General features: G+C 68.4%; 33 protein-coding genes. 19 read left to right on the top strand and 14 right to left on the bottom strand.

Going from position 1 to position 44,803, the window contains the following annotated elements; all coding sequences use genetic code 11:
• The coding region (locus NBRGI_RS30610) for an SDR family NAD(P)-dependent oxidoreductase (protein ID WP_036561562.1) at positions 1 to 731 on the top strand (731 nt) is incomplete at its 5' end.
• Positions 732 to 749: 18 nt separating this feature from the next.
• Here the strand turns inward: NBRGI_RS30610 and NBRGI_RS30605 are convergent.
• From NBRGI_RS30605 to NBRGI_RS30585, 5 genes are all read right to left on the bottom strand, one after another.
• A complete protein-coding gene (locus NBRGI_RS30605; protein ID WP_148311001.1) occupies positions 750 to 3,005 on the bottom strand; it encodes a M20/M25/M40 family metallo-hydrolase in 2,256 nt (751 codons plus the stop codon).
• 132 nt (positions 3,006 to 3,137) lie between these two features.
• Positions 3,138 to 4,040: an amino acid ABC transporter permease gene (locus tag NBRGI_RS30600; protein ID WP_029900664.1), complete on the bottom strand. Its 903-nt coding sequence runs from the start codon at positions 4,038 to 4,040 to the stop codon at positions 3,138 to 3,140.
• Complete coding sequence (locus NBRGI_RS30595) at positions 4,037 to 4,717, bottom strand: amino acid ABC transporter permease (protein WP_014986800.1); 681 nt, start codon at positions 4,715 to 4,717, stop codon at positions 4,037 to 4,039. Before NBRGI_RS30595 ends, NBRGI_RS30600 begins: the two co-directional genes overlap by 4 nt.
• A gap of 97 nt (positions 4,718 to 4,814) precedes the next feature.
• Positions 4,815 to 5,651 (bottom strand): glutamate ABC transporter substrate-binding protein, encoded by an 837-nt coding sequence (locus NBRGI_RS30590; RefSeq protein WP_029900663.1) that lies wholly within the window; start codon positions 5,649 to 5,651, stop codon positions 4,815 to 4,817.
• Between the two features lie 59 nt (positions 5,652 to 5,710).
• Positions 5,711 to 6,439: an amino acid ABC transporter ATP-binding protein gene (locus NBRGI_RS30585; RefSeq protein WP_014986798.1), complete on the bottom strand. Its 729-nt coding sequence runs from the start codon at positions 6,437 to 6,439 to the stop codon at positions 5,711 to 5,713.
• 374 nt (positions 6,440 to 6,813) lie between these two features.
• On the opposite strand from NBRGI_RS30585, the gene miaB reads away from it, so the two are divergent.
• Positions 6,814 to 8,370 (top strand): tRNA (N6-isopentenyl adenosine(37)-C2)-methylthiotransferase MiaB, encoded by a 1,557-nt coding sequence (gene miaB, locus NBRGI_RS30580; protein WP_051728150.1) that lies wholly within the window; start codon positions 6,814 to 6,816, stop codon positions 8,368 to 8,370.
• A 569-nt stretch (positions 8,371 to 8,939) separates the two neighbouring features.
• Complete coding sequence (locus NBRGI_RS30575) at positions 8,940 to 9,515, top strand: Rv2732c family membrane protein (protein ID WP_029900661.1); 576 nt, start codon at positions 8,940 to 8,942, stop codon at positions 9,513 to 9,515.
• An 88-nt stretch (positions 9,516 to 9,603) separates the two neighbouring features.
• Here the strand turns inward: NBRGI_RS30575 and NBRGI_RS30570 are convergent, their stop codons facing one another.
• Positions 9,604 to 10,971, bottom strand: a complete 1,368-nt coding sequence (locus tag NBRGI_RS30570; RefSeq protein WP_029900660.1) for a DUF349 domain-containing protein — start codon at positions 10,969 to 10,971, stop codon at positions 9,604 to 9,606.
• 253 nt (positions 10,972 to 11,224) lie between these two features.
• Here NBRGI_RS30570 and NBRGI_RS30565 point away from each other — a divergent pair, with 253 nt between their 5' ends.
• The 6 genes from NBRGI_RS30565 (at position 11,225) to NBRGI_RS30540 (ending at position 18,074) form a co-directional block, all read left to right on the top strand.
• Complete coding sequence (locus tag NBRGI_RS30565; protein ID WP_029900659.1) at positions 11,225 to 11,980, top strand: hypothetical protein; 756 nt, start codon at positions 11,225 to 11,227, stop codon at positions 11,978 to 11,980.
• 70 nt (positions 11,981 to 12,050) lie between these two features.
• Positions 12,051 to 12,983 carry a tRNA (adenosine(37)-N6)-dimethylallyltransferase MiaA gene (miaA, locus tag NBRGI_RS30560; RefSeq protein ID WP_029900658.1) on the top strand — a complete coding sequence of 311 codons (933 nt, stop codon included), beginning with the start codon at positions 12,051 to 12,053 and terminating at the stop codon, positions 12,981 to 12,983.
• The gene (locus NBRGI_RS30555; protein ID WP_029900657.1) at positions 12,980 to 13,816 is read left to right on the top strand and encodes a TrmH family RNA methyltransferase; all 837 of its coding nucleotides are present in this window, start codon (positions 12,980 to 12,982) and stop codon (positions 13,814 to 13,816) included. The genes miaA and NBRGI_RS30555 overlap by 4 nt, the downstream gene beginning before the upstream one ends.
• A gap of 24 nt (positions 13,817 to 13,840) precedes the next feature.
• Positions 13,841 to 14,731, top strand: coding sequence for a diaminopimelate epimerase (gene dapF, locus NBRGI_RS30550; protein WP_029900656.1), 891 nt, complete (start codon positions 13,841 to 13,843; stop codon positions 14,729 to 14,731).
• Between the two features lie 241 nt (positions 14,732 to 14,972).
• On the top strand, positions 14,973 to 16,418 hold the full coding sequence (gene hflX / locus NBRGI_RS30545; protein WP_051728155.1) for a GTPase HflX: 1,446 nt from the start codon (positions 14,973 to 14,975) through the stop codon (positions 16,416 to 16,418).
• A 756-nt stretch (positions 16,419 to 17,174) separates the two neighbouring features.
• Positions 17,175 to 18,074, top strand: coding sequence for a lysophospholipid acyltransferase family protein (locus tag NBRGI_RS30540; protein WP_051728149.1), 900 nt, complete (start codon positions 17,175 to 17,177; stop codon positions 18,072 to 18,074).
• A 49-nt stretch (positions 18,075 to 18,123) separates the two neighbouring features.
• Here the strand turns inward: NBRGI_RS30540 and NBRGI_RS30535 are convergent, their stop codons facing one another.
• A complete protein-coding gene (locus tag NBRGI_RS30535) occupies positions 18,124 to 20,112 on the bottom strand; it encodes a glycosyltransferase family 39 protein (protein WP_029900653.1) in 1,989 nt (662 codons plus the stop codon).
• Positions 20,113 to 20,356: 244 nt separating this feature from the next.
• Here NBRGI_RS30535 and NBRGI_RS30530 point away from each other — a divergent pair, with 244 nt between their 5' ends.
• The 3 genes from NBRGI_RS30530 to NBRGI_RS30520 all read left to right on the top strand — a co-directional run bounded on the left by NBRGI_RS30530 (position 20,357) and on the right by NBRGI_RS30520 (position 23,455).
• On the top strand, positions 20,357 to 21,502 hold the full coding sequence (locus NBRGI_RS30530; RefSeq protein WP_029900652.1) for an acyl-CoA dehydrogenase family protein: 1,146 nt from the start codon (positions 20,357 to 20,359) through the stop codon (positions 21,500 to 21,502).
• A 219-nt stretch (positions 21,503 to 21,721) separates the two neighbouring features.
• A complete protein-coding gene (locus NBRGI_RS30525) occupies positions 21,722 to 22,486 on the top strand; it encodes a sigma 54 modulation/S30EA ribosomal C-terminal domain-containing protein (RefSeq protein WP_036561560.1) in 765 nt (254 codons plus the stop codon).
• A 9-nt stretch (positions 22,487 to 22,495) separates the two neighbouring features.
• Positions 22,496 to 23,455, top strand: coding sequence for an acyl-ACP desaturase (locus NBRGI_RS30520; RefSeq protein WP_014986783.1), 960 nt, complete (start codon positions 22,496 to 22,498; stop codon positions 23,453 to 23,455).
• 7 nt (positions 23,456 to 23,462) lie between these two features.
• On the opposite strand, the gene NBRGI_RS30515 is transcribed toward NBRGI_RS30520, so the two are convergent.
• Positions 23,463 to 23,678, bottom strand: coding sequence for a hypothetical protein (locus NBRGI_RS30515; protein ID WP_029900650.1), 216 nt, complete (start codon positions 23,676 to 23,678; stop codon positions 23,463 to 23,465).
• A 351-nt stretch (positions 23,679 to 24,029) separates the two neighbouring features.
• Between NBRGI_RS30515 and NBRGI_RS30505 the strand changes: the two genes are divergently transcribed.
• The 3 genes from NBRGI_RS30505 to NBRGI_RS30495 all read left to right on the top strand — a co-directional run bounded on the left by NBRGI_RS30505 (position 24,030) and on the right by NBRGI_RS30495 (position 28,899).
• Positions 24,030 to 25,310, top strand: a complete 1,281-nt coding sequence (locus NBRGI_RS30505) for a lipase family protein (RefSeq protein ID WP_051728154.1) — start codon at positions 24,030 to 24,032, stop codon at positions 25,308 to 25,310.
• A gap of 88 nt (positions 25,311 to 25,398) precedes the next feature.
• Entirely contained in the window at positions 25,399 to 26,595 is a 1,197-nt protein-coding gene (locus NBRGI_RS30500; protein ID WP_029900648.1) for a PucR family transcriptional regulator, read from the top strand.
• Positions 26,596 to 26,736: 141 nt separating this feature from the next.
• Positions 26,737 to 28,899 (top strand): acyltransferase family protein, encoded by a 2,163-nt coding sequence (locus tag NBRGI_RS30495; RefSeq protein WP_029900647.1) that lies wholly within the window; start codon positions 26,737 to 26,739, stop codon positions 28,897 to 28,899.
• 53 nt (positions 28,900 to 28,952) lie between these two features.
• Here the strand turns inward: NBRGI_RS30495 and NBRGI_RS30490 are convergent, their stop codons facing one another.
• Complete coding sequence (locus tag NBRGI_RS30490; RefSeq protein WP_029900646.1) at positions 28,953 to 30,941, bottom strand: glycosyl hydrolase family 18 protein; 1,989 nt, start codon at positions 30,939 to 30,941, stop codon at positions 28,953 to 28,955.
• 493 nt (positions 30,942 to 31,434) lie between these two features.
• Positions 31,435 to 33,687 carry a glycoside hydrolase family 31 protein gene (locus NBRGI_RS30480; RefSeq protein ID WP_029900644.1) on the bottom strand — a complete coding sequence of 751 codons (2,253 nt, stop codon included), beginning with the start codon at positions 33,685 to 33,687 and terminating at the stop codon, positions 31,435 to 31,437.
• A 201-nt stretch (positions 33,688 to 33,888) separates the two neighbouring features.
• On the opposite strand from NBRGI_RS30480, the gene NBRGI_RS30475 reads away from it, so the two are divergent.
• The gene (locus NBRGI_RS30475; RefSeq protein WP_014986775.1) at positions 33,889 to 34,068 is read left to right on the top strand and encodes a YegP family protein; all 180 of its coding nucleotides are present in this window, start codon (positions 33,889 to 33,891) and stop codon (positions 34,066 to 34,068) included.
• Positions 34,069 to 34,141: 73 nt separating this feature from the next.
• Here NBRGI_RS30475 and NBRGI_RS30470 read toward each other — a convergent pair whose 3' ends face one another.
• The 3 genes from NBRGI_RS30470 to lexA all read right to left on the bottom strand — a co-directional run bounded on the left by NBRGI_RS30470 (position 34,142) and on the right by lexA (position 37,456).
• Entirely contained in the window at positions 34,142 to 34,546 is a 405-nt protein-coding gene (locus NBRGI_RS30470; protein ID WP_029900643.1) for a YybH family protein, read from the bottom strand.
• Positions 34,547 to 34,657: 111 nt separating this feature from the next.
• The gene (locus NBRGI_RS30465; RefSeq protein ID WP_029900642.1) at positions 34,658 to 36,655 is read right to left on the bottom strand and encodes an ArnT family glycosyltransferase; all 1,998 of its coding nucleotides are present in this window, start codon (positions 36,653 to 36,655) and stop codon (positions 34,658 to 34,660) included.
• A 123-nt stretch (positions 36,656 to 36,778) separates the two neighbouring features.
• The gene (gene lexA / locus NBRGI_RS30460; RefSeq protein WP_051067033.1) at positions 36,779 to 37,456 is read right to left on the bottom strand and encodes a transcriptional repressor LexA; all 678 of its coding nucleotides are present in this window, start codon (positions 37,454 to 37,456) and stop codon (positions 36,779 to 36,781) included.
• Positions 37,457 to 37,829: 373 nt separating this feature from the next.
• On the opposite strand from lexA, the gene NBRGI_RS30455 reads away from it, so the two are divergent.
• The 3 genes from NBRGI_RS30455 (at position 37,830) to nrdR (ending at position 40,701) form a co-directional block, all read left to right on the top strand.
• Positions 37,830 to 38,333, top strand: coding sequence for a hypothetical protein (locus NBRGI_RS30455; protein ID WP_148310999.1), 504 nt, complete (start codon positions 37,830 to 37,832; stop codon positions 38,331 to 38,333).
• 406 nt (positions 38,334 to 38,739) lie between these two features.
• Complete coding sequence (locus NBRGI_RS30450; protein ID WP_029900640.1) at positions 38,740 to 39,996, top strand: hypothetical protein; 1,257 nt, start codon at positions 38,740 to 38,742, stop codon at positions 39,994 to 39,996.
• Positions 39,997 to 40,227: 231 nt separating this feature from the next.
• Complete coding sequence (nrdR, locus tag NBRGI_RS30445) at positions 40,228 to 40,701, top strand: transcriptional regulator NrdR (RefSeq protein ID WP_029900639.1); 474 nt, start codon at positions 40,228 to 40,230, stop codon at positions 40,699 to 40,701.
• A 99-nt stretch (positions 40,702 to 40,800) separates the two neighbouring features.
• Here nrdR and hrpA read toward each other — a convergent pair.
• Positions 40,801 to 44,803, bottom strand: a 4,003-nt coding sequence (gene hrpA / locus NBRGI_RS45565) for an ATP-dependent RNA helicase HrpA (RefSeq protein WP_029900638.1), incomplete at its 5' end; no start/stop codon positions are given.

The following is a 44,803-nucleotide window of genomic DNA, read 5'->3' as shown; positions in this document are numbered from 1 at the left end:
AGAAGCGTAAGGTCGCGCTCGTCACCGGCGTCGGACGCGCGCAGGGCCTCGGCATCGCTGTCGCTCGTGAACTCGCTGTGCGGGGTCACCAGGTCATCATCACCGGACGCGACCTGAGCCGAACCGGGCCGCTCGCCGATCTGCTTGCCACGGAGGGGCTTTCGGTGTGCGCCACGCAACTCGATGTGACCGACCCGGCCGGTATCGCGAAAACTGCCGATTTCGTCCGCACCGAGTTCGGCGCTCTCGATGTGCTGATCAACAATGCTGCGGGCGGGTTCGATATCGATCAGTCGCTGTTGACGGCCGATATGGCGCGGGCCCGGGACGCGATGGAGGTGAACTTCTTCGGGCCCTGGCAGACCAGCGCTGCGTTCGCGCCCTTGCTGCGTGAGTCCGGCCATGGTCGCATCGTCAACGTGTCGAGCGCGGCGGGGTCGTTCGCGGACGGTCTGTCCGATCCCGGGATCGGTGGCCTGTTGCCGGGCTACTCGCTGTCGAAGAGTGCGCTCAATGCGCTGACCGTCAAGCTGGCCAACGCTTTCGCCGGTACCGGTGTGCTGGTCAATGCCGTGTGCCCCGGCGAGACGGCCACGCATCCCGAGACCGGCGACGAGGAGCACGCGCGAAGCCCGCAGGAGAGCGCGAAAGGTGTCGTCTGGGCAGCGACGCTCGGGCCGGACGGGCCGACCGGCGGCTTCTTCCGCGACGGCGTCGCGCTGCCCTGGTAGCCCCCGAACGCGCCGGCATCACAGCCCGCGCACCGCGGTGAACACCGCGGCCGAGCTGTCCTGCCGGAAGTAGATGTCGCCGGGGACGGGCGGGAGCACTGCCAGCCGAGAGTCGGGAAGGTAGGTGTAGTCGACGACGTCGAGCGCGAGTGGGCCCGCGGGGGCGGTGAGTTCGATCTCGATCCCTTCGCGCGCAGGTGCGTTGAAGTGGATACCTTTCGCGGGCGGCTCGTTCACTTCGCGGCCCGCGACGCGCAGGGACCGCGGGGCGGTCTCGTAGCGCAGATCGATGATCGTGGCGTCGCGCTGCGACCGGATCCGCAGCTTCACCGTGCGTTGATCGGAAGTCGTTGTATCGGAGAGGATTTCGGCGACCGGGGGCAACAACGCCGCAACCGGTGCTGGACCACTGGCGCCGATATTCGGCCAGAGTTGGGTGAACCGAGGCCCGGGTGTCTCCGGGCCGACCAGCTCACGCGTCCAGCGGTCGGGCGTTTCCCTGGAAATCCATTGCGCCTCATTGCGATCGGCGTCGAAGGCGTAGACGAGCTGCGAGGTCAGCGGATGCCGCTCATCGAAGCGATCGACCGCTAGTCCGGTCGCTGCCAGCGCGACGGCGAGCAGCAGCGCGGCACCCGGAATGACCCAACCGTGCTGTGCAGGCCAGGTTTTCGTGAGCGTCAGCAGTAGCAGACCGCCGACGAGCGCGACGGCCGGCGCCACCAGGAACGGCGCGGTGGTGATGCCGGTCTGCAATGCGGGCCAGGTCGCGCTGCCGAGGAAGATCGCCGCCGGAATCAGGAACACGGTGAGCACGGGCAGCCGCCATCGCTCGGGCACCGCGAACGTGATCCCCACGCCCACCGCGGCCGCGAAAGTGGGCACGACCAGCAGATGGCCGGTGGTGGGTGCGAGGGCGGTGAGCACACCGCCGAGCAGTGCCAGGCAGCTCAGCAATCCCGCCGCCGCCGCGTCGGCGCCGAACAGTCGCCGGGCGAGCGCGAACCAGGCGAACAGCACCGCGGCCGACACGGCAAGGATTGCGACATAGAAGAATTCAGGTCGATACGGGTCGACGAACAGCGGACGATACTCCGGCCGGATGACCTTGAGCAGCTCCCACATCCCGTACACCGCACCGGTGGCGATCGGCGCGGTGAGCAAGGCCGTCGCACCGGAACCGAGCACGCGGCGCAGGCTGGTCTCACCCGCGCGCAGGAACTGCCGCACGACCAGTGCCACCACCACGACGGTGGCCACCGCGAGCGCGAAGATCACCCAGATCGGCACGACGATCAGTACCCCGAACGGCAACTGGAAGTACACGCGATCGACGTCATCGGTTGCGGCGAGATCGTCGTCGCCGAGTTCGCGGACCAGAGCCAGACTGTTGTCGCCCATCTGCTGCACCGTCGCCGGATCCACATGAGCGGGATCGTCGAATCGGTTGTGGTAGTAGGCGCTTCGCCCGGCGTAGGCCCAGTCGAGCACTCGCAGCCCACCCGGTTCGAAGGAGGCGAAGTCGGTGTTGCTGCTCGTCTGCGCACCGGCCAGGGTGGTGGTCAGCGAGTCGGTGTTGGGGTGCGGGGCGGCGTTCGCGACGGCCCGCACCAGCGCACCGTCGGGATGGGTGACCCGCCACATCAGGACCGGGCCGCCCGCACCGCGCGCCTCGTGATTGACGACCACGCCGATCTTCCTGCCGTCCATGCCCGCGGCGACGAAGGCTTCCGCGCCGAGCAGTCCCGGTTCCTCGCCGTCGGTGAGCAGCACGACCACGTCGTTGCGCACCGCGGTGCCCGCGGCACGGAGCGCGCGTACGGTCTCCAGGATCGCCGCGACGCCCACGCCGTCGTCGTTCGCGCCGGGACCGGAAGCCACCGAATCATAGTGCGCGGTAAGGAAAACCGTGCCCGTCGAGTTCGTGCCGGGCAGCCGGGCGATGATGTTCGCGACGCGGCCCATGCCGAGCACGTCGCGCACGACGCCGGTGGGGTAGCGGCCGATGCCTTCCTGGATCTCGGTGTCCAATCCGAGCGCGCGCAACTCGCCGGCGAGATGGTCGCGGACCCGGTCGTGCTCGGGTGTGCCGACCGGATGCGGCCGCTGCGCGATCTCCTCGACGATCCGCATCGCCCGTGCGGCGCTGAACTCCGCGACCGGCGCGGACTCGGGACGATGCCCGTGCGGCTGTTGCTCCCACGCGGTCGCACCGGCGACCAGGAGCAGCACGATGAAGGCCAGCAAACCGGAGACCCGCGGTCCTATGCGCACACCTCTGATCGTATAGACGGCCTCGGCGGCCCGGCATCACTCGAAATGACGATCCGCCGCCGCTGCGCATCGGCCCGGAAACGGCGAATGCGCTGGAACGGATTACCGTTCCAGCGCATTCGGCATGTCGAGTTACTTCTTACCGGCGAGGTCCACTCCGGGCGCCGCGTCGGTGAGAATCGAGTCGGCCGCGACGACGCCGCCACCACCCTTGGCCTTCTTCCGAGCCCGCAAACGCTGCTCCAGCTTCGTCGCCACGAAGGTCAACGCGCTGTTCAGCACGATCATCACGATCGCGATGATGATCAGCGAGGGGATCGTGTTCTGTTCGGCCGCACCGAGCTGCTGGCCGGAGCGCACGATCTCGGTGTAGGTGATCTGGTAGCCGAGCGCCGAGTCCTTCAGCGCAACAACCATTTGCGAGACCAGCGCGGGCAGCATCGCGGTGATCGCCTGCGGCAGCAGGATCAGCCGCATCAGCTGGTTCTTGCGCATGCCGAGGGCTACGGCGGCCTCGGTCTGGCCGCGCGGCAGCGACTTGATGCCGGCGCGGACGATCTCGGCGATGACCGAGCCGTTGTAGACGGTCAGCGCGATCACCACGGCCGCCAGTGCCAGGTCGTCGACCTTGAACACCTTGTTCTTGGAGAACAGGGCGAACAGGAAGATCATCAGGATCAGCACGGGGATGGCCCGGGAGACCTCGACGATCGCGCCGGCGATCCAGCGCACCCACCGGTGATCCGACATCCGCAGGATGCCGAAGACCATGCCGATGATCAGCGCGAACACGATCGACAGCAAGGCCGCGACGATCGTGCCCTGCAAACCCGGCAGCAGGTAGGTCGTCCAGACGTCCGCCTCGAGGAACGGCTTCCACTTCTCGGCGGTGAACTGTCCCTTGTCGGCGAAGCCGCTGTAGAGCACCCACAGGAACGCCGCTACGGCGGCGACGACCACGACCGAGTAGATGTAGTGCCGGATACGTCCGCGGGGGCCCGGTGCGTCGAAGAGCACCGAAGACGCAGTGCTCATCGAGCCACCTCGTATCGTTTGGCCAGCCAGCCGAAGAACAGGCCGGTGGGCAGGGTCAGGATGACGAAGCCGAGCGCGAAGATGGCGCCGACGGCGACCACCGCGGCCTCGTTCTCGTTGATGTTCGCCATCAGGGTCGCGGCCTCGACCACGCCGATCGCCGAGGCGATCGTGGTGTTCTTGGTCAGCGCGATGAGCACGCTGCCCAGCGGCGCGATGACCGACCGGAAAGCCTGCGGCAGCACGATGAGCCGCAGATTCTGAGTGAAGGTCAGGCCGAGCGAACGACCGGCCTCGGACTGGCCCATGGCCACGGTGTTGATGCCCGAGCGCAGCGATTCGCACACGAATGCGCCGGTGTAGATGCTGAGTCCGAGCACGGCGAACCGGAAGTTGTTCTCGGCGACCGAATTCGGTCCTTCGCCTGCGAGCTTCCAGCCCATCGTGGTGTACAGGCCGAGCGACATGAACACGATGATCAGCGTGAGTGGGGTGTTACGGAAAATGGTGACGTAGGCTGTGCCGACCGCGCGAGCGATGGGCACCGGGGACACGCGCAACGCGGCGACGAATGTGCCCAGGATCAGCGCGCCGACCGCCGACGCGACGGTCAGTTTGATGGTCACCCAGAAGGCGTCGAGGATTTGGTCGTCATACCTCGAGATCAGGTCGAACACGGCGTACGCGTCCCTCCGATCGGGTCTCGATGTGCAAGGGAAATGCGGCGGGTGGCCCGGACCGGTAGGACCGGGCCACCCGTGCAGGAGGAAATGCTCAGTACCGGTTGACCTTCGGCGGCTCCGGCGCCTGGTAGCCGGACTTGCCGACGGTGGCGTCGAACGCCTTCTTCCAGGAGCCGTCGGCGAACATCGCCTCGATCGCGTCGTTCACCTTGTCGCGGAACTCCTTGTCGCCCTTCTTCAGGCCGATGCCGTAGTTCTCCGTGGTGAACGGCTTGCCGACGACCTTGAACGCGCCGGTGCTCTGCGCGGCGTAGCCGGCCAGGATGATGTCGTCGGTGGTCACCGCGTCCCACGAACCGGCGCGCAGGCCCTCGAGGCACAGCGAGTAGGTGTCGTTGGTCTGCAGCTGGGTGTCCTTGAAGTTCTTCTCGATGTTCTGGGCGGGGGTGGAGCCCTTCACCGAGCAGACCTTCTTGCCCTTGAGGCTTTCCGGGCTGGAGATGTCGTTGTTGTCGGCACGCACCAGGAACGACTGTCCGGCAACGTAGTACGGGCCGGCGAAGTCGATCTTCTGCTTGCGGGCGTCGGTGATCGAGTAGGTGCCGACGATGTAATCGACCTGGCCGTTCTCGATCAGCGTCTCGCGCTGGCCGGACGGGGCTTCCTTCCAGGTGATGCCGTCGGGCTTCACGCCGAGCTTGTCCGCCACGTACTTGGCGACCTCGACGTCGAAACCGCTGTAGGACCCGTCCTTGTCCCGCAGGCCCAGGCCCGGCTGGTCGAACTTGATGCCGATCGTGAGCTTGCCGCCCTTGGCGTTGTCCAGGGCCGACTTGGTCTCGCCGCCGCCACACGCGGTGGCGGTCATGGCGGTGAGCGTCAGAGCGATCGCTCCGACACCGAGTCGCAGGGCACGGTTGAACCTCATCGAATTTCCTTACTTCTCTGGTGGGTTGTTGGTCTGTGGTGAGCTCGTCGCCGGATGGCTCAGTGGCTCAGGATCTTGCCGAGGAAGTCCTTGGCACGGTCGGACTTGGGTGCGGTGAAGAAGACCTCCGGCTCGGCGTCCTCGACGACCTGACCGTCGGCCATGAACAGAACCCGGTTGCCCGCACGCCGGGCGAAGCCCATCTCGTGCGTGACGACCAGCATGGTCATCCCTTCCTTGGCGAGCGACACCATCACGTCGAGCACCTCCTGGACCATTTCCGGGTCCAGGGCCGAGGTGGGCTCGTCGAACAACATCACCTTCGGATTCATCGCCAGCGCCCGGGCGATGGCGACCCGCTGCTGCTGACCACCGGACAGCTGGGCGGGGTACTTGTCGGCCTGGTTCGCGATGCCGACGCGGTTGAGCAGTTCCATGGCGTGCTTGCGCGCGTCATCCTTCTTGATCTTGCGAACCTTGAGCGGCGCGAGCATGACGTTCTCGACGATCGTCTTGTGCGCGAACAGGTTGAAGGACTGGAACACCATGCCGACGTCGGCCCGCAGTGCGGCCAGTCCGCGGCCCTCGGCGGGCAGCGGGACGCCGTCGATGGCGATATCGCCGGAGTCGATGGGTTCCAGGCGGTTGATGGTTCGGCAGAGCGTCGACTTCCCGGAGCCCGAGGGCCCGAGAACGATGACGACCTGTCCCTTGGGGACTTCGAGGTTGATATCGCGCAGTACATGCAGTTCACCGAAATGCTTCTGCACATTGCGCATCGAGATCATCGGCGCGCTGTTGGCGGCGCTGGCGTCCCCTGTAGAAGCGTCCCCCGTTGTATCGGGCGCGGCGGCGTCGTCGGTCATGGTCCAAGACCTTAAGGGCAAATCGGGGATTTGCCAGAGTTTCCGTGCCACCCTTTTTTGCCGCGCCGAGATGACACGTCACGTTAACCTGGCCGACTGGTTCGTCCCAAAGATCGCATTTCGCACCGACCCGCGCGGCCGTCGACGCGACAGCGTGCCTGATCAGAGGCCACTTTGCTTCCCAACCCGAGGGCCGTGATGAAGCGGGCCGACGCTCAACGTGCCGTCGTTCAGTGGCGCGTTCGTCGTCCGCATGCCCCTAAAATTGGGGTTGGCCGTGCCCGTACCCTGGACGGGTGGATTCGATCGGACAGGCAGTGTTGACTCCCGCCCTCGACCCCGCCGAGGGTGCCCGCAGCTATGAGGTCCGCACCTTCGGCTGCCAGATGAACGTGCACGACTCCGAACGCTTGTCCGGGTTGCTCGAGGACGCGGGATACGTGAAGGCCGCGCCGGGCGCGACGGCCGATCTCGTCGTGCTCAATACCTGCGCGGTGCGCGAGAACGCCGACAACAAGCTCTACGGCACCCTGGGGCACCTGGCGTCGATCAAGGCCGACCAGCCGGGCATGCAGATCGCGGTCGGCGGCTGCCTCGCGCAGAAGGACCGCGGCACCGTGGTCCGCAAGGCGCCGTGGGTGGACGTGGTGTTCGGCACGCACAACATCGGTTCGCTGCCGGTGCTACTGGAACGGGCGCGGCACAACGCCGAGGCCCAGGTCGAGATTCTCGAGGCGCTCGAGGCCTTCCCGTCGAGCCTGCCCGCCAAGCGCGAGTCCGCCTACGCCGGTTGGGTCTCGATCTCGGTGGGCTGCAACAACACCTGCACCTTCTGCATCGTTCCGTCGCTGCGCGGCAAAGAGGTCGACCGTCGTCCCGGTGACGTGCTCGCGGAGGTGCAGGCCCTGGTGGACCAGGGGGTGCTCGAGGTGACGCTGCTCGGGCAGAACGTCAACGCCTACGGCGCCTCGTTCGCCGACCCCGACGAAGCGCGCGATCGCGGCGCCTTCGCCAAGCTGCTGCGCGCGTGCGGCAGCATCGACGGCCTGGAACGGGTGCGCTTCACCTCGCCGCATCCGGCCGAATTCACCGACGACGTGATCGAGGCAATGGCCGAGACCCCGAACATCTGCCCGCAGTTGCACATGCCGCTGCAGTCCGGCTCGGACAAGGTGCTCAAGGCGATGCGTCGCTCCTATCGCAAAGCGCGCTACCTCGGCATCATCGAGAAGGTGCGGGCCGCGATGCCGCACGCCGCGATCACCACCGACATCATCGTCGGGTTCCCCGGCGAGACCGAGGAAGACTTCCAGGAGACCCTGGACGTGGTCCGGCAGGCGCGTTTCACCAGCGCCTTCACCTTCCAGTACTCGAAGCGGCCGGGCACCCCCGCCGCGGACATGCCCGACCAACTGCCGAAAGCCGTTGTGCAAGAACGCTATGAGCGGCTCATCGCGCTGCAGGAAGAGGTGTCGCTCGACGCGAACCGCGCGCTCGTCGGCACCGAGGTCGAGTTGCTCGTCGCCGAGGGCGCGGGCAAGAAGAACGCCGCCACCGCGCGGATGAGCGGTCGCGCCCGTGACGGCAGGCTCGTGCACTTCCGCCCGGGCGGCACCCCCGAGGCGATCCGGCCCGGCGACATCATCACCGTCGACATCACCGAGGCGGCCCCGCACCACCTGATCGCCGACGCCCCGATCAAGACCCACCGCCGCACCGCCGCGGGCGACGCCCACGAACGCGGCATCACCCCCAAGACCGCCCCCATCGGAGTAGGTCTCGGCCTGCCCCGCATCGGGGCTCCGGCCGTCGAGCCCGCCGCCGCAGGCTGCGCCACCGGCTGCGGGACGTAAGTTCGGTCGCTTCCCGCACGCTTTCTGCGGCGAAACGCCGCGCGTTGCGCGTCGAGTCGGGGTGCGGGACGCCAGCAGGGGTGCGGGACGCCGGGGTGCTGGCGCGGGCGGAGCAAGTGGCGCACCATGGCTTCGGCGAGTGCGGGCGTCTGGTGCCGGGGCGTGCTGTGCCGAGCCGGGGCGTCCGTGCCGTGCGTTGTCGCGGGTGCCGGGACGAGGTGCGTGCGGGACAACGGGAATGGAGTTCGGTCATGACGGAGGCAGGCGCAAGCGCGGGCGACGACTCGGCTCGATTCGGTGGGCAGCCCGAAACGCCCGAACCTACTACCGGCAGTAGTGGGTCGGGTGTGGCGCCTGGATCCGGTGATGGCAGAGTGGACACGGGCAGCGCAGCCGGCGAGTCCGGTGCGGCTGCCGACGTGACCAGCCCCGCGACCGACGAACCCGGTGCGGCGCAGGGCGCACCCGGCACCGCAACAGACGAAACCAGTGCAGCAAAGGACCGGCCCGACGCGGCGGCGGCCGAATCCGGCGCGGCGAACCACGAAGCCGAACGAAACGAGGGAGCCGTGAACTCGGTCGGGACCAGCAATTTCGAGCAGTTCCGTGACGACCTGGACGCGGTGGAACGCCGCATCGCGGGAGAGATCGACCCGGGCGTACGCGCCATGGTGGTCGCGGGCGCGGTGTTCGTGCTGCTGTTCTCGCTGGTGCTGCCGCACGCGGGCGGGGCGCGCGGCTTCGACGTGCTGCTCGGCACCGAGATCGCCCGTACCGAGCACATCGGCCTGCCGTCGCGGATCTTCGTGTGGTTCGCGGTGATCTTCGCGGTGGGCTTCTCGACGCTGGCCCTGATGACCCGCCGCTGGATCCTCGCCTGGATCGCCGTCGCCGGCACCGCCATCACCAGCGTGTTCGGCGTCTTCTCGATCTGGCACCGGCAAACCCCGGGCATCGGCAACTACCACGGCGCGGGCCCCGGCATCGGCCTCATCCTCGGCGTCATCGCCGCGATCGTGCTGACCTTCCACTGGATTCGCGTCGTCTGGAGCCGCACCGCCCTGCAACTGGCCGCCGAAGAGCAGCGCCGCAACGCCACCGCCGCCCAGGAGGAACAGGACCGCCGCCGCCTCACCGGCGAGTGATCCGCCGCCTGACCGGCGAGTTTCGTGCACAAGACAGGTCCGTTGCGGCGCTTGTGCTCAGCGGCCCCGTCGGCAGTGCCGACGGGGTTCAGCGGTTGGTGACAGCGCCTTCCGCGGCCTCGGCCCACTCCCGCCACTGCTTGGCCTGCTCGAGCGCCTTCTCCGCGTCGCGTGCCTTGCCCGCGGCTTGGGCCTTGGCGGCCTGTTCCTCGAATTGCGCTACGCGCTCGCGGAATTGGGCGGCGCGTGCCATGGCTTCGGGGTCGGTGCGCCGCCATTGCGCGTCGGCGGCGTCGCGGACCCGCTTCTCGATGGCGCGCAACTTGCCTTCGAGTTCCTGCATGCGTTCGCGCGGCACCTTGCCCAGGGCGTCCCACTTGTCCTGCAGTTCGCGCAGGCTGGCGCGGGCCGCCTCGAGGCCGTTGGCCGGGTCGATGTGGTCGTAGGCGGCGAGCAGCTCTTCCTTGGCGGTCGCGTTCTGCTCGAATTCCGCGTCGCGCTCGGTGACGGCGGCGTTGCGCGCGGCGAAGAACACGTCCTGCGCGCTCTTGAAACGCCGCCACAGCGCCTCGTCGGCCTCGCGGGGCGCGCGGCCCGCGGCTTTCCATTCCGCGAGCAGGTCGCGGAAAACACCCGCCGTACCGACCCAGTCGGTGGAACCGGACAGCTCTTCGGCGCGCACGCACAGCTCTTCTTTGCGGGTCTTGGCCGCGGCGCGTTCCCGATCGAGCTCGGCGAAGTGCGCGCCGCGTCGGCGGTTGAACGCCTCGCGGGCCTTCGAGTACCGCTTCCAGAGCGCGTCGTCGACCTTGCGGTCCACGCCGCGGATCGACTTCCATTCATCGAGGATCTCGCGTAGCCGGTCGCCGGCGGCCTTCCACTGGGTGGATTCGGCGGCGATCTTCTCGGCCTCGGCGCAGAGCGCTTCCTTGCGCTCGGTGTGCTCGTGGCGGGCCCGGTCTTTCTCCTCCTTGGCGTGCGCGGCCGCCTCTTCGGAGTGTTCGGCGATGGCGTCGAGCCGTTTCGCGAGTCCGTCGATATCGCCGATCACCGCGGCGGTGGGCAGGGATTCGGCGATGGCGAGCGCCGCGGCCTTGGTCTTGCGCGCGTCCGCGCCCGCGGCCAGGCGGGCTTCGAGCAGCGCGACCTCGGTGGCCAGGTCGTCGAACCGGCGGCCGAAGTGGGCGAGCCCCTCGGCCGCGTCACCTGCCTGCCAGGAGCCGACCTGACGTTCGCCGTCAGCGGTTTTCACCCAGGCGGTGCCGTCGTCGTCGACGCGACCCCAGGCGCTGGGGTCGGTGACGGTCGGCACGACGACCGGGTGCGGGTGCTGCTGTGCCGGGCCCGGCGTCGCGTGCGGTTTGGGGGGCTGGATCGAACCGCCGGGTTTCGGGGCACCGGAAGAGCGCGGCATCTTGCCGGGGCTGGCTTTCGCGGTTCCGTTGCTGTCGGTCATTGCTCCTCGTCCCTGCCGCGCGTCACGGCTGCCTGGTTACGCCCTAGCTCATCCCATTGAACCCGGTCCGAGCCCTTGTGACCATCGACCCACGCCTTCACTCGGAGGAATCTCGGGGATTGCAACCCCTGATGACCTGGGTTGTAGCTTCTCGAACAGTATCAATCTCGGCGCACTTTGCGGCAGAGACACTCGAACCGGGGCGGTACCCGCGGTGCGCGGCGGTGGCCGAGGCAACGGTTACGGTTACGACGTGTTCTCGATTGCCGCTCTGATCCCGTCGCCACCGATCCTGGTGCCCGAGCTCTGCGGCGCCGGGACGGGCGCGATCCCCGGTCACGACGGTGACCCGCGCGCTGAGCTGCGCGCTGCGGTTCTGGGTGTCGCGCACGAGCTGGCGGCGGCGACGGACCGGTGGACCGTGGTCGGTGTGGGCGCGGCCGACCAGGTGTTCGGTCCCGAGGTGGCCGGTACCTTCCGCGGCTTCGGCGCCGACGTGCGCGTCGCGTTGTCCGGCGCCGCCCCCGCCGAGCCGGACCCCCAGCTTCCCCTGCCGGTGCTGATCGCCGGGTGGTTGCGGGGACAGGTCGCCCCGGCGGTGAGCGCCGAGGTTCGCCTCGTCGCCGCGGATACCCCGGTGGACAGCTGTGTCGAGTTCGGCGCGAAACTGCGCGCGGAAACGGACAATTCAGCGGTGCGGCACGGTGTGCTCGTGGTCGCCGACGGTGCGGCCACCTTGTCGTTGAAGGCGCCCGGATACCTCGATGAGCGGGCGGCCGCGGTGCAGGGCGAACTCGACCGCGCCCTGTCGGCCGGTGATCTGGCCGCGCTGCGCGCGCTGGATCCCGCGCTGTGCGCCGAGCTGGTCCTGTCCGGCCGGGCCGCCTATCAAGTGCTCGCCGGGCTGTTCGGCAGCGATCCGGCGGTCGAGACGCGGTACTGCGCGGCGCCTTTCGGCGTCGGCTATCACGTGAGCCTGTGGCATCGGTCCGAAGCGGAGGCGGCATGAGCACGCCCGACACGGCCGGTAGCGCTGTCTGTCCGCGACAGCGTCGCCACGCGCAGTCGAGCGAGGAGGCGTGGTGAGCGAGCGGATCACCCCGATCGCGGTGGTCGGCCCGACCGCCACCGGCAAATCCGACCTCGGGCTCGCGCTGGCCGAACGGCTCGGCGGCGAGATCGTCAACATCGACGCGATGCAGCTCTACCGCGGCATGGATGTCGGCACCGCCAAACTGACCCCCGCCGAACGCCGCGGCATCCCGCACCACCAACTCGACGTGCTGGACGTGACCGAGACCGCGACGGTCGCCGCCTACCAGAGCTCGGCCAGTGCCGACGTGGCAGCGATCCTGGCGCGCGGTCGCGTCCCGGTGATCGTCGGTGGGTCGATGATGTATGTCCAAGCGCTGCTGGACGAATGGGCGTTCCCGGCCACCGACCCGCAGGTGCGCGCCCGCTGGGAGGCGGTGCTCGCCGAGGGCGGTGTCGCGGCTGTGCACGCCGCGCTGCGGGCCGCCGATCCCGCCGCTGCCGCCACCATCCTGCCCACCGACGGACGGCGGATGGTGCGCGCGCTCGAGGTCGTCGAACTCACCGGCCGGCCGTTCGCCGCCTCCGCGCCCGAGATCGGCACCCCGCGCTGGGGCACCGTGATCATCGGCGTCGACCGTGACACCGCCGAACTGGACGAGCGGATCGAGCGGCGCACCGCGCGGATGTTCGATGGCGGCCTCGTCGACGAAGTGCGCGCGCTGCTCGAGCACGGCCTGCGCGAGGGCGTCACCGCCCGGCGCGCCATCGGCTACGCACAAGTCCTGTCGTACCTCGACAACGAATACGACCTGGAACACGCGCAAGAACGCACCCTGATCGGCACTCGGCGCTACGTTCGGCGGCAGCGCTCGTGGTTCCGCCGCGACCCGCGGGTGCGCTGGGTGGACGGCGCCGCGCCCGACCTGGTGGCGACGACGCTCGCCCTGCTCGACGAGAAAGAACGGACTCCGCAGTGACCCGACGTGTGAGCACTCGAAACGCCTCCGTCCAGGTGTGGCAGGCCTACCTGAACAACCGCACCAAACGCCACCGGGACGGTCGTTTCCTGGTGCAGGGCGTCCGGCCGATCACCCAGGCCCTGGCCAACGACTGGCCGCTGGAGACGCTGCTCTACCGTCTCGGCACGCCCGATCTGTCCAGCTGGGCCAGGCAGCTGCTGGACACCAGCGACGTACCGCAGGTCGGGCTGGTCCCGGAGCTGATGGCCGAACTCGGCGAAAAGACCGGCGGCATACCGGAAGTGGTCGCAGTGGCGATCTCGCGCCAGGACGAGCTGGCCACGTTCGAACCGGGGGAGCCGGGCGAGGACGCGCCCGTGGTCGTGGTGTTCGACCGGCCGAATTCGCCGGGCAATCTCGGCACGCTGATCCGTTCCGCGGACGCGTTCGGCGCCAGCGGCGTCGTGGTCACCGGGCACGGCGCCGACCAGTACGACCCGCAGGCGGTCCGCGCCTCGACCGGCTCGCTGTTCGCGATGCCGGTGCTGCGCGCGGCCGGCCCCGCGCAGGTGCTCGAATTCCGGGATCGGCAGGTGCAGCGCGGCATTCCGACCCGGATCGTCGGCACCGACGAACACGGACCGCGCCCGGCCTACGATCACGACTTCACCGAAGCGACCATCCTCGTGGTCGGGAACGAGACCGGCGGAATGAGCGCGGCCTGGCAGCAAGCCTGTGACGATATGGTGCACATTCCGATGGGCGGCACCGCGAGCTCGCTGGGCGCGCCGTCCGCGGCGGCCGTGGCGCTCTACGAAATTTCCCGGCAGCGCCGGACGTTTGCCAAATGACGACGAATTAGGGAGAACACGTACGTGTCGGATTTCGAGTTCGCCAAAGGGCACGGCACCCAGAACGATTTCGTGGTGTTGCCGGATCCTGAGGTTCGGCTGGACCTGACCGCGGCGCGGGTGAGCGCGCTGTGCGATCGGCAGCGCGGTCTCGGCGCCGACGGCGTGCTGCGGGTCGCGCGCGCCGAGGCGCTGCGCAGCGCGGGCGTGCTCGCCGACCTGCCCGAGGGCGTGCGCGACACCGACTGGTTCATGGACTACCGCAATGCCGACGGCTCGATCGCCGAGATGTGCGGCAACGGTACCCGGGTGTTCGCGCACTACCTGGTGGCCTCCGGACTGGAGACGAGCGACACGTTCGTGGTGGGCAGCCGGGCCGGGGGACGGCCGGTGGTGGTGCACACCGCGACGGCGGTCGACGGCGACGTCACCGTGGACATGGGCCGGGTCCGGGAACTCGGCGAATCCACCGCCACCATCGCGGGCTGGGGCTATCACGGTGTCGGCATCGACGTCGGCAACCCGCACCTGGCCTGCGTCGACCCGGAGCTGACCGTGGACGCGCTGGGTAAGCTCGACCTCAGCGTGCCGCCGGGCTACGACCCGGACCTGTTCCCGCACGGCGTCAACGTCGAGATCCTGACCGCGCTGGACGCCGAACGTGCCGTGGACATGCGCGTCTACGAACGCGGCGTCGGCGAAACCCGTTCCTGCGGAACCGGAACCGTCGCCGCGGCGACCGCGGCGCTGCTGCGCGAGGGCTTCCGCGTCGGCACCGACAGCGGCGAGGTGCGGGTGCGCATTCCCGGCGGCGAAGTGACCGTCGGCCTGGTCGAGGGTGTCGCGACGCTGCGCGGACCCTCGGTGCTGCTCGCCTCCGGCCGTATCGCCGAGAGCTGGTGGCAGCACCTCTGACGCGATTTCGGATCGGGACACGCGTGGCACGGCGGTGCCGAATATCCGAATGCGCCATGTCGGTATCTCGTGGGACCATGGAACCTGTATGACGAAACAAAACACTTATGAATTCACACGTGCCGAAGATTTCACCGAGGGGGCCGAGGACATCAGTACCTCTGATTTCGACAACGATATGACCGGCGGCGAGTTCGAGGATGCCGAGACCGGTGATGTCGTGGCCCAGCACGCGGCACGGATGAAGCGTTCCGGGGGATGGACTCCGGCCGAACCGACGGTCGGCGAAATGCAGCTCGACGAACGCAGCTCGCTGCGTCGCGTCGCCGGGCTGTCCACCGAACTCACCGACATCACCGAGGTCGAATACCGGCAGCTGCGCCTGGAGCGGGTCGTGCTGGTCGGTGTGTGGACCGCGGGCAGCGCCGCCCAGGCCGACGCGAGCATGACCGAACTGGCCGCGCTCGCCGAAACCGCGGGCTCGGAGGTGCTGGAAGGACTGATCCAGCGCCGGGACAAGCCGGACCCGGCCACCTACATCGGCTCCGGCAAGGCCGACGAGTTGCGCGCCGTCGTGCTGGAAACCGGCGCGGACACGGTGATCTGCGACGGTGAACTGACGCCCGCGCAGCTGACCGCGCTGGAGAAGGTCGTCAAGGTCAAGGTGATCGACCGGACCGCGCTGATCCTGGACATCTTCGCCCAGCACGCCACCTCGCGGGAGGGCAAAGCCCAGGTCGCCCTCGCGCAGATGGAATACATGCTGCCGCGACTGCGCGGCTGGGGTGAGTCCATGTCCCGCCAGGCCGGTGGTCGCGCGGGCAGCAACGGCGGTGTGGGTCTGCGTGGTCCCGGTGAGACGAAGATCGAGACCGATCGCCGCCGCATCCGCGAGCGAATGGCCAAGCTGCGCCGCGAGATCCGCGAGATGAAAACCGCGCGCGACACCATGCGGGCGCGCCGCAATTCCAGCGGTATCCCGTCGGTCGCGATCGTCGGCTACACCAACGCGGGCAAGTCCAGCCTGATGAACGCGCTCACCGGCGCCGGATTGCTGGTGCAGGACGCGTTGTTCGCCACCCTCGATCCGACCACCCGGCGGGCCGATCTGGACGACGGCCGCGAGGTCGTCTTCACCGACACCGTCGGCTTCGTCCGGCACCTGCCGACCCAGCTGGTCGAGGCGTTCCGGTCCACCCTGGAAGAGGTGACCGGGGCCGATCTGCTGCTGCACGTGGTCGACGGTTCCGACCCGCTGCCCGCCGAGCAGATCAAGGCGGTCCGCGAGGTGATCACCGACGTGATCAAGGAGCAGGGCACCGTGGCGCCGCCGGAACTGCTGGTGGTCAACAAGATCGACGCGCTGGATCAGCTGGCGCTGACCCGTCTGCGCGGCCAGCTCCCCGACGCCGAGTTCGTCTCGGTGCACGCCGATATCGGCATCGACGCCCTGCGTGATCGGCTCGCCGAGGTGCTCGGCGGTCTCGACGTCGAAGTCGGCGTCCTGCTGCCCTACACCCGCGGCGACCTGCTCGCCCGCATCCATGCGGACGGCCGCATCATCACCTCCACCCACGAGGAGGGCGGCACCCGGGTCCGCGCCCGCGTCCCGCATTCGCTTGCCGCGGCCCTCGCGGAGTACGCGCACGCCGGCGGGCCGGAGACGAACGGGCACATCGAAGTCTGAGGTCCGCGCCACGAACGTGCCTCGCGCAGGCGGGCGCTCGCGACACGCATCTCGACGCGCCGTGTTTGAACTGGTCGGCTGATCACGAGGCAATGGTGGCGGCATCGGTCGAGAGGCCTCCGCCACCAGTTCCTCCTGATCGCTTGACCAACACCGCCCCCCGCGCAGCGCGGACCGCACTCGGCAGCGGGCCGAAGGTGGAATCCGCGCGCGACATGGCTTGCGCCGGAGTCCCCCTCGGACGCTCGCGACACGCACGTCGACGCGCCGTGTTTGAACTGGTCGGCTGATCATGAGGCGGTGGTGGCGGCATCGGTCGAGAGGCCTCCGCCACCAGTTCCTCGTGATCGACTGACCAATACGGCTCATCGGCTTGCGCCCGATCCACGGCCGCTGTGTAGGGCTGGGTCGACGGAGCAGAACTCGGGCAGCGGAGGTAACGCGGTAGACGCCGGGGCTGGCGTGTATGTCGCGGACCCGCGTTCAGCTTCGGATCGTCCATCCTGGGCGGTGCCTCGGCGAGCGTTAACTCCCTCACATCGTTCCCGGTAGGCGGCCGTGGTCCTGCCTCGATATCTCACTGAAACCTGTTCGCCCAGCGCGACGTCACGGCGTTGCGTGCGCATCGGCGCGGCCCAGTGTCGCTCGGGCGGCGGCGCGCGGCAGACCGTCCAGACTGTGTCGGGGCTCACATATGATGCGACACAGTGGTTTTCGTTACGCTATCGTCGGTCGCAACGACATCAGGAGGGTGCTATGTCGCACGACCGCGCGGGGTCGGCCGGTCACGGAGATCGGCAATCGGACGTACTCGAGCAGCAGACGTTGAGCGACGGCGCGCCGTTGCACGTCTCGCTGTCCGACACCGACGTGCGGGTGATCGAGGCGCTGCTCGCACCGCTGCGCGCATGGACCAGCCCGCGGTTCTACGGCCTGGACAACATTCCGACCGAAGGTCCCGTGCTGCTCGTCGGCAACCACAACCTGATGGGCGGGATCGACGCGCCGCTGCTGCTGCCCGAGGTGCTGCGCCGCCGCGGCAGGCTGATCCGCGGTCTCGCCGAGAACGTGCTCATCTCCGTCCCCGGACTGCGGCATTTTCTGCACCGCTACGGCGCGGTCCGCGGTACCCGCGGCAACTGTCTCGCCCTGCTGCGCCGCGGGGACGCCGTCATCGTGTTCCCCGGCGGCGGGCGAGAAGCGGTGCGCCGCAAGAACGAGAAGTACGTCCTCAAATGGGAGGGGCGCAGCGGATTCGCCCGCATGGCGATCGAAGCGGGCGCGCCGATCGTGCCGGTCGCGATGATCGGGGTGGACGACGCCTACGACATCGTGGTCGACGGCGACCATCCGGTGCTGCGCCCTCTGCGCTGGACCGTGCAAGCCCTCGGTCTCCACCCCGACCTGACTCCGCCTCTGCTGCGCGGCCTCGGTCCCACCGTTCTGCCCCGCCCCGAACGCTTCTACTTCTCCGTCGGCACCCCCATCGACCCGGCCCCCTGGCGCGACGCCCCCGACCACACCACGGCCGCAAAGGAATTGCGCGACGTCACCCGCAAAGCCCTCGAAGGAGAACTCGAGTTCCTCTTCGCCGAGCGCGCCCGGGACTCCGGCCGCCACCTGACCGGCCGCCTGCGCGACTGGCTCCGCCCCTGAACCCAACCGTGACCGGACTGGGCCCGGCGCCGGCCGCCGGTGCCGGGGGTCAGCTGGGGTGGGCGGTGAGGTCGTAGACGGCGATGTTGCCTATGTGGGTGGCGGGGAAGTGGTGGGAGACCCAGTCGGCGATTTCGGGTTTGCCGGTTACCTGCCAGGGCGGTGTGGGAGTGGTGGGGGCTTGGCCGCCGGTGCGCCAGGATGCGGGTAGTTGCATTTCCTGGACCAGGTAGTAGCTGAGCCGGTGGTCGCGCACGTAGCCCTGGAACTGTCCGAGGGTCGGGACAGGGTCCGCTTCGGCGAATCCGCCGATGGCGATCACCGGTGTGCGACTGGCCAATTCGAGTGCGGCGGCGACGGATCCGCGGTCCACCGCAGCCGACCAGGCAGTGGTCGAACTCGTCAGCAGCGAGACGATCTGCGGGTTGGTGAACGCGCCACCGTCGGCGAAGTTCTGGGTCTGGCGTCGGACGAGCGCCGCGATTCCGGTCTCCGCGGGTTTGGCGGGACCGACGACGGGACTGCGGCCCGTATGCGCCTGCGGCAGGGTCGCCGCCGCGTATGCGGTCGAACCACACAGTCCGGCAAGCACTCCGACGATCACCAGTACCGCCGTGACGCGCGCCCGGGCGGTCTTCCATCCAGCGGTCGCCGGTATCGCGGTGCCGAGCAAGCCGAGCACGGCCAATGCGCTCGCCCCGGCGACGGTCCACCGCACCCACGGCAGCCATTCGGAATTGCGTTGCAGCACAACAAAAGCCCAGCCGCCCATGGCGGCGACGAGGGCAGCCGTGCCGAGCCGGCCGAACGCCTCGTCGCGCCGCCGCCACAGCTCGTGCACGCCGACGGCGACGACACCGGCGGTGGCGGGCGCGAGGGCCAGCGTGTAGTACGAGTGCTCGATCGCACCCATCACGCTGAACGCACCGCCCATCGTGACCAGCCACAGCCCGAACGTGAGCGCCGCGCCGCGTACCGGATCGGTGCGCGGGCTGCCCCATCGCGACGCGACGACCAGCGCGAACGCCAGCAGCGCGGCCGGAATCAGCCAGGAGATCTCGAATCCGCTCTCGCCCGCGAACAGCCGGCCCGCCCCGGGCGCGCCGAAATCGTTGAAACTTTGCAGCAGCCCGGGCGGCGCCTGGTACCCGTCGGGCAGGGCGATGCTGCCGCTCGGCGCGGTGTCGCCGAGGAACCGGCCGAAGCCGTTGTAGCCGAGCACCGTGTTCATGAACGTGTTGTCCGTCGAGCCCGCCAGGTAAGGCCGCGACGATGCGGGCCACAGCACGGTGAGCAGCACGTACCACCCCGCCGAGACGACCAGTGCGATCGCGCCACCGGCCAAGTGCCACAACCGGTTCCGCAGCGAGGTCGGCGCGACGATCAGATAGCTCGCTGCGAGCGCGGGCGACACCATGAGCCCTTCGAGCATCTTCGACAGGAACGCGAATCCCAGCGCGACGCCGGCCAGCACGAGCCAGCGGCCGTGCGCGTGCGCGGCGGCCCGGATCGTGCAGTAGGCGGCCGCCGTCATCAGCAGCACCATCACCGCGTCGGGGTGGTTGAACCGGAACATCATGGCCGCCACCGGGGTTGCCGCCAGAATCGCACCGGCGAGCAGGCCCGCGCCGCGGCTGCCGGTGGCCCGGGTGACCGCGCCGTAGAGCAGCGCGACCGCGCCCACCGCCATGAGCGCCTGCGGCACCAGCATGCTCGCGCTGCTGAAGCCGAAGAGCTGTCCGGACAGGCCCATGATCCACTGCGACACCGGTGGTTTGTCGACCGTGATGAAGTTGCCCGGGTCCAGCGATCCGAACAGCAGCGATTGCCAATTCCTGGAACCGGCCCAGGTGGCGCCGGCGTAGAAGTTGTTCGCCATACCGTTGACCGTGAGGTGCCAGAGGTAGGCGATCGCGGTGCCGAGCAGCAGCACGGCCAGTCCGAGTCGTTCGACCGGACGCGCCGGAGGCTGGTCCACGGGATCGGGGGGAGAGGCAACGGAACCGGTCGGTGCCGTCGCGATGAGGGTCGCCGCCATTGCCCAACGGTCGCACGGCGGTGTTCACCGGGAGTTGGACTGCGGGTTAACACCGCGTCGCAATTGTGTGGGCCAGGACACCGCGGTTTGCGGCGAATCTCGGTCTTCTTCCGACGCTCGGCGCGCCATGCCTGGTCGGGCAACAATTCTGCCCCAGAAGTGAACAGCGATTCTGGTTCCGGGTACCGTAGGTCGCAACGACGGGTCGGTGTGGTCCGGCCGCTGTGGTCACTAGGAGGTTGGTGTGGAGCGCACACTGTTCGAACCCGAGCACGAGCTGTTCCGGGAGTCGTTCCGCAAGTTTCTCGATCAGCACGTCGCACCGAACCACGCGCAGTGGGAAGAGCAGGGGATCGTCGACCGCTCGGTCTGGCTCGAGGCCGGCAAGCAGGGCTTCCTCGGCATGGCGATGCCCGAGGAGTACGGCGGCGGCGGGGTCAAGGACTTCCGCTACAACGCCATCGTCGCCGAGGAGTCGGTGCGCGGTCAGTACTCCGGGCTCGGTTTCGCCCTGCACAACGACGTGATCGCGCCCTATCTACTGGAACTGGCCAACGACGAGCAGAAGCAGCGCTGGCTGCCCGGCTTCTGCGCGGGCGAGATCATCACCGCGATCGCGATGACCGAGCCGGGCACCGGCTCGGACCTGCAGGGCATCAAGACCCGGGCGGTCCGCGACGGTGACGACTGGGTGCTCAACGGCGCCAAGACGTTCATCACCAACGGCATCAATTCCGATATCGTCATCGTGGTCGCGCAGACCGACCCCGACAAGGGCGCGATGGGCTTCAGCCTGCTGGTGGTCGAGCGTGACATGCCCGGCTTCGAGCGCGGCCGCAACCTGGACAAGCTCGGTCTCAAGGCGCAGGACACCGCCGAACTCAGCTTCACCGATGTCCGCGTGCCTGCCGCCAACCTGCTCGGGCAGGAGGGCGCGGGCTTCATCCACCTGATGCAGAACCTCCCGCAGGAGCGGCTGTCCATCGCCGTCATGGCGGCCGCAGCGATGGAATCCTGCCTGGACATGACCTGTCAGTACGTGCGCGACCGCAAGGCGTTCGGCAAGCCGATCGGCACCTTCCAGAACACCCGCTTCGTGCTCGCCGAACTGGCCACCAAGACCACCGCCGTGCGTGTGCTGGTCGACCGTTTCATCGAAGACCTCAATGCCGGAAGGCTTTCCGTCGAGGACGCCGCGATGGCCAAGTGGTGGAGCACCGAGGAGCAGGTCGAGCTCATCGACCGCTGCCTGCAACTGCACGGCGGCTACGGCTACATGAAGGAATACCCGATCGCCAAGGCGTACATGGACGCTCGCGTCCAGACCATCTACGGCGGCACCACCGAGATCATGAAGGAGATCATCGGTCGTTCCCTGAAACTGTCCTGACCCAGGCTTTTTCACGAGGGTGGCACTCGAACGAGTGCCACCCTCGTTGTTTTGTGCGACCTGTTCAGCCGGGCAGACCGTCCGCTGTGGTCTCGGGAGGGTCTTGTTCGGGCCGTCGGTCCTCGGGAGCCGTGACTTTGGGCTCTGTCCGGTGGTGGGCGTGCGGTGGTGGCATGGGGCGGCTGAGAGTGCCGGACAAGAGGGAAGCGGGGCCATGTCATGACAGTTTCCGAGCTCGGGTACGCGGGACCTGGCACGACGCCGCTGCTGGTGACGACCTGCGGTGCGGTGACCGAGGGGCAGCTCGCGCAGGCGCGGCGGACGATCGGCTGGGTGCTGCGACGGCACCGAGCCGAGGACGTCGCGCGGGTCCGGATCGGCGTGGGTCCGAACCCGGACGGCCCGTTGGTGATCCAGGTCAATCTCGATTTCGGGGAATCGCCGGTGCGCGCGCAGGCGATCGGGCCCGGTGGCTTCGCGGCGATGTTCGTGGCCGAACGGCTGGATCGGATACTCGACGGGGTGCGCGCGGGAGCGCTACGCCCCCGCTGGCCCGATCCGCGGCGACCGCTGCTGGCGCGCAGCACCGCGCTCGCGCCGGTGGTCCGCCGCAAACGCTGTGCGTTGTCGCGTGCGACGGTGACCGAGGCCACCACGGTGCTCGCCACCATGGACTACGACGCGCACCTGTTCGTCGACGCGGAGACCGGGATGGACGCGGTGGTGTACCGCGCCGGACCGCGCGGTGTGCGGCTGGCCAGGCAGCACCGGCTCGGCCTGCCGGCCGGGGCGGCACCGTCCACGCTGACCGTGAATCCCTACCCGACCCTGCATCTCAGCGAGCAAGAGGCCGCAGAGCGGTTGTGCCGCTACGGCTTGCCGTTCCTGTTCAGCACCGATCCAGCCAGTGGCCGAGGACGGCTGCTCTATCGCCGCTACGACGGCGACCTCACCTCGGTCACATCATCCGAAATCGAAAGGTAGGCATTGAGCGTGCCGCGTGAGCTGACCCAACGCGAGATACTGACCGAGCTCGAACCGATCGCCGAAGACTGTGTGCACCGGCATCTTTCGATGACCAAGGACTGGCACCCGCACGACTACATACCCTGGGACGAGGGCCGCAACTTCGCCATGCTGGGCGGAACCGATTGGCACGCCGAACAATCCAAGCTCAGCGAGGTCGCCAAGGCCGCGATGATCACCAACCTGCTCACCGAGGACAACTTGCCCTCCTATCACCGCGAGATCGCCGAGAACTTCTCCCGCGACGGCGCGTGGGGCACCTGGGTCGGCCGCTGGACCGCGGAGGAGATGCGCCACAGCACGGTCATCCGCGACTATCTCGTGGTGACTCGCGGCGTGGATCCGGTTGCACTGGAACACGCCCGAATGATCCACATGACCAACGGTTTCGCTTCCGGTGCCACCGCCGCCGACGTGGAAAGCGGTGCGGGCTTTCTGCATTCGGTCGCGTACGTGAGTTTCCAGGAACTGGCCACCCGGGTGACGCACCGCAACACCAGCCGGGTGTGCGGCGATCCGATCGCGGACAAGATGTTGCAGCGCATCGCCGCCGACGAGAACCTGCACATGATCTTCTATCGGACGATCTGCGGCAACGCCCTCGATCTCATTCCGGATCAGGCGATCGAAGCCATCGACGCGATCGTGCGGAACTTTCAGATGCCCGGCGCGGGGATGCCGAACTTCCGGCGCAACGGTGTATTGATGGCCAAACACGGTGTCTACGACCTGCGCCAGCACTTCGAAGAGGTGCTGACCCCGGTGCTGCGACAGTGGAACATCTTCGGCCGCACCGATTTCACCGCCCGTGGTGACGAGATCCGGGACCGCTTGGGCGCCTACCTCGACGACCTCGAGCAGGTGAAGATCCCCAGATTCGAGGAGCAGCGCGATCGCTCCCTCGCCCGGGAACGAGCGCGCTGCTGACCCTCGGTTATCGGCCGGCGCCGAGTGGCAGGCCGAGCATCGCGGACAGGGCGGCACCGACACTGCTGCCCAGGGTGCCGATCGCGGCGCTGTCGAGCAGGGTCGAGGGCACTGTGCGGATATCGCAACCGGGTTGCGACGGTTGCGCTTCGACGCGGGCGGCGAGCCGGTTGCACGCGTCGGGTGCGCCCATGACCGCGAAGTCGACATGCGGGCTCACCACCGGTGGGAACCGGGGTCGAGGACGACGACGCCGCAGCCGCCCGCTCTACTCGCTGCCCGGCCTGGACGACGCCGTCGTTCGCGTCGTCGATGACATTCCTCGCCTACGCCGCCAGTCTGGAGAGCCAACACGCCAGGTGAGCCGCGCCGTTATCGGCGGCGAATCGTGCAAATGCACAACGGCTGTGCCGGACCGTCGGCGTTATGCCGATAGCGCATCGCTGTCCCGAGCTGTGAGCATGATCCTGTCGACGCATGAGTGTGACGTCGGCGATAGGTCGGCAATGGTGCTGGAGGGCAAGTGGACAGGTCTAGATGGCGGCGGCTCGTCGTAGTGACGGTGTCGGCGGTCATGGCGGTCAGTGGCGCCGGTATGGCGTCGGCGGAGCCCGGGTTCCCCGCATTTCCGCCGGATCAGAACCAGCTGCCACAGCTGCCGACCGAACCGCAGCTCTACGACCTGCTGCCGATCCCGACGCCGAGCGAGGATCCCTGGTACGACGATCCGCCGAACCTGGAGTCCTACGCACCCGGTGCGATCGTCCGTTCGCGCGAGGTGCAGACCCGCCTGCTCGGCCTCCCGTTCCCGGTGTACACCAAGCAGTTGCTGTACCGGTCCAACGATGTGCACGACAACCCGATCGTGACCGCGACGACGGTCATCGTGCCGGGCATTCCGTGGCAGGGCAGCGCCCGCCCGGTGCTGTCGTTCCAGGAGGCGATCGACTCCACCAGCTCCACCTGCAACCCGTCCTACACCTTGCAGACCGGAACCATGAAGGAATCCGCGCTCGCGGTGTACTGGTTGCTGCAGGGTTTCGCGATCAACGTGCCCGACTTCGACGGCAAGTTCAACACGTTCAACACCTACGCCGAGGGCAAGATGGTGCTGGACAGCTTGCGGGCGGTGAAGAACGACAGCGGGCTCGGCCTCGCCGATTCGGGGATCGCGCTGTACGGCTACTCCGGCGGCGGTTCGGGTTCGATCCGAGCCGCCGAATTGCGCGCCACCTACGCGCCCGACGTGCGAATCCTCGGCACCACCATCGGCGGTACGCCCGGTGATCTGGTCGCCGAAGCGGCCTATGCGACGCGCGAGCAGCCCGGCCTGACCGGCACCAGCAACTTCACGATGTGGCTCGGTCTGGCCAGCCTGGCGCGCGAATACCCGGACGTTTTCAAGGTCGACGAACTGCTCACCACCGAAGGTCAGCAGCTGCTCCGGGATTTCCAGAGCCGCTGCTACGCGACCATCGCGCTGTCCGGTGTCTACCGGCCGATCAGCGCCTATTACCAGCCCGGCAAGTCGTTGGAGAACTCGCCCGAGATCATCAAGGTGCTCCAGGACAACAGCCTCGGCAAATACATCCCCGACACCCCGGTGCTGTGGTGGCACGGACTCTGGGACGAGCTGATCCCGCCCTCGGTGGTGATCCCGACGGTGAACTCGTATTGGGAACGCGGCGCCGACCTGCGCTTCTATACGGTGCCGGTGCCCGAGCACATCACCAACGCGGTGACCGGTTGGCCGCCGGCGGTGGCGTGGACCAGCGCACTGCTGCGCGGCCTGCCGCCGGGTCCCAAGTTCAAGGCGGACTTCCAGCCGCTCCCGCCTGGTTTCCCCGGTAGCTGAAATATCGCCAGGCGACACCGGCGGGTGCTGCCCAGCGGTCCGACCGCGTATCGTCCGAAGGAGTTGTGACGAGTAGCTAGGAAGTTCGATGACGCACTTCTCCCTGGCCGCCGCCGTGACCGGCGACGGTGACCACTGGCCGAAGATGATCGCGCAGCTGCGCATGCGGGCCGCGACACTGGCCAGCGACTTCCGGGTTGCTGCCGCGCCCTACGCGGAGCTGCCGCAGTCGATGTTCGACGCCGATTTCGTACCGAGCGCCGAACTCAATGTCGAACTGTTCTTCCGCTACGCCGCCGAGGGCGTCGAACCGTCGGAGCAGGACACCGGCCCGCTCGTCGAGCGGGCCGTGCGGCTGGTGCGCGACGGCATGCCGCTGGACGAGGTGCTCACCAACTATCGCGTCGGCGTCTCCTTCTTCTGGTCGCAGCTGATGCCCGCGCTGGGTGCCGACGACCATCCGTTCGTCCCTGAGCTGGGCTTGCGGTTGACCACCTACGCGGGCCTGGTGATGTCCCGTATCGCGATCGCGCTGGTGGAGGACGCGCGTCAGCCGCGGTGGGATCTGTTGGAGCAGAACGAGATCGCCGCCGCGCTGCTCGCCGGACGGGATCCGGGGGAGTGGGCGCGCGAACTCGCGGACCCGCTCGCGGACGCGTTCCTGGTCGCGGCCGTACGGCAGGGCGAGATCACCCCGGGACGGCTGACCGACCTGCGCTATCGCATCGGCAAGGTGCCCGGCGCCTTCCTGCACCGCGACAGCGGCGGCTGGACCGCGCTGATCCCGCTCGACGATCATGCCGACCCGGTCGGTGCGCTGACCAGCCGGCTCGGCTTGCGCGCCGACCAGCCGCACCCCGGTTTCTGGATCGGCGTCGCCCCCGCCACCACGCATGCCGCCATCCCGGCCGCGTACGCCGAGGCCAGGATCGTCGCGGATACCGCCCGCTGTCTCGACCGGCCCGACGTGGCTTGCCGGCGCCAGGACATGATGTTCGAGTACGCGATCTCCACCACCGGGGCCGCGCTGCCGAATCTGGCCGCCGCCCTGGAACCGCTCGACGAGCACCCGCTGCTCATTCGCACGCTCGACGAATACATCGCCAATCAGTTCAACCACAATGCGATGGCCCGCGCCCTCTATATCCACCGCAACACCGTCACCTACCGCCTGTCCCGCATAGCCGACCTCACCGGCTACGACCCCCAGGACCCTGCGGGCATTTCCACCCTCATGGCCGCTCGCGTGGCCCGCCTACTCCTGTCGAAATCCTTCCGCCCTTGACCTTCCGGAGCGGGTTGCCGCCACTGCGGGTATTCGCGTGCGAAGAACGCTTTAAGTAGTTCTAACAGTAGTTTTCAGATCGGCTCGAAGTGCCGGAAGTTGTCGGGACATTGCCCGCGAGCGTTGGTAAGAATGCTGTCCATGACACGGACTGCCACGCGGGAATTCGTTATTCGGCAGGACGATTCGGCGCCGCGGGTATCGTTCGCGCAATTCCGGCCCGATGTCGAAGGATTGCGGGCGGTCGCGGTACTCGCCGTGGTCGCGTTCCACGCGGGTCTGGGCGGCATCGACGGCGGATTCGTGGGTGTGGACGTCTTTTTCGTCATTTCCGGATTTCTCATCACCGGCATGCTGTGGCGGGAGGTGTCGGGCACCGGCACCATCGCTCTCGCCCGGTTCTACGGCGGCCGGGCTCGCCGCCTGTTGCCCGCCGCGGGCGTCGTGCTGCTCGCGACCGCCATCGCCGCGGTCTCGTCGCTGCCGCCCTTGCAGGCCCGCGCGGTGCTCGGCGACGCGATCGCGAGCGCGTTGTACGTGGGCAACGTGCGGCTGGCCGTGCACGGCACCGACTACCTGGCCGCCGACACACCGCCGTCACCGTTCCAGCACTACTGGTCGCTGGGTGTGGAGGAACAGTTCTATCTGCTGTGGCCCGTGCTGCTCGTCGGTCTTGCCTGGTGCGTGTCGCGCCGGCGCGCGGCCGGCAGTTCGCCGGTGCCCTATTCGATCGCGCTCGCCCTGATCGCCGCGGTGTCGTTCGCGACGGCGCTGCACTGGACCCGCACGCTCCCGCCCTGGGCCTTCTTCACGCTGCCCGCCCGGGCCTGGGAACTGGCCGTCGGTGCTCTGGTGGCGCTCTCGGTCCCGGTGTGGCGACGGTTGCCGCCGCCGGCTGCCGCAGCCGCGGGCTGGGCCGGTCTCGGCTCGATTGTCCTCGCCTGTCTCCGCCTCGACGAGCACACGCCCTATCCCGGAACTGCCGCGCTCCTACCGGTTCTCGGCACCGCGGCGATCATCGCCGCGGGCTGTGCCGCACCGGGCCGAGGCGTCGGCGGTGTGCTGTCCACCGGGCCGTTGCGGGCGATCGGCAGGCTGTCCTACTCGTGGTACCTCTGGCACTGGCCGGTCTTGCAGCTGGCGCCCCGGCTGCTCGGGCACGGTCTCGGCACAGTCGGCGTGCTGGGCGCGGTCGCGGTGTCCGCGGGTCTGGCCATGCTCACGCTGTGGCTGGTCGAGGATCCCGTGCGGTTCGCCGCGCCGCTGCGGCGTTCGGCCGAGTTCAGCCTGGTCTGCGGCGGTGTCGTCACCGCGGCCGTGGTGTGTGTGGTGGTGGCCTTGCTGGCGGTCGTACCCGCGCCGGTCGGTCGTGGCGCGGCCGCGCAGGCCCTCGCGGTGACGACGGCGCCTGCCCCGCCGACCGGCGCGATCGACCCGCACGAGGGTGCCGTGCGGCAGCTGACCGCGCAGGTGCAGGCGGCGATCGCGGCGTCGGCCGAGTTGCGGGCTGTCCCAGCGAATCTCGACCCGTCGCTCGCCGACGCACCCGGCGACAAGGCGGCGGTGTTCGGCAACGGTTGCGTCCGTTCCTGGCTCGATGTCGGCCAACCCGAATGCGTTGCGGGCGAATCCGGTTCGGCGACGAAGGTGGCCCTGGTCGGCGATTCGCACGCCGCGATGTGGAGTCCGGCCTTCGAGGAGGTTGCCGAGCAGCGGCATTGGCGGCTGGAGACGATGAGCAAGGTCACCTGCCCACTGCTCGAACTGCCCATCACCAGCCCGTACCTGGGCCGGGAGTACACCGAATGCGTGCGGTGGCGCGACCAGATCATGGCCAGGCTGCGCGCCGAGCGTCCGCGCTTGATCGTGGTGAGCATGTCGCGTCGATACGGCGGTGATTTCGGCTTCACCACCTACGACCAGGCCTGGCTCGACAGCCTGACCCGCTTGACCGCCCAACTGCGCGCAACCGGAGCGAGCGTCCTTGTGCTGGGCCCGGTTCCGGATCCGCACAGCACTGCTCCGGCCTGCCTGTCCGCCCATCTCGACGACGCCGTGGCCTGCGCCCCGGCGCGAGCGGTCGCGGTGAACGACGCGGGCATCGCGGCCGAGCGCACGGCGACCGTGGCGGGCGCGGCGCAGTACGCCGACCTGACCGAGCTGTTCTGTACCGCGCAGCGCTGCCCGCTCATCACCGGCAACGCGCTGATCTATCGCGACGACAACCACCTGACCGTCACCTACGCGAAGGCGCTCACTCCGGTACTCGCCGCGCTCGTCGACCGCGCGCTGGCCGCACCCTGACGCACGAAAAGCGGGCCTCGCCACCGCGAGGCCCACTTTCGTTGCCGCGCTTACTACTTCAGCGTGACATCGTCCGCGCTGTACTTACCTTGCCCGTACCAGCCGTGCAACCAGATCGTGACGCTCTTGGTCGAGGCGCCGGTGGTGAATTGGGTGGACAGCTGCTGGTAGTTACCGCCGGTGCTGGGTGCCCAGGTGGACGCGTCGCTCGTGCCCGTGCCGGAGGCGCCGAGGTAGACGTAGTTACCGTTCACCCATGCCGCCAGCGTGTAGGTGCGGCCCGGTTCGACGGCGACCGTCTGCGAGCACCGGGCATTGTCGCTGTCGGTCGGCGTGCCGCCCAACGCGTTCTTGCCGCCGTGCACCGGGGTGCTCACGATCGAACCGAGCGTGCCCGCACACGACCACGGGGACAACGCGCCGGTCTCGAAATCCCCGTTGACCACGCCGGAGCCCGCGGGCGGGGTCGTGGTCGGCGGAGTGGTCGTGGTCGAGGTCGGCGTGGTCGTCGGGGGTGTGGTCGTCGGCGAGGTGGTGGGCGAGGTCGGCGTCGTGGTAGGCGGTGTGGTCGTCGGCGGGTTGCAGTTCGCGGGCGAACTGTTGACCCCGTTGATGACATGGTCGAACAGCGTCGTCGTCGAACCGAGGTTCTCCAGCGAGTACATCATCGCGCCGCCGAGGCCCTTGCAGTGCATGTAATCCACTTTGGCCTTGATGGATTGCGGTGAGTCACCGCCCCACCAGTTCGTGCCGTCGTAGAAGTAGGCGGCCTGAGCGGTGGTGTCATAGAACGTGCGTGCCGGGTTGTCGACGACTCCGTTCAGTTCCTTGTACATCCGGATGCCGGGTACGTTGCCCGACATCGGTGCGCCGGGCGCGGGCCCCGTCGCGGGCTGGAACAGACCGTGTTCATTGCCTGCCGGTACGCCGGTCCAACCGCGGTAGTAGAACGGGAATCCGACGGTCAGCTTGTTCGCCGGAAAGCCGCCCGGGATGCCGTAGGAACTGTCACCCGTGGTCCACGCGGTGACCGCCGCATCGATGTTGTACTTCCCGTTGCCCGGCGGGACCGGATTCATCGGATCGTCCGGCCTGCTGTAGATCGGATCCTGGAAGTTGGTGGGCCCCTTCGCATCCCACGCGCCGTGCATGTCGTAGGTCATGAGGTTGACCAGGTCGAGATACTTGCCGAGGTTGGCGGTGTCGTAGTGGCGGATCTTGTCCTGACCGGCCGCCACGGCGGCGGTCAGTGCGTAACGCTTACCGTCGGCCGTGCCCTGCGCGTCCAATTGCTTACGCAATTCGGCCGTCAGCAAGGTGAAGTTGGCGCGGTCGTTCGGGGACGCGTGATTGCCGAGATGGCCACCGCCGCCGGGATACTCCCAGTCCAGGTCGAGGCCGTCGAAGACGCCCTTGCCGGTGCCGGGCCCGCCGTAGCCGTTCTGCTTCGGCAGGTTGCCCTTGATGAACATGTCGATGCAGGACGCGGCGAACTTCTTGCGCGCGGCATCGGTCGCGGCCACATCGGAGAAGAACTTCGAGTAGGTCCAGCCGCCGATGGACAGCAGCACCTTGAGATTCGGGTGCTTGGCCTTGAGCTGCTTCAACTGCTTGAAGTTGCCGACGATCGGGTCGTCCCATTTGTCGGCGGTGCCGTCGACGCTGCTGGCCGCGTCGAACGTCTTGCCGTAGTCGGCGTACGAATCACCCGCCCCATCACCGGCATTCGGGTTGTTCTCGTTCTGGTCCGCGGCCTTGTTGGCCTCGAAACAGGTCAGGTCGGTGGGATGGATGTTGGCGAACGCGTACATGATGTAGTCGAGCTTGCCTGCCATCCCCGACCTGTCGACGTGCTTGGGGTAGAAGGCATTCTGATAGATCGACCACTGGTTGAAGTAGGCGATCTTGGCGCCACCGGTGGATGGGCCGGTGCTGGCCGTGAGCGCCGGCGTCGCGTTGGTGAGGGTCACCAGGATCGTCGAGACGCCGATCAGAATGGCCGCGACGGAGGCCGCGAGCCAGGGGAATTTTGCCAACCGCATGGGGTTCCTCCCTGAGGTGAGGCTGGATTGGGGCTACCTCGCGCAGCGGTCGAGCGGCGAGGCACAGACACGCACCGACGGGGAGAACCTGCGGGGTGTCAGCTCTGATGTCACCGATGCGGCGGCGGGCCGCGACATCGGCATTCCCGTTCACTTGCCGCGCGGCGGCCCGTCGGGTCGGAGCTGAGCTGGAGCCGAGAACAGTTGTGCGGGTGGATATCTCAGTGACAGCCTGACGATCTTCCGTCGGTGTCCGGACGTCCCGTTGCAGCATGACACGGTAGTGCTCTGCCCGAGCTCCCCAGCGAGACTGGGGAGCTGCGGAAGGCGCTCGGCCGCAAGCGGATTCGCGAGCCGCAAGCGTTGCACCGCCGGTCTGCGGGTGGCTGCGCCGCGGAGTGCGCGCCACAGCCGGCTACGCCGGCGCGGCGGGCGCCCGCGGCGCCGTGGCAGAACTTTCTCATCGTGTTTCCTTTCCTGATGCGGCAACGGGCTATCCGCCCACCGCCTTGGTGCCGGTCAAAGTCACTGTCCGGCTGTCCCGCGCGGCGATCGGCGCGGTCTTCACGTGCACCACGCCGCCGCGATCGTTCGGGTCGAACCACCAGCCGCTGTCCGCGCGGTCCAGCGCTGCGCGATCGGCGCAGCGGTTCAGCGCACCGGTCGAGGTCTGCACCGCGGTCGGTGCGGCGGCGGTGTGCACCGCGAGCTGGTAGCGGCGTTGCGCGGGCTGGTCCCGGTAGGATCCGGACGTCGCGCCGATCGTCACCTCGACGGTGCCGGTCCCGGAATCGGGTGCGCGCACGCCGAACTGCTGGGTGGCCTGCGCGCCGGAGCGGTAATCCTTTGTCACACCGTCGTCTTCGGTCAGCGTGAAGCTGCCCGCGCCTCTCGGGTAGATGTCGAGATCGAGCACCCCGCGGTCGCGGGTCTGCCAGGATTTGGTGCCCTGCGCCCACATCGGCACCACCGCGCCCGCCCGGACGAACAGCGGCAGCGTGTCCAGCGGCGCGCGATACCCGTTCACCGTGGTAGGCCCCTGCCAGGTGCGCCCGGTCCAGTAGTCGACCCAGGTGCCCTCCGGCAGATAGATTCCGTCGCGCACCTCGCCGTCGCGATACACCGGCGCGACGAGAAAGTCCTTGCCGGAGAGGAACTCGTAACGCGCCTGGTCGCCCCAGGTGTTCGGGTCGTTCGGGTACTCCAGCGCGAGCGGGCGCACCTGGCCGACGCCGGTGCGATTCGCCTCGACCGCATAGGAATAGGTGTAGGGCAGCAGTCTTTCCTTGAGCTGCAGGTACTTCCGGTTGATCGCGGTGTACGGCTCGCCGTAGCGCCACGGCTGCTTGTCCTTGGGCGCCCACCCGTCCATCGACATGATGGTGGGCAGGAACGCTTTCCACTGCAGGTCCCGGGTGTAGGTCTGCGGGCTGCCGCCGAAGATGCCGTCGACGTCGCCGGTGTTGTACGCGATACCCGACATCGTCGCGCCCGCGTAAGTCGGTATCTGCCAGCGGATGTAGTCGTAGGAACCGGCTTGGTCCCCGCTCCACAGCACCGCGCAGCGCTGCGCGCCCGCCCAGCTCACCGGCGTCCACACGAAACCGCGGGCGTCGCTGTTGTCCTCGATACCCTTGTGCGCCTTGTCGCAGCCGTCGAGGGCGAACTGGTAGCCGGGCCCGACCCAGGCCACATCCAGCTTGCGCACTCGCACACCGGCTTTGACCTCCTCGGCCTGATGTGGCAGGCCGTCCTCGGTCCACAGTCCGAGCTGCATGTTGTTCTTGCGCAGCCCTTCGCCGACCTGCTGCAGATTCTCGTAACCGCAGCCGTAACCGTCGTTGACCAGCATCCAGCCGTTGGGCATCTCGTTTTTGGTGTAGCCCTCGGCGACGGCGACGGCATCGAGGGTGTGCCGCTCGCCCCGGTTCGCGTTGTGCAAGTAGCAGTCCGAGTCGCCCATCTCCAGCCCGTAGATCGGCGGCAAGAAGGGTCGCCCGACCAGTCCGGTGTAGGCGGAGATCACCTCTTTCGGGCCCTTGCCGACGACATAGATCGCGTCGAATCGCCGCTCGTCGTGCGTGGTGCGTACGGTGTCGCCGAAGGTGTAGCTGCCGGGCGCGAACGTATTGCGCAGCACGCCGTATCCGTTGCTGGACAGGTAGAACGGCTGCGAATTCGGCGCGCCGCCGTCGTTCCAGTTGTCGTCGGCGAAGATCTTGATCGTCTGATCCCGGTGGCTGAATCGCCCGTTCTGCTCACCGCCGCCGAAGAACTGTTCCTGCTGCCCGCGACCGAGGCTCTGCGTGGTGGTGCCGCCCTTCCAGGACAGCGGCGACTTCTCGGCCCAGATCTGCGCGGTGTCGGTGCCGTCGTACAACGCGAAACGCAGCGGACGCTTGTACGCGCGCAGCGTGACCTCGCCGGTCGACAGGGCCCAATAGTCGCCTTTGTCTTTGCGTTTCGGGATCGCGGGTGCGGACTTGCTCGGCAGGACGATCTTGTCGCCGGCCGGATCGGTGAACTTCCCGTCGGGCGCCAGTTGCACGCGCACGGCGCCGGCCTGCGGGAAACTCACCCGCACCGCGGCTGCGCCGGATTTCACAGTGGTGGTGGGGCCGTCGTCGGTGACGCCGCTGATATCCGCCAGCTGCCCGGAGTCCGCGTCCGCCGAGGCGTCCGGCATGGCGACCAGGCTGCCCGCAGCGACCAGTAGACCCAGGGTGAGATGTGCGATTCTGCGCATCAAGTGGACCTTTCACGCACGAATGAGCATCGGGTGTGTCCTGCAAGTAGAACCACAACCCGCACCGCAATCTCGACTGGCGACAACTGGGGAATTGTGAAAGAAGCGCATCATGCCTGGTCAGAAGGCTGCGATTGAATTGATACCGAGCGGTTACTCCCTAAGGGACACCTGTTGTCCAGTGGAAAGGAAGCGGTAGTCATGGCCGCGAAATTCGAGCTGTTCACGGACAAGGCCGCGAAGACCCGTTGGCGGCTCAAAGCCGCCAACGGTGAAGTCATCGCCGCGAGCCAGGCCTACGAGAGCAAGGCGGCGGCTCGCAACGGCATCGAGTCGGTGCAGAAGAACGCACCCGGCGCGGCGGTCGACGACCAGACCTAGTCGAGACGCGTCCGCCGCACCGGTCGTCGTGCGACGGGTGCGGCGGACGCGAGGCCGAGCCGAATCTGATCCGCTACTGGTCCGCGGTGCCGGAGGGGTTGTCGATGAGGTAGCGCCAGCGGCCGTCGGCGCCACGCCGCGCGACATCGGTGGCGGTGCCGTGCCGGGTGACCGGCCGACCGTCGGGCCCGGGTCCCTCCATGGTCCAGTCGATCAGGAGCAGGGCGATATCGTCGGCCTGATACACCTGGCGCAGTGTGGCTTTCATCGACGTCGTCGTCTCGGCGAAGTGGGTCAGGGCCGTGGACAATCCCGCGCCGGAGATCGGATGTCCGGGGCTGGGGACCACGATCCCGGCCGGCTCGTACAGGTCGGTGAGTCCCGCGATATCGCGGGCGTTGAACAATTCGACCCAGCGGTCGATGTAGCGGCTGAATTCGGCGTGTACGGCCGTGGCTCGGTCATGATTCGTCGTCATAACCCACCCAGCGTAACCCTCGCTGTCGCTGTCGCCGACAACAGCCGAAACACCCTCGGGCGTTCGTGGTTTCGCGCCGATGCAGGTCTCGCCATCCCCATCGCCCGACCGTCACGGCTTCGCCCGGGTGAGGTCGTAGACGGCGACATTGCCGTAGTGCACGGCGGTGTAGTGGGCGGCGACCCAGTCGGCGATGTCCTTGTGGCCTGCGGGCCGCCACAGGCCGTTGTTCGCGGGCGGCTCGTTCGGGACGACGCCCGGCTGGTCGGGCACCTTCCAGGCATCGGGCAGCTTCACCTCCTGCGCGAGGTAGTAGGTCACCTGGTGGGTGCGGACGAGGTTCTCGAAGTCGGCAAGGCTCGGCACCGGGTCGGCGGAGGTGAAACCGCCGATCGCGATGACCGGCGTGTGACTGGCCAGCTCGAGGCTCGCCGCGACCGAGGACCGGTCCACCGCCGCGGACCAGGGCGTGGTGGTATCTCGAAGCAGCGCGGCGACCTGTGGCTCGGTGGCGCCGTCCACGAACGCGGTGACCGTTCGTCGGATCTGGTCGGCCGGGCCGGGCTTTTCGGGTTCGGCCGGGCCGACCGACGGGCTGCCGCCGACATGCTCCTGCGGCAGGGTGGCCGCGGCGTACGTGGTGGTGCCACCGAGCCCGGCGAGCACTCCCGCGACCACCAGCACCGAAATCGCCCGATTGCGCAATCGCCGTGCCACGGCGGGGGACACACTCGCGAGTAACCCGAGCGCGGCGAGCGCCGATATCGCGAGCACCGTCCAGCGCAACCACGGCAGCCACTCGACATTTCGGCCGAGCAGCACGAAAGCCCAACCGCCGGTAGCGAAAATCAGCGCCGCCGCACCGATCCGGCCGAACGCCGCGGCGCGCTGCCGCCACATCTCGTGCACGCCGAGGGCGAACATCCCGGCCACCGCCGGCCCGATCGCGAGTGTGTAGTACGCGTGCATGCCGCCCTGCATGGTGCTGAACGCGATGCCGTCGATGAGCAGCCACAGCCCGAAAACCAGTGCGGCGCCCCGCACCGGGTCGGTCCGTGGGGCGCGCCGACGCGACACCAGCACGAGACCGAACGCCAGCAGCGCGGCGGGCAGCAGCCACGAGATCTCGAATCCGATCTCACCGGTGAACAGTCTGGTCGGCCCCGATCCACCACCGAAGCCGAACCCGGTGCCCACCGATCGCGGCATCTCGTAGCCGGGCGGCAGCTCGAAAGGGTTGGCGCCCCGGTGATTATGGCCGAGGAACCGCGCGAACCCGTTGTAGCCGAGCACCAGATCCATGAACGTGTTGTTCGTCGATCCCGCCAGATACGGTCGCGCCGAGGCGGGCCACAGCAGCGTCAGCACCACAAACCAGCCGGACGAGACGACCAGCGCGGCCGTCGCGTCGACCAGGTGCCACAACCGATTCCGCAGAGTGGTCGGCGCGACGATCAGGTAGGTGAGCCCGAGCGCCGGCAGCACCATCAGACCCTCGAGCATCTTCGCCAGGAACGCGAAGCCCAGCGCGACGCCCGCCAGGATCAGCCAGCGCACGCTCGCGTGGCGCAACGCCCGGATCGTGCAGTAGGCGCCCGCGGTCATCAACAGGACCATCACCGCGTCCGGGTTGTTGAACCGGAACATCAACGCCACCACCGGCGTTGCCGCCAGCACGGCGCCCGCGAGCAGCCCAGCCCCGCGACTACCGGTAACGCGGGTGACCGCGGCGTACAGCAGGGCCACCGCGGCGACGGCCATCAACGCCTGGGGGACGAGCATGCTCGCGCTGCTGAAGCCGAACAGCTGACCCGACAATCCCATGACCCATTGGGACACCGGCGGTTTGTCGACGGTGATGAAGTTGCCGGGGTCCAGCGAGCCGAACAGCAGCGCCTCCCAGTTCCGGGAACCGGCCCAGGTGGCGGCCGCGTAGAAGTTGTTGCCCATGCCGTTGACGGTGATGTGCCAGAGGTAGGCGGCCGCCGTGCCGATCAACAGCGCGGCCAGACCGGCTCGCTCCCAGCGGCGCGCCGGTGGCAACGTATCCGATGGGGCGGGGGTCGCCGAGTCGGTCGCAGGGGGAGGGGCGGCGCTGATCGCGGTCACCGCAGGAGCATGACCGGCACAGCGGTGAGGACCCTGGGGGCATCCTGGCAATGTGCTGTGAACGCGCCGGACACGCGAACGGCCGCACGGATCGCCGTGCGGCCGTTCACCTGTCGGGCGTGCTCAGATCTTGCGGATGACGGTGACGACCTTGCCGAGCACCTGCGCGTCGTTGCCCGGGATCGGCTCGAACACCGGGTTGTGCGGCATCAGCCAGACGTCCTTGCCGGTGCGCTTGAACGTCTTCACCGTCGCCTCGCCGTCGATCATCGCGGCGACGATATCGCCGTTGTCGGCGACGTTCTGCTGGCGCACCACCACCCAGTCGCCGTCGCAGATCGCGGCGTCGATCATCGACTGGCCGACGACCTTCAACAGGAACAGCGAACCCTCGCCGACCAATTCGCGGGGCAGCGGGAACACGTCCTCCACCGCCTGCTCGGCCAGGATCGGGCCACCGGCGGCGATCCGGCCGAGCACCGGTACGAAGGTCGGCGTCGGCCTGCCGGAATCGGCGGTGGCGCCGTCGGTTTCGTCGACGGGGGCGACGTGCAGGCTGGTGACCGCGCGCCCCACCTCGTCCAGGCCGCGAACATCGACCGCGCGTGGACGATTCGGGTCGCGCCGCAGGAATCCCTTGCGCTCCAAGGCTCGAAGCTGGTGGGCGACCGAAGAGGTGGAGGTGAGCCCCACGGCGTCACCGATCTCCCGGATGCTCGGCGGGTAACCGCGCTCGCTCACCGAGGAGCGGATCACCTCCAGCACTTTGCGCTGACGCACGGTGAGATCCGCCCCGGAAATCGCCGAGTCGGCGCCGCCTTCGCTCTCGTCGCCCGTGTCGTCTGTCTGCCTCACCGCAACCGCCCTTCCGTGCTGTGTCCGGGCGGATCCGTTGCCCGGCAAATCTCGTGCTCGGCTTGTCGAGAATTTCGTCTTTTTGAATCTAGACCGGTCGGGCCCATGTTTCAAACATCTGTTCGAGGAGTGTCGGGCGTTTCTGCTGACTTTGTCGGTGGCTCGTGGTAGAAATCGAACATCAGTTCTTCGAACACCTGAGCGAACAGCATCGAACATGGCACCCATCAGCGGCACCGAAAAACAGCCCCACCGAAGCGTCCAGCTCTACCCGACCAGCTCGAACACAGACGGAGCACCCACCACGGAGGTTTGTCCGATGAGCACTGCGATCAGCGATATCAAGACGGAGATCGGCGCGACACGCAAGAGCGTCGCGCTGCGTGTCGCCGACGACCTCGATCGCCGCGAGGTCGGTGCGGACGAGATCGATCTGGCCTTCGCCACGGTGCCCCGGGTGCATCGCGGCACCCTGCGCACCCGAGCGCTGGACTCGACACGTTCCGTCGTGGATCGCCGCCCGCCCAGTGCGCGTCCGCGCGGCGGAGTCGTCGTGTACGACCGGGGCACAAGGACTTCCGCAGTTCGCCGCGCGCGTGGTGTGCACCCCGGGGAACTGGTCGAGCAGGCGCAGGTCGGGTTCGCGGTCCTGGCCGTCGCCGCGTTGCTCAGTGCATTGGTGGTAGCGGTGCTGATCACCCTCGCCCATCTGCGCGCGGGTGATTGGGGCGGGGAGATGCCCCCGATGCCCGCGGAGCATTCGCTGTCCGTTGAGGGAGGGGCGGAAGCGGGTCTGCCGGAAGGCGTTCCGGCGGTGCGTTGATTCCGTGGTCGCGGGTGAGGGCGCGAACGGGAGTGGTTGAGGGCGGGGGCGTGCGGGCTTGGCTGAGGTGCAGCCCTGCGGGCTGCGTGCTCGAGGGGTGGCGGGGGTTCGTGCAGGAGTGGGGCGGCCCGGCGGCGTGAGTCTGTGGCTTCACAGAGGTTTTCGACTGTTCGCATAACGACTTGCCGTGTGACACGCCGTTGCTCGGTGGGGAAGGTCTGTGAGGTCTGGGGGTGCCGTGGTTGGAGGGGCGGGGGTGCCCGAAGGATTCGGGTTATCGGCCTGCAAAGTGGCCGGAATTGTCGATTGCTGTCTGGGACATGTTGCTAGTGTGCTGAAACGCGATCTGGCATGGGCTCTTGCCAGACGTTCCTTTCGTCGGACGAGCGAGTCGGGACAGCCAGCAATGACGCACTTCGCCACCACCGGACGCTCGGTCCGGCTTCTTGCCGGAATCGCCGGGCTCGCTGTGAGTCTCGTGTTCGGGATCGGTGCGATTCCGGTCGCGCAGGCTGCGCCTGCTTACGCGACGTTCCTGGATTTGCCCGCGGTGAACGGGGACGGTACGGGCGGGGGCGGGCTGAATCCGGCACTGCCCCTGGATGAGTCGACGTTGGTCGAAGCGGTCGAAGCGGCGCGGGCCGACGGGGTGCCGCCGCGCCGGTACGCGACCCTGCTGCATCAGTACTGGTTGGTCGTTGCCACGCGCAACGCCGATATCGACCTCGCGGGCTGGGATCCGGCGCGCGGCGTGCGGGCCAACGAGCGCACGTTCAATCAGGTGTACGTCAACTATCTGCGGTTGACCACCCAGCATCCGGAGTTCTACTGGGCGGGGCTGGCCGGTATCGCGGGCGGCTCGTTCGCCTCCGGCTTCTTCGACATGAGCGATGTGGGGGTGGTGCTCGACCTGCCCGGCATCCAGCAACTCGGCAACACGGTCGCCGACCTGTTGCGCGGCACCCCGCCGGAGCTGGTGCGCGACCTGCCCGCCGACATCCGCCTGCTCGCGGCCGAAGGTGCGCGGCTCACTCCGCAGGACGTCGTCTGGTACCAGACCCGGCTGATGATCATGCAGAAGCACATTTTCACCGACCTGGTTCCGATGCACGAGGCGTACGCGGCGCTGGGGATGCGCGGGATCGACGAGATGACCGAGGCGGGCATCCTCGACGCCGATATCCACACCGCGTGGCAGTCCATCGCCCGCGGCACCCAGGACGGCTACGTCGACGCCCTGATCAGGATGACCGATCGCGAACAGAACCGGGTGATCGCCGACCAGTGGGACGAAACTGCGGCGGGGCGCGCCCCGATCGGGCGTGTCCTCACCTACGTGAGCACGATCGCCGGCAAACCGGCGGTGCCCGGCGTGCGTGCGCCGGGAGTGTTCGCACCCGCGACGGTCCGGGCCGACCTCGGCGGCCGCACGCTCGCGCTGCGCACCCCACTGCCCGACTTCAACTGGGCCGACCGCGACACGCGCTGGACCTACATCACCGGTGACCTCGTGCCGCGCCACATCGACCTGGCACAGAATCCGGTGCTCGGGCCCGCCGTGCTCGGGGAACCGTTCTGGAACAAACTCGCCCGCGGGCGGCTCGTGCCGCGCCTGCCCGAGTTGATCGCCGACCTGACTTCGCAGTGGCAGGTGGCCGGATAGCCCCGTCCGCGCGGGCGGCATACGCGGCGGCGACGGTCCCGCTACCGGGTGAGTGGGACAACCCGGGTACCCGGACAGGTATCCTCGAAGTGCTATGCAGGTATTCCGCGTATCGTCTGAGGTTTACCTGGTGCCGGGGTCTAGGCCCCTGTACACGTGCTCGCCGGGACGGTCACCCCGATCGGTTGCCGGGCCGGCCGCGAGCACTCGCATCGACGAAGGATCTCTCGGATGCATTGCCCGTACTGCCGACACCCAGACTCCCGGGTGGTGGACTCGCGTGAGGCCGACGAAGGCGCGGCCATCCGCCGCCGCCGCGCGTGTCCGCACTGTGGGCGGCGGTTCAGCACCGTGGAAACCGCGATCCTGTCCGTGGTCAAGCGCAGCGGCGTCACCGAGCCGTTCAGCCGGGAGAAGGTCATTCGCGGCGTGCGCCGCGCCTGCCAGGGCCGTGAGGTCGACGACGACGCTCTGAACCTGCTCGCCCAGAAGGTGGAAGACGCGGTGCGCGCCAAGGGTTCTCCGGAGGTGCCCAGCCACGAGGTCGGCCTCGCCATCCTCGGTCCGCTGCGCGACTTGGACGAGGTCGCCTACCTCCGCTTCGCCTCGGTGTATCGCTCGTTCACCTCCGCGGAAGACTTCGAACGCGAGATCCAGGAGATGCGCAAGGCGCGCGCCGACGCCGCCATGGTGCCCGCCGAATAGTCGATTCCGCAGCACACCGCGACGGCGCGCCTCGGCGGCTGTCGCATCGGCGTATGAAAACTCGCGAAACGCGCCCGGCGGTCTACCGCCGCACCGCGCTCAGCGGCGGACAGCGGCGATGGCGCGCTCGATCCGCTTGGCGGACACCGGGTATGGGGTGCCGAGTTTTTGGGCGAAGAGGCTGACCCGGAATTCCTCCAGCATCCACCAGATCTCGGTGACGGCCGGGGCGCCGCGCCGGTTCTCCGGTAGGGAGTGCACGAGGCGGTCGTAGGCGGCGATCGCGCGATCCAGTTCGGCCATGCTCTGCCGGTCGCGTACCGCGGAGCCGGGCAGGGCCTCCAGGCGGGCGACGGCACCCTGGAGATAGCGGGGAAGTTCCCGTAATCGGGTGCTACCCCATTCCGAGACGAAACCGGGGAACACCAGGTTGTCGAGCTGGTCGCGCACGTCATCGGCGATATTGCGCTCGGTGGTGTCGGCCAGCGCAGCCGAAACCCGGTGCGCCTGCACGAGAATCGGGACGAGCAGGCGCACCAGCCGGGCGACCGCGGTGGTCAGGTCCGGGCGGATCTTCGCGACCAGTGCGGCGAAATCGTCCGGGTTGCGCACCGGCCCGCCCGCCGCGGCGATGAGTTCATCGGCCGCCGCCGCGCGGCAATCCTCGACGAGCGCGTCGATCGATCCGTACGGATTCTGGCTCAGCGCAAGGCGATCCGTGGGTGGCAGGCTCGCGGTGACGGTGCGCACCGAGGTCGGGATGGCGTTGAGCACGAGCGCGCGGGTGCCCGCTCGCATCGCACTGGCTTGCGCGGCAGGCGAACTGAGCACGCGCACGGCCACGCCGTCGCCCTCGGGCACCAGCGCGGGGTAGCCGGTGACGGTCTGCCCCGCGACCTCGCGCCGCACCGTCTGCTCGACCGTGCCGAGTGATTCCGAGGTCCATACGGCGGCGGGTGCGCGCTCGGCGCCCGCGGTCGCCCGGGCCACCGAAGCGGAGACCTGTTCGGCCAAGCGGGTTTTGAGGGCTTGCAGGCTCTTACCGCTGGCCAGCACCCGGCCGTCGGCGTCGACCGCGGCGAACGTCATCCGCAGATGATCGGGCAGGGCGCTCGGGTCGAGGTCGCCCGGGTCGATGGTGATCGAGCCGAGGCGCGACAGTTCCCGGGCCAGCCCGGTGCGCAACGGTTCCGCGCGGGGCGTGAGCGCGGCCAGCGCGGCAGCGGCGAAATCGGGTGCGGGAACAACGCTGCGCCGCAACGCTTTCGGCAGGGTCTTGATCAGTGCCGCGGCCAGTTCGTCCCGCATGCCGGGCACCAGCCAGTCGAAGCCGACCGCGCGCACATGCGCGAGCTGCTCCACCGGGATGCGTACCGTGACGCCGTCTTCCTCCTGGCCGGGCTCGAACTGATAGGTCAGGGGGAAGCTGAGTTCACCCTGCCGCCAGGCGTCGGGGAAGGCGGCGGGGTCCAGCGCGGCGGCGTTCTCGTTGACGACGGTGGCGGTCGAGAAGTCGAGCAGTGCCGGGTCTTTGCGGGACGCTGCCTTCCACCATTTGTCGAAATGCCGCACCGAGACGATGTCGGCGGGCAGCCGCTTGTCGTAGAACTCGAAGAGCACGTCGTCGTCGACCAGGATGTCGCGGCGGCGCGCGCGGTGCTCCAGATCGGCGACGTCGTCGATCAATTCGCGGTTGCGATGGAAGAACTCGTGGCGGGTCTGCCATTCGCCCTGCACCAGCGCGTGCCGGATGAACAGCTCGCGCGACAGCTCCGGGTCGATGCGGCCGTAGTCCACCTGCCTACCGGTGACCAGGGGGATGCCGTAGAGGGTGACCCGCTCGTAGGCGCTGGCCGCGCCGCGCTTGGCCGACCAATGTGGTTCGGAGTAGGTGCGCTTCACCAGATCTCCGGCGAGCCGCTCGGCCCATTCCGGCTCCACCTTGGCCGCCATCCGGCCCCACAGGCGCGAGGTCTCGACGAGCTCGGCCGCCATCACCCAGCGCGGTGGCTTCTTCGCCAGCGACGAGCCGGGAAAAATCATGAACTTCGCGTTGCGCGCGCCCAGGAACTCCCGCGACTCCGCCTCGCGCACACCGATATGCGAGAGCATGCCCGCCAGCAGCGCCTGATGGATGCTGACGGAATCCCAAGGCATGTCATCGGATTCGAGCGCCGCGCTACCGGCGGCCTGCGGGCGATCGCCCCGCCGCGACCCGCGCGAGCCGCCCGCAGCGTCGCCGTCGCGCCGATCCGCAACAGAACCGCCGCGGCGCGACCGGCGACCACGTCCCTCGCCCGACCCGTCCCCGGATTGCCCACGGCCCCTATCGTTCCCGGCGCCATCCGCGACTCCGCCTCGACCGCCAGCGACCCCGCCCCGGCCGCTCTCGGCCCGGTCACTACTGCCGCCTCGGCCACTGTCGGCCCCGCTTCGGCTACTCCCTGCCTCGTCCAGGCCGCCCTCGTCTCGACCACTCGAGGCCCGGCCACGACCTTCGCCGCGGCCACCCGCAACCCCGCCTCGACCGCCCTCGGCCCGACCGCGACCGCCCCCGCCGCCCTCGGCGGCACCACTACCGGTCCGTCCCGCATCCTCGCCCCCGTCACCGGACCAGCCGAGGCCCCTGGTGATCGTGCGCAGCTGCCCGTGCAGATCCTGCCACTCCCTGATCCGCAGGTAGTGCAGGAACTCCTCGCGGCACATCCGCCGGAACTGATTGGACGACAACGATTTCCGCTGTTCGGTCAGGTAGTCCCAGAGTCGCAGGTAGGCCAGGAAATCCGAGCCTTCGACGACGAACCGGGCGTGCTTGGTGTCGGCGGCCTGCTGATGTTCGGCCGGACGTTCGCGGACGTCCTGGATGGACAGTGCCGCGACGATGATCAGCACCTCGGCCAGGCAGCCGGTGCCGTGCGCTTCGACCAGCATTCGCGCCATGCGCGGGTCGACCGGCAACTGCGCCATGTCCCGGCCGATCGGGGTGAGCGTCAATCCGTAGTCGTCGGTGCGGGTTTCGGGTCCGGACTTGCCGTCGGTCCGCCGACCCAACGCACCGAGTTCTTCCAGCAGCGCGATGCCGTCGCGGATCGCCCGCCGGTCCGGTGCCTCCACGAACGGGAAGTTCTCGATATCGCCGAGCCCGAGCGCGGTCATCTGCAAGATGACGGCGGCGAGGTTGGTGCGCAGGATCTCTGGTTCGGTGAACGCGGGCCTGGCCTCGAAGTCGTCCTCGGAGTAGAGCCGGATGCAGATGCCGTCGGCGACGCGGCCACAGCGCCCGGCGCGTTGGCGGGCCGAGGCCTGCGAGACCTTCTCGATCGGCAGGCGTTGCACCTTGGTGCGCATCGAGTACCGCGAGATGCGTGCGGTCCCGGGGTCGATGACGTAGCGGATGCCCGGCACCGTCAGCGAGGTTTCGGCGACATTGGTCGCCAGCACCACCCGACGGCCCGGATGCGGCGCGAACACCCGGTGCTGCTCGGCGGTGGACAGGCGGGCGTAGAGCGGCAGGATCTCGGTGCGCGGCAGTTTCAGGTCGCGCAACGCGTCCGCGGCGTCGCGGATCTCGCGTTCGCCGGACAGGAAGACCAGCACGTCGCCGTCGCCTTCGGCGAACAGTTCGGTGACCGCGTCGCCGATGGCGTCCACCGGGTCGCGGTCGACCACCGTGGTGTCCTCGTCGTCTTCGTCGTCACCGGGCAGCTCGAGCGAGAGCGGCCGGTAGCGCAACTCGACCGGATAGGACCGGCCGGAGACCTCGACGATCGGTGCGGGCGTGCCCTTTTCGTCGGCGAAATGGCGGGCGAACAGTTCGGGGTCGATGGTCGCGGAAGTGATGATCACCTTCAGATCGGGTCTGCGCGGCAGCAGCTGTTTCAGGTAGCCGAGCAGGAAGTCGATGTTGAGGCTGCGCTCGTGCGCCTCGTCGATGATGATCGTGTCGTAGCGGCGCAGCAGCCGGTCGCGCTGGATCTCGGCGAGCAGGATGCCGTCGGTCATCAGCTTGATCAGGGTGCGGTCGGAGGCGTGGTCGGTGAAGCGGACCGTGTAGCCGACGACGTCGCCGAGTTCGGTGCCGAGCTCCTCGGCGATGCGTTCG

The organism is Nocardia brasiliensis IFM 10847 (assembly GCF_000710915.1).
Lineage (GTDB): Bacteria > Actinomycetota > Actinomycetes > Mycobacteriales > Mycobacteriaceae > Nocardia > Nocardia brasiliensis_A.
Note: the sequence above shows the minus strand (reverse complement) of the source record. Positions and strands in the feature narration are given on the sequence as shown.

Excerpts from the sequence above, each read along its gene's own strand:
- NBRGI_RS30600 (WP_029900664.1), bottom strand. The coding sequence starts at position 4,040 with ATGAGCACTGCGTCTTCGGTGCTCTTCGACGCACCGGGCCCCCGCGGA.
- NBRGI_RS30590 (WP_029900663.1), bottom strand. The coding sequence starts at position 5,651 with ATGAGGTTCAACCGTGCCCTGCGACTCGGTGTCGGAGCGATCGCTCTG.
- NBRGI_RS30585 (WP_014986798.1), bottom strand. The coding sequence starts at position 6,439 with ATGATCTCGATGCGCAATGTGCAGAAGCATTTCGGTGAACTGCATGTA.
- NBRGI_RS30570 (WP_029900660.1), bottom strand. The coding sequence starts at position 10,971 with ATGACCGACAGCAACGGAACCGCGAAAGCCAGCCCCGGCAAGATGCCG.
- hflX (WP_051728155.1), top strand. The coding sequence starts at position 14,973 with ATGAAGCGTTCCGGGGGATGGACTCCGGCCGAACCGACGGTCGGCGAA.
- NBRGI_RS30540 (WP_051728149.1), top strand. The coding sequence starts at position 17,175 with ATGTCGCACGACCGCGCGGGGTCGGCCGGTCACGGAGATCGGCAATCG.
- NBRGI_RS30535 (WP_029900653.1), bottom strand. The coding sequence starts at position 20,112 with ATGGCGGCGACCCTCATCGCGACGGCACCGACCGGTTCCGTTGCCTCT.
- NBRGI_RS30525 (WP_036561560.1), top strand. The coding sequence starts at position 21,722 with ATGACAGTTTCCGAGCTCGGGTACGCGGGACCTGGCACGACGCCGCTG.
- NBRGI_RS30505 (WP_051728154.1), top strand. The coding sequence starts at position 24,030 with ATGGCGGTCAGTGGCGCCGGTATGGCGTCGGCGGAGCCCGGGTTCCCC.
- NBRGI_RS30500 (WP_029900648.1), top strand. The coding sequence starts at position 25,399 with ATGACGCACTTCTCCCTGGCCGCCGCCGTGACCGGCGACGGTGACCAC.
- NBRGI_RS30495 (WP_029900647.1), top strand. The coding sequence starts at position 26,737 with ATGACACGGACTGCCACGCGGGAATTCGTTATTCGGCAGGACGATTCG.
- NBRGI_RS30490 (WP_029900646.1), bottom strand. The coding sequence starts at position 30,941 with ATGCGGTTGGCAAAATTCCCCTGGCTCGCGGCCTCCGTCGCGGCCATT.
- NBRGI_RS30480 (WP_029900644.1), bottom strand. The coding sequence starts at position 33,687 with ATGCGCAGAATCGCACATCTCACCCTGGGTCTACTGGTCGCTGCGGGC.
- NBRGI_RS30475 (WP_014986775.1), top strand. The coding sequence starts at position 33,889 with ATGGCCGCGAAATTCGAGCTGTTCACGGACAAGGCCGCGAAGACCCGT.
- NBRGI_RS30470 (WP_029900643.1), bottom strand. The coding sequence starts at position 34,546 with ATGACGACGAATCATGACCGAGCCACGGCCGTACACGCCGAATTCAGC.
- NBRGI_RS30455 (WP_148310999.1), top strand. The coding sequence starts at position 37,830 with ATGAGCACTGCGATCAGCGATATCAAGACGGAGATCGGCGCGACACGC.
- NBRGI_RS30450 (WP_029900640.1), top strand. The coding sequence starts at position 38,740 with ATGACGCACTTCGCCACCACCGGACGCTCGGTCCGGCTTCTTGCCGGA.
- nrdR (WP_029900639.1), top strand. The coding sequence starts at position 40,228 with ATGCATTGCCCGTACTGCCGACACCCAGACTCCCGGGTGGTGGACTCG.